This is a genomic window from Sulfitobacter sp. OXR-159, assembly GCF_034377145.1.
GTDB lineage: Bacteria > Pseudomonadota > Alphaproteobacteria > Rhodobacterales > Rhodobacteraceae > Sulfitobacter.
Genome location: NZ_CP139707.1, coordinates 1620017 through 1675022, shown reverse-complemented (window position 1 = coordinate 1675022; position 55006 = coordinate 1620017). Strand labels below are relative to the sequence as shown.

The 55006-nt window shown below is 59.9% G+C and carries 61 protein-coding genes, 1 tRNA gene and 3 pseudogenes (2 of these 65 cut by a window edge); 19 read left to right on the top strand and 46 right to left on the bottom strand.

The window, feature by feature from the left end:
* A protein-coding gene (locus tag T8A63_RS08625) for an acetate--CoA ligase family protein (RefSeq protein ID WP_322345542.1) crosses the window boundary here: on the top strand, window positions 1–2015 show its 3' portion. It extends 4 nt beyond the left edge of the window; only the last 2015 of its 2019 coding nucleotides appear in the window; the start codon falls outside the window, past its left edge; the stop codon is at window positions 2013–2015.
* Window positions 2012–2794, top strand: coding sequence for a carnitinyl-CoA dehydratase (locus T8A63_RS08620; protein WP_322345539.1), 783 nt, complete (start codon window positions 2012–2014; stop codon window positions 2792–2794). The genes T8A63_RS08625 and T8A63_RS08620 overlap by 4 nt, the downstream gene beginning before the upstream one ends.
* A gap of 1333 nt (window positions 2795–4127) precedes the next feature.
* Here the strand turns inward: T8A63_RS08620 and T8A63_RS08615 are convergent.
* The 8 genes and pseudogenes from T8A63_RS08615 to T8A63_RS08580 all read right to left on the bottom strand — a co-directional run bounded on the left by T8A63_RS08615 (window position 4128) and on the right by T8A63_RS08580 (window position 10143).
* Window positions 4128–4469, bottom strand: coding sequence for a helix-turn-helix domain-containing protein (locus tag T8A63_RS08615; protein ID WP_150120074.1), 342 nt, complete (start codon window positions 4467–4469; stop codon window positions 4128–4130).
* Window positions 4470–4676: 207 nt separating this feature from the next.
* The gene (locus T8A63_RS08610) at window positions 4677–5243 is read right to left on the bottom strand and encodes a helix-turn-helix transcriptional regulator (RefSeq protein WP_322345537.1); all 567 of its coding nucleotides are present in this window, start codon (window positions 5241–5243) and stop codon (window positions 4677–4679) included.
* Window positions 5244–5312: 69 nt separating this feature from the next.
* Window positions 5313–6047, bottom strand: a complete 735-nt coding sequence (locus T8A63_RS08605) for a copper-binding protein (RefSeq protein ID WP_322345535.1) — start codon at window positions 6045–6047, stop codon at window positions 5313–5315.
* Between the two features lie 46 nt (window positions 6048–6093).
* On the bottom strand, window positions 6094–7452 hold the full coding sequence (locus T8A63_RS08600) for a copper oxidase (RefSeq protein WP_322345533.1): 1359 nt from the start codon (window positions 7450–7452) through the stop codon (window positions 6094–6096).
* Window positions 7453–7469: 17 nt separating this feature from the next.
* A pseudogene (locus T8A63_RS08595) lies at window positions 7470–8933 on the bottom strand (TolC family protein).
* Window positions 8933–9226, bottom strand: coding sequence for a hypothetical protein (locus tag T8A63_RS08590; RefSeq protein WP_082849457.1), 294 nt, complete (start codon window positions 9224–9226; stop codon window positions 8933–8935). The pseudogene T8A63_RS08595 and the gene T8A63_RS08590 overlap by 1 nt, the downstream one beginning before the upstream one ends.
* 83 nt (window positions 9227–9309) lie before the next feature.
* A complete protein-coding gene (locus T8A63_RS08585; RefSeq protein WP_322345531.1) occupies window positions 9310–9690 on the bottom strand; it encodes a hypothetical protein in 381 nt (126 codons plus the stop codon).
* A 180-nt stretch (window positions 9691–9870) separates the two neighbouring features.
* Window positions 9871–10143 (bottom strand): metal-sensitive transcriptional regulator, encoded by a 273-nt coding sequence (locus T8A63_RS08580; protein WP_322345530.1) that lies wholly within the window; start codon window positions 10141–10143, stop codon window positions 9871–9873.
* A 98-nt stretch (window positions 10144–10241) separates the two neighbouring features.
* On the opposite strand from T8A63_RS08580, the gene T8A63_RS08575 reads away from it, so the two are divergent.
* Both T8A63_RS08575 and T8A63_RS08570 read left to right on the top strand, forming a co-directional pair.
* On the top strand, window positions 10242–10760 hold the full coding sequence (locus T8A63_RS08575; protein WP_300058315.1) for a DUF305 domain-containing protein: 519 nt from the start codon (window positions 10242–10244) through the stop codon (window positions 10758–10760).
* Window positions 10761–10776: 16 nt separating this feature from the next.
* Window positions 10777–11565, top strand: coding sequence for a MauE/DoxX family redox-associated membrane protein (locus T8A63_RS08570; RefSeq protein ID WP_322345529.1), 789 nt, complete (start codon window positions 10777–10779; stop codon window positions 11563–11565).
* A gap of 219 nt (window positions 11566–11784) precedes the next feature.
* Here T8A63_RS08570 and T8A63_RS08565 read toward each other — a convergent pair whose 3' ends face one another.
* The 20 genes from T8A63_RS08565 to T8A63_RS08470 all read right to left on the bottom strand — a co-directional run bounded on the left by T8A63_RS08565 (window position 11785) and on the right by T8A63_RS08470 (window position 28280).
* The gene (locus T8A63_RS08565; protein WP_322345528.1) at window positions 11785–13170 is read right to left on the bottom strand and encodes an IS1182 family transposase; all 1386 of its coding nucleotides are present in this window, start codon (window positions 13168–13170) and stop codon (window positions 11785–11787) included.
* Window positions 13171–13419: 249 nt separating this feature from the next.
* On the bottom strand, window positions 13420–15975 hold the full coding sequence (locus T8A63_RS08560) for an NAD-dependent epimerase/dehydratase family protein (RefSeq protein WP_322345527.1): 2556 nt from the start codon (window positions 15973–15975) through the stop codon (window positions 13420–13422).
* Between the two features lie 218 nt (window positions 15976–16193).
* Window positions 16194–16922, bottom strand: a complete 729-nt coding sequence (locus T8A63_RS08555; protein WP_067622109.1) for a cytochrome c biogenesis CcdA family protein — start codon at window positions 16920–16922, stop codon at window positions 16194–16196.
* Entirely contained in the window at window positions 16915–17394 is a 480-nt protein-coding gene (locus T8A63_RS08550; RefSeq protein WP_322345526.1) for a hypothetical protein, read from the bottom strand. The genes T8A63_RS08555 and T8A63_RS08550 overlap by 8 nt, the downstream gene beginning before the upstream one ends.
* Complete coding sequence (locus T8A63_RS08545) at window positions 17391–18038, bottom strand: hypothetical protein (protein ID WP_322345525.1); 648 nt, start codon at window positions 18036–18038, stop codon at window positions 17391–17393. The genes T8A63_RS08550 and T8A63_RS08545 overlap by 4 nt, the downstream gene beginning before the upstream one ends.
* Window positions 18035–18682: an SCO family protein gene (locus tag T8A63_RS08540; protein WP_322345524.1), complete on the bottom strand. Its 648-nt coding sequence runs from the start codon at window positions 18680–18682 to the stop codon at window positions 18035–18037. Before T8A63_RS08540 ends, T8A63_RS08545 begins: the two co-directional genes overlap by 4 nt.
* Window positions 18683–18738: 56 nt before the next feature.
* The gene (locus tag T8A63_RS08535) at window positions 18739–19038 is read right to left on the bottom strand and encodes a hypothetical protein (protein ID WP_067622096.1); all 300 of its coding nucleotides are present in this window, start codon (window positions 19036–19038) and stop codon (window positions 18739–18741) included.
* A 22-nt stretch (window positions 19039–19060) separates the two neighbouring features.
* Window positions 19061–19324 (bottom strand): hypothetical protein, encoded by a 264-nt coding sequence (locus T8A63_RS08530; protein WP_322345523.1) that lies wholly within the window; start codon window positions 19322–19324, stop codon window positions 19061–19063.
* 8 nt (window positions 19325–19332) lie between these two features.
* A complete protein-coding gene (locus tag T8A63_RS08525; RefSeq protein WP_067937928.1) occupies window positions 19333–19848 on the bottom strand; it encodes a TlpA family protein disulfide reductase in 516 nt (171 codons plus the stop codon).
* Window positions 19845–20423: a DsbE family thiol:disulfide interchange protein gene (locus tag T8A63_RS08520; RefSeq protein WP_067937930.1), complete on the bottom strand. Its 579-nt coding sequence runs from the start codon at window positions 20421–20423 to the stop codon at window positions 19845–19847. Before T8A63_RS08520 ends, T8A63_RS08525 begins: the two co-directional genes overlap by 4 nt.
* Window positions 20420–20896: a cytochrome c gene (locus T8A63_RS08515; protein WP_322345522.1), complete on the bottom strand. Its 477-nt coding sequence runs from the start codon at window positions 20894–20896 to the stop codon at window positions 20420–20422. The genes T8A63_RS08520 and T8A63_RS08515 overlap by 4 nt, the downstream gene beginning before the upstream one ends.
* The gene (locus T8A63_RS08510) at window positions 20893–21036 is read right to left on the bottom strand and encodes a hypothetical protein (protein WP_322345521.1); all 144 of its coding nucleotides are present in this window, start codon (window positions 21034–21036) and stop codon (window positions 20893–20895) included. The genes T8A63_RS08515 and T8A63_RS08510 overlap by 4 nt, the downstream gene beginning before the upstream one ends.
* A 10-nt stretch (window positions 21037–21046) precedes the next feature.
* Window positions 21047–21541, bottom strand: a complete 495-nt coding sequence (locus tag T8A63_RS08505; protein ID WP_067937934.1) for a DUF411 domain-containing protein — start codon at window positions 21539–21541, stop codon at window positions 21047–21049.
* Window positions 21538–22089, bottom strand: a complete 552-nt coding sequence (locus T8A63_RS08500; RefSeq protein ID WP_322345520.1) for an exo-alpha-sialidase — start codon at window positions 22087–22089, stop codon at window positions 21538–21540. Before T8A63_RS08500 ends, T8A63_RS08505 begins: the two co-directional genes overlap by 4 nt.
* 493 nt (window positions 22090–22582) lie before the next feature.
* On the bottom strand, window positions 22583–23020 hold the full coding sequence (locus T8A63_RS08495; protein WP_236627303.1) for a hypothetical protein: 438 nt from the start codon (window positions 23018–23020) through the stop codon (window positions 22583–22585).
* A 23-nt stretch (window positions 23021–23043) separates the two neighbouring features.
* Window positions 23044–24015 carry a cation diffusion facilitator family transporter gene (locus T8A63_RS08490; RefSeq protein ID WP_322345519.1) on the bottom strand — a complete coding sequence of 324 codons (972 nt, stop codon included), beginning with the start codon at window positions 24013–24015 and terminating at the stop codon, window positions 23044–23046.
* A gap of 119 nt (window positions 24016–24134) precedes the next feature.
* Window positions 24135–24569: a CBS domain-containing protein gene (locus T8A63_RS08485; RefSeq protein ID WP_322345518.1), complete on the bottom strand. Its 435-nt coding sequence runs from the start codon at window positions 24567–24569 to the stop codon at window positions 24135–24137.
* Window positions 24570–24664: 95 nt separating this feature from the next.
* A complete protein-coding gene (locus tag T8A63_RS08480; RefSeq protein WP_322345517.1) occupies window positions 24665–25132 on the bottom strand; it encodes a DUF411 domain-containing protein in 468 nt (155 codons plus the stop codon).
* A gap of 19 nt (window positions 25133–25151) precedes the next feature.
* Window positions 25152–27413 (bottom strand): heavy metal translocating P-type ATPase, encoded by a 2262-nt coding sequence (locus T8A63_RS08475; RefSeq protein WP_322345689.1) that lies wholly within the window; start codon window positions 27411–27413, stop codon window positions 25152–25154.
* An 84-nt stretch (window positions 27414–27497) separates the two neighbouring features.
* Window positions 27498–28280, bottom strand: coding sequence for a ZIP family metal transporter (locus T8A63_RS08470; RefSeq protein ID WP_322345516.1), 783 nt, complete (start codon window positions 28278–28280; stop codon window positions 27498–27500).
* Window positions 28281–28434: 154 nt separating this feature from the next.
* Between T8A63_RS08470 and T8A63_RS08465 the strand changes: the two genes are divergently transcribed.
* Both T8A63_RS08465 and T8A63_RS08460 read left to right on the top strand, forming a co-directional pair.
* Entirely contained in the window at window positions 28435–28860 is a 426-nt protein-coding gene (locus T8A63_RS08465; RefSeq protein WP_322345515.1) for a helix-turn-helix domain-containing protein, read from the top strand.
* Window positions 28860–29183, top strand: coding sequence for a YnfA family protein (locus T8A63_RS08460; RefSeq protein WP_322345514.1), 324 nt, complete (start codon window positions 28860–28862; stop codon window positions 29181–29183). Before T8A63_RS08465 ends, T8A63_RS08460 begins: the two co-directional genes overlap by 1 nt.
* 38 nt (window positions 29184–29221) lie before the next feature.
* On the opposite strand, the gene T8A63_RS08455 is transcribed toward T8A63_RS08460, so the two are convergent.
* Genes T8A63_RS08455 through T8A63_RS08445 form a run of 3 tightly spaced genes read right to left on the bottom strand, consistent with a single transcriptional unit; the run spans window position 29222 to window position 31038 of the window.
* Entirely contained in the window at window positions 29222–29878 is a 657-nt protein-coding gene (locus T8A63_RS08455; RefSeq protein WP_322345513.1) for a transmembrane anchor protein, read from the bottom strand.
* 17 nt (window positions 29879–29895) lie between these two features.
* Window positions 29896–30624 carry a HupE/UreJ family protein gene (locus T8A63_RS08450; protein ID WP_322345512.1) on the bottom strand — a complete coding sequence of 243 codons (729 nt, stop codon included), beginning with the start codon at window positions 30622–30624 and terminating at the stop codon, window positions 29896–29898.
* 57 nt (window positions 30625–30681) lie between these two features.
* Entirely contained in the window at window positions 30682–31038 is a 357-nt protein-coding gene (locus T8A63_RS08445) for a hypothetical protein (protein ID WP_322345511.1), read from the bottom strand.
* Between the two features lie 81 nt (window positions 31039–31119).
* Between T8A63_RS08445 and T8A63_RS08440 the strand changes: the two genes are divergently transcribed.
* Together T8A63_RS08440 and T8A63_RS08435 are read left to right on the top strand one after the other, a co-directional pair.
* A complete protein-coding gene (locus tag T8A63_RS08440; RefSeq protein WP_322345510.1) occupies window positions 31120–31380 on the top strand; it encodes a metal-sensing transcriptional repressor in 261 nt (86 codons plus the stop codon).
* A gap of 7 nt (window positions 31381–31387) precedes the next feature.
* Complete coding sequence (locus tag T8A63_RS08435; RefSeq protein WP_322345509.1) at window positions 31388–32617, top strand: MFS transporter; 1230 nt, start codon at window positions 31388–31390, stop codon at window positions 32615–32617.
* Window positions 32618–32737: 120 nt separating this feature from the next.
* Here the strand turns inward: T8A63_RS08435 and T8A63_RS08430 are convergent, their stop codons facing one another.
* Complete coding sequence (locus T8A63_RS08430) at window positions 32738–33592, bottom strand: sterol desaturase family protein (RefSeq protein WP_322345508.1); 855 nt, start codon at window positions 33590–33592, stop codon at window positions 32738–32740.
* 482 nt (window positions 33593–34074) lie between these two features.
* Here T8A63_RS08430 and tnpA point away from each other — a divergent pair, with 482 nt between their 5' ends.
* The 4 genes and pseudogenes from tnpA to T8A63_RS22405 form a co-directional block, all read left to right on the top strand.
* Entirely contained in the window at window positions 34075–34482 is a 408-nt protein-coding gene (gene tnpA, locus T8A63_RS08425; RefSeq protein WP_322345507.1) for an IS66-like element accessory protein TnpA, read from the top strand.
* Complete coding sequence (gene tnpB / locus T8A63_RS08420) at window positions 34479–34829, top strand: IS66 family insertion sequence element accessory protein TnpB (protein WP_322345506.1); 351 nt, start codon at window positions 34479–34481, stop codon at window positions 34827–34829. Before tnpA ends, tnpB begins: the two co-directional genes overlap by 4 nt.
* 60 nt (window positions 34830–34889) lie before the next feature.
* A pseudogene (tnpC, locus tag T8A63_RS08415) lies at window positions 34890–36597 on the top strand (IS66 family transposase).
* A gap of 243 nt (window positions 36598–36840) precedes the next feature.
* Window positions 36841–37044, top strand: a pseudogene (locus T8A63_RS22405) (transposase); the annotation flags it as partial.
* A gap of 577 nt (window positions 37045–37621) precedes the next feature.
* Here T8A63_RS22405 and T8A63_RS08405 read toward each other — a convergent pair.
* From T8A63_RS08405 to T8A63_RS08360, 10 genes are all read right to left on the bottom strand, one after another.
* A tRNA-Arg gene (locus tag T8A63_RS08405) sits at window positions 37622–37698 on the bottom strand.
* 213 nt (window positions 37699–37911) lie between these two features.
* Complete coding sequence (locus T8A63_RS08400; protein WP_322345505.1) at window positions 37912–39132, bottom strand: cysteine desulfurase; 1221 nt, start codon at window positions 39130–39132, stop codon at window positions 37912–37914.
* A gap of 3 nt (window positions 39133–39135) precedes the next feature.
* On the bottom strand, window positions 39136–39714 hold the full coding sequence (locus T8A63_RS08395; protein WP_322345504.1) for a YIP1 family protein: 579 nt from the start codon (window positions 39712–39714) through the stop codon (window positions 39136–39138).
* Between the two features lies 1 nt (window position 39715).
* The gene (locus tag T8A63_RS08390) at window positions 39716–40198 is read right to left on the bottom strand and encodes a YIP1 family protein (protein WP_322345503.1); all 483 of its coding nucleotides are present in this window, start codon (window positions 40196–40198) and stop codon (window positions 39716–39718) included.
* Complete coding sequence (locus T8A63_RS08385) at window positions 40198–41478, bottom strand: SufB/SufD family protein (protein ID WP_322345502.1); 1281 nt, start codon at window positions 41476–41478, stop codon at window positions 40198–40200. The genes T8A63_RS08390 and T8A63_RS08385 overlap by 1 nt, the downstream gene beginning before the upstream one ends.
* Window positions 41478–42233: a Fe-S cluster assembly ATPase SufC gene (gene sufC / locus T8A63_RS08380; protein WP_067625310.1), complete on the bottom strand. Its 756-nt coding sequence runs from the start codon at window positions 42231–42233 to the stop codon at window positions 41478–41480. The genes T8A63_RS08385 and sufC overlap by 1 nt, the downstream gene beginning before the upstream one ends.
* An 83-nt stretch (window positions 42234–42316) precedes the next feature.
* Complete coding sequence (locus T8A63_RS08375) at window positions 42317–43123, bottom strand: polysaccharide pyruvyl transferase family protein (protein ID WP_322345501.1); 807 nt, start codon at window positions 43121–43123, stop codon at window positions 42317–42319.
* Window positions 43123–44646, bottom strand: a complete 1524-nt coding sequence (sufB, locus tag T8A63_RS08370) for a Fe-S cluster assembly protein SufB (protein WP_067942269.1) — start codon at window positions 44644–44646, stop codon at window positions 43123–43125. Before sufB ends, T8A63_RS08375 begins: the two co-directional genes overlap by 1 nt.
* Before the next feature lie 36 nt (window positions 44647–44682).
* Window positions 44683–45783 (bottom strand): cysteine desulfurase family protein, encoded by a 1101-nt coding sequence (locus tag T8A63_RS08365; RefSeq protein ID WP_322345500.1) that lies wholly within the window; start codon window positions 45781–45783, stop codon window positions 44683–44685.
* Between the two features lie 113 nt (window positions 45784–45896).
* Window positions 45897–46358, bottom strand: coding sequence for an Rrf2 family transcriptional regulator (locus T8A63_RS08360; RefSeq protein WP_067930525.1), 462 nt, complete (start codon window positions 46356–46358; stop codon window positions 45897–45899).
* Between the two features lie 172 nt (window positions 46359–46530).
* Here T8A63_RS08360 and T8A63_RS08355 point away from each other — a divergent pair, with 172 nt between their 5' ends.
* From T8A63_RS08355 to T8A63_RS08340, 4 genes are all read left to right on the top strand, one after another.
* Window positions 46531–47184: an alpha/beta hydrolase gene (locus T8A63_RS08355; RefSeq protein ID WP_067626833.1), complete on the top strand. Its 654-nt coding sequence runs from the start codon at window positions 46531–46533 to the stop codon at window positions 47182–47184.
* Window positions 47184–47420, top strand: a complete 237-nt coding sequence (locus tag T8A63_RS08350) for a hypothetical protein (RefSeq protein WP_120351137.1) — start codon at window positions 47184–47186, stop codon at window positions 47418–47420. The genes T8A63_RS08355 and T8A63_RS08350 overlap by 1 nt, the downstream gene beginning before the upstream one ends.
* Window positions 47417–48001 carry an HD domain-containing protein gene (locus T8A63_RS08345; protein ID WP_067626837.1) on the top strand — a complete coding sequence of 195 codons (585 nt, stop codon included), beginning with the start codon at window positions 47417–47419 and terminating at the stop codon, window positions 47999–48001. The genes T8A63_RS08350 and T8A63_RS08345 overlap by 4 nt, the downstream gene beginning before the upstream one ends.
* Before the next feature lie 96 nt (window positions 48002–48097).
* Window positions 48098–49312 (top strand): NADP-dependent isocitrate dehydrogenase, encoded by a 1215-nt coding sequence (locus tag T8A63_RS08340; protein ID WP_322345499.1) that lies wholly within the window; start codon window positions 48098–48100, stop codon window positions 49310–49312.
* Window positions 49313–49604: 292 nt separating this feature from the next.
* Here the strand turns inward: T8A63_RS08340 and T8A63_RS08335 are convergent, their stop codons facing one another.
* Window positions 49605–49811, bottom strand: coding sequence for a DUF6356 family protein (locus tag T8A63_RS08335; RefSeq protein ID WP_120351138.1), 207 nt, complete (start codon window positions 49809–49811; stop codon window positions 49605–49607).
* A 115-nt stretch (window positions 49812–49926) separates the two neighbouring features.
* Here T8A63_RS08335 and T8A63_RS08330 point away from each other — a divergent pair, with 115 nt between their 5' ends.
* The 3 genes from T8A63_RS08330 (at window position 49927) to typA (ending at window position 52694) form a co-directional block, all read left to right on the top strand.
* Window positions 49927–50385, top strand: coding sequence for an Lrp/AsnC family transcriptional regulator (locus tag T8A63_RS08330; RefSeq protein WP_132443344.1), 459 nt, complete (start codon window positions 49927–49929; stop codon window positions 50383–50385).
* Between the two features lie 15 nt (window positions 50386–50400).
* Window positions 50401–50730 (top strand): DMT family transporter, encoded by a 330-nt coding sequence (locus T8A63_RS08325; RefSeq protein WP_322345498.1) that lies wholly within the window; start codon window positions 50401–50403, stop codon window positions 50728–50730.
* Between the two features lie 146 nt (window positions 50731–50876).
* On the top strand, window positions 50877–52694 hold the full coding sequence (gene typA / locus T8A63_RS08320; protein ID WP_067931183.1) for a translational GTPase TypA: 1818 nt from the start codon (window positions 50877–50879) through the stop codon (window positions 52692–52694).
* A gap of 85 nt (window positions 52695–52779) precedes the next feature.
* Here typA and T8A63_RS08315 read toward each other — a convergent pair whose 3' ends face one another.
* The 3 genes from T8A63_RS08315 to alaS all read right to left on the bottom strand — a co-directional run.
* Entirely contained in the window at window positions 52780–53505 is a 726-nt protein-coding gene (locus tag T8A63_RS08315; RefSeq protein ID WP_067942259.1) for a phosphatase PAP2 family protein, read from the bottom strand.
* A gap of 82 nt (window positions 53506–53587) precedes the next feature.
* On the bottom strand, window positions 53588–53875 hold the full coding sequence (locus T8A63_RS08310) for a DUF1330 domain-containing protein (RefSeq protein ID WP_067261798.1): 288 nt from the start codon (window positions 53873–53875) through the stop codon (window positions 53588–53590).
* 5 nt (window positions 53876–53880) lie between these two features.
* Window positions 53881–55006: the final stretch of an alanine--tRNA ligase gene (gene alaS, locus T8A63_RS08305; RefSeq protein WP_322345497.1), read on the bottom strand. The gene runs 1532 nt beyond the window's last position; the window shows 1126 of its 2658 coding nt (coding positions 1533–2658); the start codon falls outside the window, past its right edge; its stop codon occupies window positions 53881–53883.

Sequence of the window (55006 nt, the reverse complement as noted above, 5' to 3'; positions counted from 1 at the left end):
GTGATCTTGAGCGCCTCCTTCGCCCCCGCTCCATCGCCGTTGTCGGCGGCGGGGCGTGGTGCGACTCCGTGATCGAGCAAAACCAGAAGATCGGTTTCAAGGGTGATATCTGGCCCGTGCATCCCAAAAAGGACAGTGTTGGCGGCTTGCCGGCCTTTAAGACGCTTGCCGATTTACCAAATGCGCCGGATGCGACGTTCATCGGAGTGAACCGCCGCGCAACCATCGATCTGGTCGGCGAGCTGAACCAGATGGGTGCCGGGGGCGCCGTGTGTTTTGCAAGCGGCTTCAAAGAAACCGCCGACGGTGCGGATTTGAATGACCAATTGTTGGCCGCAGCAGGGGGAATGCCCATTCTGGGGCCGAATTGCTACGGGGTTCTGAATGCCGTGGATCAGGTGGCGCTTTGGCCGGATCAACATGGGCTGGTGCCCGTTGAACGCGGCGTGGCGATCTTGGCGCAGTCGTCCAACATCGCGATCAACCTCACGATGCAACAACGCGGGTTGCCCATTGCCTATACCATCACCGCGGGCAATCAGGCCCAGCAAGGGCTTGCCCGCATCGCCCAAACTGTCATCCGCGACGCCCGCGTGACCGCACTTGGCCTTTACATCGAAAGCTTTGGCGACATCGCGGATTTTGAAGAACTGGCGCGGCTGTCGCAGGCGCTCGGCAAGCCGATTGTGGCGCTGAAGGTTGGCCGGTCGCAGGAATCACAATTGGCGACCATTTCGCACACCGCCTCGCTCGCAGGCAGCAGCGCGGGATCGGATGCGGTATTGGCGCGGCTTGGCATTGCGCGGGTCGGTTCCCCCGCTGCGCTGCTTGAGACGTTAAAGCTGTTTCACTGCCATGGCCGCCTGTCCGGAGGGCGCATTGCGTCGCTAAGCTGCTCGGGCGGCGAGGCGAGCGTCATGGCGGATACCGCGGCGCATTATGGTCTGGCCTTCCCGCCCCTGACATCTGCTCAAACAGATACGCTTTCCCAGCACCTCAGTTCGCTAGTCAATCTGACGAACCCTTTGGATTATCACACACAAATCTGGCGCGATAAGGCCGCCATGACAGCCGTGTTTGCGGCCATGACGGGCGATGATATCGACCTGACCCTTGTGGTGCTTGATTTCCCGCGCCTAGACAGCTGTGCCGCCGATGATTGGATGATTGCAATCGAGGCGATCGAAGAGGCAGCCCGTCAAACGGGCCGTCCCTTTGGGGTGGTTGGGTCCATCGTCGAAAACCTGCCCGAAGCAATTGCAAAACGGTTGCTTGGCGCGGGGATCGTGCCGCTGTGCGACTTTGGCACGGCCTGCGAAGCGATCAGCGCGGCGCGCATGCCGCCGCGCCAAAATCACCAACCCCTGCTACCTGCCCCCAGCTTCGCAACGACGATCACGGTCACCGAAGGCGATGCCAAACGGACCCTTGCGGCATACGGCTTGGATATCCCCACAAGCCGTGCGGGCATCGCCCCTGCAGATGTGATCGCTTGCGCCGAAAAGATCGGTTTTCCTGTGGTTTTGAAGGGCGAAGGTGTCGCCCATAAAACCGAAACCGGCGCGGTAAAGCTAAACCTCACTGACGCGGAACAAGTCAGCGCGGCGGCGCAGGCAATGCAGGCCGAAACCTTCCTAGTCGAAGAAATGATCACCGGCACGGTCGCGGAGCTTTTGCTAGGCATCGTCGCGGACCCCGCCCATGGGTTTGTCCTGACATTGGCCGCGGGCGGCACCCTGACGGAAATTCTGGAGGACGGTCAATCCTTGCTGCTGCCCACCACGGACACAGATATTCGCCACGCCTTGGGCCGATTAAGAATTCACCCCCTGTTAAGCGGCTATCGCGGTAATGAGCCAGGCAACATAGACGCCATTGTTGACGCGACCCTGAAGCTGCAAAACTTCGTCACCGACCACGCCGGCGAAATTGCCGAAATCGAAATCAATCCCCTCATCTGTACAAAAGACCGCGCGATCATCGCCGATACGCTTTTGGTGAAAGGAACATTATGACAAGCCCCGTTAAAACGCGCCGAGAGGGTGCCGTGCTCGAAATCACTCTGGATCGCCCAAAGGCCAATGCCATTGACCTCCACACCAGCCGGATCTTGGGTGAAACCTTTGCCGCCTTTCGTGACGACCCTGATTTACGGGTTGCGATTATCACAGGCGCGGGGCCGAAATTCTTCTGCCCCGGTTGGGATTTGAAAGCCGCCGCGGATGGCGACGAGGTGGATGGCGATTACGGCGTAGGCGGCTTTGGCGGCCTGCAAGAATTGCGCGACATGAACAAACCGGTGATCGCTGCGGTAAACGGGATTTGCTGTGGCGGCGGACTTGAACTGGCGCTGTCTGCAGACGTTATCCTAGCAGCAGATCATGCCAGTTTCGCGCTGCCCGAAATCACCTCCGGCACGGTGGCTGATGCCGCCTCCATCAAATTGCCAAAGCGCATTCCCTATCATATCGCAATGGAGATGCTGCTCACGGGCCGCTGGCTGGACGCCGAAGAAGCCAACCGCTGGGGGTTTGTGAACCACGTTCATGCGGCAGATGAACTGATGGCGCAGGCCTGGGATATGGCACGCCTTTTGGCCTCGGGCCCGCCGCTGGTCTATGCCGCAATCAAGGAAATCGTGCGGGATGCTGAGGATAGCAACTTTCAGGACAGCATGAACCGGGTCACCAAACGCCAGCTAAAGACTGTCGATGTGCTTTATGGGTCGGAGGATAACGCCGAAGGTGCGCGGGCCTTTGCTGAAAAGCGGGACCCGGTCTGGAAAGGGCGCTAAGAGCGTTGCATCCGGGCTTTCACCGGCTCTCGCGGGGCTATAGGTCCCGCGCCACCTGAACGGCCCACGCAACGAACGATTGAGCCGCGGCTTTCCTGCTCCCGGATGTGGACGACGGGGTAAAATAGCCGGTCCCAGAATCACTCTAGCGTTTTCCATGAGATTGCACGCTGCTGGCGAGAAAAACATCCCAATCCAAGGAAACGCAGTCGGAAATGTTAGCGCAAACCGTCACCCGTAACAGAAACGCAGATCAGTCGGATCGACTAAATGACTGGATTTTATGGCGGACCCTAGAGGATTCGAACCTCTGGCCTCTGCCTTAGGAGGGCGCAGGCCTGATGCTAAATGCACTGAAATTGCTCAGTTTTTTATCAGTTTCCTTTACCCATTTGCACTGATTTCGAGGGGTTTCTGTGCGTATCTGTGCGGCCGACTGACCCCATTGCCGCGGCTTGTTTCTGCATGTGATGCGGGCTGTGATGCCAGTAAGTCTTCCGTATCGTGTCCGGCGAGGTGCTGAAGTATTCTGAAGCGTCTTCAATGCTGCCGCCGGATCTTATGAACAAGGTTATAGCTGTATGTTTGATGCCGTGAGGGGTGATGCGACGGACGCCAGCCTTTTCGCATGCTGTTGTGAGTGCCTTCTCGATATCGCCGATAGGTCGGCCTGGATATCGAGTGTGCTCAACAACGTAATCCCAATCGAAGAGGCGATCCCACCTCTTCAGGTGAGCCATGAGTCGTGCAGGGATCCGATGAGGCTTTCTGTCTTTGCGGGTCCTTTGTTCATCATCGCCGCGCCGCCACCAAATTTCCTGATCGAGATCAAGCCAAGGTCCATCCCTACGCTTCGCGCGCGTCGTGTTGCTGACAGTGCGGGGTCGCGATCCAGTGTAGAATTGGCACAGTGCCAAGCGTGCAGCATGCTTGGTGCGCTTTTGTCGCCAGAGATGCCAGAGCACCGCGGCGAACTCATCTCTTGTGAGCCAATCCGGCCGCGGCTCTGTCTCAGCTGGCAGCCAAACGTCCGGGACCTTCGTCAACCGCGAACGGCTGTAATTCAAGGCCGCCCTCATCGTCGAAAGCTCGCGCCTGACTGTTGATCGACTCCTGCCGATCTTTTGTCTCTGTTTCAGATATGCTTTGCAGTTTTCTTCTGTAACATCCTGGACAGTCTTACCGGTCCAAAACGATACCAGTGCTTCGGCGGCATGATCGAGACGATCTGGATCTGCTATCTCATCAGCCCGGCCAGCAGCATAGTCGCCGACAAGGACATTGACTGGTATCTGGTCTGGATCGACCGGAGCAGGCGCCCTGCCCCGCTCAGTCAGATATCTCGCGAGCGCCGCTTCTGCCGACGGGCGCGTGCTTGGGCCGCGAAGTCCGGTTCTTGTATCTTTTCCCCCGTCGCGGATAACCCACTCACCGGTATCTGGACGTTCATATAATCGGGCTGGCTTACGGGGTCGGGACCTTTTAGATACTCATCAAATCTATCGGCATGAACACGATAGAATTTACCAACGCGCCGCGCAATGAGGCGACCTTCGCGGATCTCACGATAGATCGTGCTTTTCGGAACGTCGAGCATCTCTGCAATTTCATCAACACTGTATGCAATTGGACGGTAAGATTTTGAAAATTCAGTTGGTTTCGATTCGAAAGACACGTGCGAGACTCCTCATTTTTGAGGAGATGCGTCTCTTGTGGTGAACCCAATAATTTGCGTGATTAAGGTTCGATATCTACCGTTGCAGGTCGGATGGCCACGAGATAGTGGATCGCCGTGCAGATGCTGACGACCAAAACGGATAGAAGCATTGCTTGGATCATGACGGGCTACCTGTTTTGCTTGCGAGGGCGTCCCCTCAGGCGGTTATGCCGGGGCGGCCGTTAATCTGGGGGCAGCCACATGCGAACGCTCAGCCGCAGTTTGCGGGGCGTCCGCCGGCACCCATGCGTCATCCATCAGATCCTCAATAAAGGTGCTGAGCAACTGAGTGCGTCCGGTGACGGCAGCCTTGCGATAAATCGCGTTTGTCTGCGCCTTGATCGTCCCTTCAGAGGTGCCGCGCAGGTCCGCAATGTCGCGGGTGCTCAGGCCCTTGACCAAAAACACCGCGACATCCCGCTCGGCGGGGGTCAGACGCCAATCGGTGAAATGCTGCGACATCACCAGTGAGAACTCCGAGGTGCATCGGCGCATCTTCTCTTCGGCGAGCCGGGCGCGTTGCAGACTTGTTCTAAGGGCGATCCAGCCAAGCGCCACGCCGAGGTTCAACCCGATGGCCAAGATCGTTTGCTGATACTCATGGCTCTGCCAGATCAGAAACTCAGGTTCCATTCCCATAGCGTCCAACAAGAAGCAGACGGTAAAGAAGATCGCCACAATGGCCTGTAGTGTTGCAATGGCCCAAAGGGCGATGGTTCCACGCGTTTTCATAGCTCGAAGTGCCTTATATTTTGGTGGAAAGAGCAGGGCCAGCCCGTTCGCCGGCCCTGCTGTCGGCGCTTACTTCATCGCTGTGACGGTCAGCTTGCCTTTCACACGGTCGGCCACGAATTCGATGTTCTGGCCTTCCTTCATTTTGGCGATCAACGCTTCATCGGCTTTGAACACCATGGTCATCGACGGCATGTCGAGGTTTTCAAGCGGGCCGTGAATGATGGTGACCTTCTTGCCCTTGGCGTCGACCTTTTTGATCTTGCCGGTGGAGTAGACCGCGGGCGCCTCTGGCGCGTCATCGGACTGTGCGACGGTGATCGGGCCATGCATGCCGGATTCGTAGTGGCCGGGGATCAGGCAGGCGAATTCAAACGTACCTTCGTTGGCGAAGGTCCAGATCACCTCGCCCTCCATGCCGGAGTCGAGACGCACCGAGTTCGGGTCATCATGCTCCATGTCCATCTTGGCCATGGATTCCTTGTGCTCGGCATTGCCTTCCATCGTGTCGATCACGAACTCATGCTCGATCTCGCCCTTGTTGGTGACGGCAAAGCGGATGGTCTCGCCTTCCTTGATGTCGAACGCGGCGGGCTCGAAAATCATCTCGCCGTCGTCGGTTTCGCGCATGGTCACGTCGATGGTGCGGTCCACGGCTTCGGCCTTGCCAGGCATGCCGATGGCCATCTCTTTGTGCATGTCGCCGTGACCGTCATCGTCATGACCGCCGCCATGGGTGCCCGCGGCAAAGGCGGGGGCGGTGATGAGAAGGCTGAGGGCGGTCGAAAGAAGAAGTTTGTTCATGGTGTTTCCTGTATGGTTTTAGAGGTCATTATGGTCCAAGGGCCGCTTAGCCCTTGGAGGTTGGTTTTGGCGTGATCTTGGTTTTAGGGCTGTGGTTCTGCGCGAACTCTGGCAGCTCGCCCGTCCATTCATACGCCTCGGTGCCCGGAGGGTTTTCATACCAGCCGGGATCTTCGTAGTCGTCCGCGTCGATGCCTTCGCGCACCTTCACGACCGAGAACATGCCGCCCATCTCCAGCGGGCCATGCGGCCCCCAACCGGCCATCATCGACACGGTGTTGTTAGGCAGCGGCATCGACATTTCGCCCATATCCGCCATGCCCGCCGTGCCCATGGGCATGAACTCGGGCTGCACGCGGCGAACCTGACGTGTCATGTTGGAACTGCTGGTGCCAATGAGCGTCGGCACGTCATGGCCCATGGCGTTCATCGTGTGGTGCGACTTGTGGCAATGGATTGCCCAGTCGCCCAGATGGTCGGCCACAAACTCATAGGCGCGCATGGCGCCCACAGGGATGTCGATGGAGACCTCGGGCCATTGCGCCGATTCCGGCACCCAGCCGCCATCGGTGCAGGTGACCTTGAAGTCATAGCCATGCATGTGGATCGGGTGGTTGGTCATCGTGAGGTTGCCCACGCGGACCCGTACCTTGTCACCCTGATTGACGACCAGCGGGTCGATGTCGGGGAAAATCCGGCTGTTCCAAGTCCACAGGTTGAAATCCGTCATCGTCATGATGCGCGGGATGTAGGTGCCCGGATCGATGTCAAAGGCGTTGAGCATGATCAGGAAGTCCCGATCAACACGCATAAAGTCCGGATCCTTGGGGTGAACCACGAACATGCCCATCATGCCCATCGCCATCTGCACCATCTCATCGCCATGCGGGTGGTACATGAAGGTGCCGGATTTGGTCAGATCGAACTCATAGACAAAAGTCTTGCCCGGCGGGATGCCGGGGTGGCTGAGCCCGCCGACGCCGTCCATGCCCGAGGGCAGGATCAGCCCGTGCCAATGCACCGTCGTATGCTCGGGCAAGCGATTGGTCACGTAGATGCGCACCCGGTCACCCTCGACCGCCTCAATGGTGGGGCCGGTGGACTGGCCGTTATACCCCCAGAGCCGTGCGACCATCCCGTCGGCCAGTTCGCGCTCCACCGGTTCTGCGACGAGATGGAATTCTTTCACACCGTTGTTCATCCGGTGCGGCAGGGTCCAGCCGTTGAGCGTGACCACGGGATTGTAATCCGGCCCGCTGGTGGGGCGGGTTGGCGATTGGGTCAGCGCACTGTCCATCACCGCGGCTTCGGGCAGGCCCATGTTCATGGTCTGGCCCCATGCTTTGGAGGACACGAGCGTTGCACCCGCAGCACCGGCCCCCAGCAGTTGACGTCTGTTCATCATCTGGTTGCTTCCTTGTCTCAATGTCCGGCGCCGCCACCGGCGGCGATTTGTGTCTCTCCACCGGCACCACCGCCGCCGCTGCCACCGCCATAGATCGCAGCCGTTAGACCAGCCGAAGCCAGCCAGAACTCACGCTTGGCATTGGCCGCTTCAAGCTGGCTCCCGATCCTTTCGCGGGCGTCATTCAGCAGGTCGAAGGTGCTGGTGATCATGCCGTTGTTGCTGAGCAGCGCTTCCTCATCGATGGTACGCCGCAGCGGCAGCACCACGTCCGAATAGTGCCGCGCAATCTGGTGGCTTGAGCGGTAGGCCGTGGCCGCAGCACGTGCTTCGGAGCGGACGTTCACCGCGCGTTCGGCCAGCACATTGGCCGCTTGCAGATAGCTAAGCTCGGCCTTGCGCAGCCGCGCTTTGCCGCTGTCGAAGATTGGGATCACGAACTCAAACTCGACCTGCGGTGACACGTTGGTTTCAATCTCGCCGTTCTCTTCCTCCCGTTCGATTTCGGCCCCGGCGATGACTTCGAGATCGGTCAGGGTACGGGTCGCATCGGTCAGGCCATAGGCTTTGGCCGTGGCCTCCAACCCCAGCCGGGCGACTTCCAGATCAACCCGATTGGCCAGTGCCAGCCGTTCGATGCCCCGGTGGCTGCTGACCGTGTTCGGCACACGCGGCAGGGCATCGGGCACGTAATAGGCCACGTCCTGCCCCCAAAGGCCCATAAGCCGGGTCAGTTGCTCCTTGGCCAATTGCGCGTCCAGCCGCGCCTGTGCCAATTGGCCCGCCATTTCGGCGTTGAACGCCTGCTCTCGGGCCTGCGCGGCTTTGTTGAGCGCGCCGGTCTTGCCCAGCTGCTGCGCCAGTTCCGCCGCCGCATCGGTGGTGACGGCCGCGCGTTTCAGATAGCTGACCGTTTCAAAGGCCGCGACCGCATTGACCCAAGCCTCGCGCGTTTCATTGGCCAGAGCCAGCGTGTCGCTGACGGCTTGCATCTGCGCGTGCTGGAACTCGGCCTCGGCAGCGGCGATGCGCTGTTTGCGGGTGCGGGCGTCCAGAAGGTTAACGGCGATCATGCTTTCCAAAGCACGGTAGAGCCCGACCTCAGGTGCGCCGATGCCCAAAAGACCGATGGAGACGACGGGGTTCTCGGGCGTGGACTGTTGCCATGCTTCCGCTGCCGACAGACCGATCTACGCGTAGGATGCCTGAAGCCCCTTGTTGTTCAACAGCGCAACCTGCACCGCGGTTTCGGCGCTAATCGTCTTGCCCTGCACCATGGCGCGGACCTGTTTGGAGGCGGCGACGGTCTCGGCCTGCGACTGCGCCCAGACGGTGCGCTTGCCGATGGCCTTGGAGGTGCGCGCTTCAACAGTGGCAAAGCCAGCATCACGGGCCGAGAAACTCACCGGCAGGTCCGTTGCCGTGCAGGCGCCCAAGATCAGTGGTGTAATGACTGCGGCGGTTTTCAATTTCCAACGCATCAGTGGTTCATCCCCTGCATATCCATCCCTTGCATAGGTGCCTGTTCAGCGTTCAATCGTCGCCAATCGAGCGGCTCCACCACGCCGCGACGACGGTAGCCTGCAAAGGGTTGCTCTTCGGCGGTCGTGGCACTGCCGCGCGTGCTGTTGTCGGCGGCGGTCATCGCGGCGACTTCGGGCAGAGGCGTGGGCTGCTGCACATAGGCGGCTGTGACGTCTGGAAATGGGGGGAGCGTCGAGGCGCAAGCCCCAAGGGTCAGGGACATCGCCCCTGCAATCAGTGGTAATTTCATTGGTTTTTTTGCCTGAGAATGAGGTGATCTTACCCGCAGCCAGACGCCGCAGATGCAAAGGCCGTCAGGGGGCCGGGATCAACTCAGGCTTGAGGCGGGCGCAATTGGCCCGTGGGCTGGCCAGAGGCGACAGAATGCGACACGCTGGCATATTCAACGGATCGCACGGCCGTTATCTTGGCGTCCTGCGATGCGGTCAGCGCCGCCGTCAGACAGATGCCACCACAGCAAGGCTCGCCTTCGAAACTTTCTGGTATGTCTGTCAGATCAGGTAGCGCGGCAACATCCTGTTGCAGTTCTGACGCTGCGGTCATCTGGTGGCCCGCGTGATGCGCCGCCTGCTCGCTTTCGTGCATTCCGCTTTCGGCATGAACCGAAGAGGGCGGAAGCAGCAACAGACCACAGGCCAAAACCACACCCAGAAGGGCGCGGCAGAGGTCTGATATGTTTGCCAGAGCACGCATAGGGGTTAGCAATGTCGTAAGTCGCAGAGCCTGTCAACGTGTCCAGCGCTGGAAGGATTGCGGTTTTCTGGCGGAAACCGGCCTAAAGTGCGGGGCAGCGGATTGGCGTTCCGACCCAAAGAAGAGGCCAAAGGCGCTGGCTACGGTGCCAGAGCGCAATGGGCATTCGGTTCGAAACGCCTACTTCGACGCCTTTTGCAAAAGACCAATCAACTCTTCAAACTTGGCGCGTTGTTCTTCCGGGTCGCCGCTGGCAATCGCAGCCTCGACGCAATGTTGGGCGTGGTTATCCAGCACAAGCTTTTCGACCCCCAGAACGGCGGATCGGATGGCCGCAGTCTGTGCTAAGATGTCCATGCAGTAGCGGTCGGCCTCCACCATTTTAGCGATGCCGCGCACTTGCCCTTCGAGCCTTGATAGGCGGTCCAGCGTCTTTTCCTTGTTAGCCTTCATGAGGCGTCGCTCCAATTGAGATTTGTTGCCAACCGAAAAATATACCCCATATGGGTATAAAACGAAGGCACACAATGGCAATTTAGGAGGACAATACAATGGATTCAAAGAATAATCACGACGATAGCACAAGCAGTGGCTATGGCCGGTTCTTTGCGATGATCGGCACCTCGACGGTCGTAATGTATGGCCTGATGTATCTTAACACTTATGCCCTTGACCATGTCTTCTTCTCGCAGACGCGAATGTGGATGGCGCTCTATATGGGCGGGATAATGGCAATCATCATGCTCGCCTTCATGCTCGGCATGTATTCCAATCGAAAGACGAATTTTGCAATCTTCACTGGGGCTGCCATCGCCTTTGCGGCTGGCGTCTACTTGGTCCGGTCGCAAGATACGGTAGGCGACACCGCGTGGATGAAAGCCATGATCCCGCACCATTCAATCGCGATCCTGACCAGCGAACGCGCAAACCTGTCCGATCCGCGCGTGCGCGAGTTGGCCGACGCGATCATCAAGGCACAGCGCAGCGAGATCGAAGAGATGAAGCTTTATATCGAAGACATCGAAGCCAACGGGGATGCAGCGCCTGGCACGCCCCGCACCAAACCCTAAGATAAAGGAGCATATCATGCCATGTGACACCCGAGATGTCGCAGACGTAACAGCTGACCCAGCCGCATCCGCGACAGGGAAAACCGCCGTGCTCTACCGCATGGCCCTGCCAAACCACCTGTGCCCGTCAGGGCAGAAGGCGCGATGGCTTTTGGAGCGCAAGGGCTACGAGGTCGATGACCGCCTGTTCCGCGCGCGGTCCGAAGTCGACGCGTTCAAGGCGCAATACGATGTTCCCACGACCCCTCAAGTCTGGATCGAAGGGAAGCGCATTGGCGGCTATGACGCCCTGCGCCAAGAACTTACCGGCTACGACCCTGCGTTGACCACCTACAATCCCGTGATCTATCTCTTTGCCGTAGCCGCCGCGACAGCGCTTGCTCTGTCCATCGGCTTTCTCGGCGCGATCACGTGGCAGACGCTCGGTTGGTTCATTTCGGTCTCGATGATCCTACTGGGGATGCAGAAGCTGCGTGATATTGAAAGCTTCACTACGATGTTCCTCAACTACGACCTGCTGGCACGCAAATGGGTGCCATATGCCTACGTTTATCCATGGGTTGAAACCGGGGCGGGCGTGTTGATGACCGGGATGTTGCTAACCTCAATTGCCGCCCCAGCCGCTCTCTTCATAGCCACGGTTGGCGCAGTAAGCGTGTTCAAGGCCGTCTACATCGACAAGCGCGAGTTGAAATGCGCCTGCGTTGGCGGCAATTCGAACGTGCCTCTCGGATTTGTGAGCCTGTCCGAAAATCTGATGATGATGGGCATGGCCATCGTGATGTTGGCCAAGATGTTTACCTGAAGGTCGGGCGCAGCATCTTGCGCTTAGCTCAAGTTCACAGGGCGGAAATGGTCAACTGAAGCAAACGTGCATGGCACAAGTGTTTGTCTCAGCTTTGTTCGCATAGCTGCCGTTCGCGCGTTTTGCGGCGAACGGCGGCTCTCCGCCGATTCTGTGGAAAAACTAACGTTTGCAAACGCAGAAATAGCTGTTCCAAATTCGGCGCGTGCGCCTTTCCTATCAGGCTTTGCGCGTTTGCTGCGGCGCAGGAAAGATCTTAGCAAGTTTCCGGAGGTTTTGGGCGGTTGCGGCGAGCAGGAATTCATCATTTGCGCCGCATGGACCACGTAATCGGAGCCGCCCCAAGCCAAGGATGCGTTTGAGGTGCGCGAAGAGCGTCTCGACTTTCTTTCGCAACCGCATCGAGATCGCATACTGCTTGGTCTTGGCAATATCACGGGCGGCCTGCCGGGCATCTTCGTGTTCTTCGCGGGTGATCTTGCGTGCATCGGCTTTCGGACAGCACTTCATCTTCGATGGGCAGGCCTGACAGGTGTGTTTCAAAGCCTGATACTTGGCGACGCCTTTGCCGGTGGGACCACGGTTTGAATCTGAGTAGTTGCGGCGGAATTGCTTGAGCGGCTGTCCTTCCGGGCAGATGTATTGGTTGTTCTCAGGGTCCCATTCAAAGTCGGCGCGAGACCAGGTGCCGTCAGTCCGTCCAGCTTTATCCAGCACTGGAATGTGGGGTTTGATGTTACGATCAACCAGCCATCCCAACATCGGCCCTGATCCATAAGCAGTGTCTGCGATCAGTCTTTCTGGATCAATGTCGTGCCGGTCTTTGATGCGATCCAACATGGTGCGCACTGACCCGACCTCTGCCTGCCGGATCGACCGCGTTCCCTCAACGTCCACGATGACGCTGTGGTCGGTATCAATCAGATAATTGGTAGAATAGCTGAAGAATGCGGGGCCTTTCCGGGCTGCGGTCCACTGGCTTGCGGGATCAGAATGGGACGTAAACTTGGGTTCAACCTCAGATGCTGCACCAAAAGCCGCGTCGTCCAAGACGTTGAGATATTCCTTAACCGCACGCGGCGCATCTTTTGGATCGATGGCACTGCGGTCCCAATCTTCCTTCGGTGTAGAGTTCTGTTTGTTCGCATCAGCCTCAATCAGGCTGGCATCTGCCGCAAGGCGTTGCCCGCTCACCAAGCCATCAGCGATACACCGTGCAACGGTCTTCTCGAACAGGTGGCGCAGAAGTTTGCTTTCCCGAAAGCGCCCGTGCCGGTTCTTGGAGAACGTCGAATGGTTTGGGATAGGATCAGACAGATCGAGGCGGCAGAACCAGCGATACGCCAAGTTCAAATGGACCTCTTCGCACAATCGGCGCTCTGACCTGATGCCAAAGCAATAGCCTACCAAAAGCATCCGGATCAGCAGCTCAGGATCAATCGAAGGGCGGCCCGTGTGGGTGTAGAACTCGGCCAAATACTGTCTAATGTCGCTCAGATCAACGAACCGATCAATCGACCGCAACAGGTGATCTTGCGGGACATGGTCTTCCAGAGAGAATTCGTAAAACAACGCAGCCTGAGCTTCTTGCTTCGGTCCCATCATCGCTCGATCCCCCAATCAATAAAGTAATTGAATGAGCGAAGGAGCATCCGATCAAACAGGAGTTATTCAACAAAATTCGCCCTGCTGTTGATCGACACGAACGGCCCAAACCGGACTTGGTTAAACTCGATATGCTGCGCTGATGCTACCAAGAGGCCATCATTTGGGAGTGGGGCATCCTTCTTAGGCTTAAAACGCACTCCAAAAACTCGACGCGGTTACCGTGTGCGAATTCAGGATGCTTCTGCTTCAAATGATATAGCGGTCCCAACTGCCATAGTGTTCCGCACTACGCTTCCCACGCGGTAAGCTGAGCGCTACCAAAGCGCTACCGGAGAGCACCCCGATCATACTGCCCGAGATGGTGCCGCCGTCCAAAAACCAAGGCGCTCCGATCAGCCATAATCCAAAGCCAATGTTCAGGAATCGTATCGGGCGCGCCACTTCGGCCCAAGCGATAACAGCAGTCGTCAGGACCAGTGCGCCAACCAAGTGATCACTGCCCGCCAGCGGCATGGCATTGCCAAAAATCGCGCGCGACAGCATCAGGAACAGACCGATGGCGGCGCTCACCCCCAGGGTCCAAGGCACGGTGACACCCCGCGCACTTTGCCGGGCAACCTCGCGCGGCGGCGCGTCGAAGCTCATGGTGCCGCCCTTGCTCGACCCCGGCAGCGCATCGCCCCGGAAAAACGCCCGCCAGAATGGGCGGCCGCGGCGGGTGTTCCAGACCATGAACTGAACCATCGCTACGATCTCATCCAAGGAGAACGGGATCATGATCAGCATCGCCGCTGCGGCGAGCAGACAGATCGTGCAATAGGTGCCAATTGCGATGGGCTGGATGATGATGAAATAGATACTTATCACCCCCAGTGGCCCCACCACGATGCCAAAAAGCGCCACCATCCACGGCATCGTGCGCCAGCGCAGGCGGCTGCCCATAACGCCCATGAGGATCTCAAACATATAGCTCATCGCGCCCAAGCCGCCGTCGGCGACGGGCCATGCTTTTGAGACATCCGACGTGACGATATATTCGCTGCCGTTGAGGCCCGACGGCGAGGAAAAGAACGGCTCCCAAATCCCTTCAACATGACCCAGCTGATAGGCCGAGAGAATGCGCGACAGCAGGAAACCAACCACTCCGAGCGCGATAATTGGCAGACGCTGGACATAGGTTGAGGGGCAATAGGTCCACCCCGGCGGGATGTCCCCGCCGTCCATCATGCCCTCTCGTGACATGCCGGGCATCATCGGGATCAGGATCGTCAATGCGATCACCAACGCGCCGATCAGCGTGTCATTCGCATAGACCGCCGGGTCCGGCGTCCAGAACACCAAGGGCGCGGCGAGCAGCCAAACTCCAAGCGCCGCGTTCGCCCATTGTGCCCAACCATTGCCGGGCTTCATCGAGATGAGGGCCAGCGCGGTGATGGCCAGCCCTGTAAACACGTTGTTCCACGCCGTCAGCCAACTGCGCAGTGACGCTGCCCAAAGCCCCCGGTCTTCGGTCACGCGCTGCACGGCAGCGCTAAACTCGGTTTGGTCAAATGTGCCGAAGACCGAGGGCGCGGTGGCGAGCCAGAGGCCCAATGCCGCGACCAGCCAATGCACCCAGAGCATTTGGAAATGCATCATGCGCATGTGTTTATCATGTTCGCGCACAGCGCTTTGCTGTTCGGCGGCACTCTCGTCTTTCGCCTCGGCAGCGGCCTCTTCTGCTGCCTGCTCCACCTTGGCCGCAGAGACCCGTGCGGCGTTCAGGCCGTTTTCCTCATACCAGTGATACGGATCGTCTTTCAGCTTTTGCAGCATATGCGGCGTGTCTTGGCGCAGGCTGTGCTCTGCGGTCCAGCCCAGATGTTCCTCGGCCTGCGACAGATCGAGTTCGTAGTGATCGCTGGAGATATCGACCATCCAAGCGCGGATGAACGCGTCTTCGCCAAAAATGCGGTTCTCCGCCCATGCCCCCAGTTTCGCGACCGCAGGCGGGACGTTCCACGTCACCCAATCTTCGCCATGCAACTCACGCCCGATTAACCGCTGCAGGTCGCCAAAGGGGACCGGCTTAGCCTCACCCAGCAGCACGGGGAAGACATCCGGCAGGGAGTGGCGGCGGTCGACGATGCGTTCGATGGCGTCGAGCAGATCGTCGAGATGTAAAAACGCCTGACCGCGGGACAAGTCACCGGGATAGACTTTACCGCTCAGACGTTTTTCGTAGATGCGGGATATTTGGTGGGCGAGAAAGGTCGAATGCCCCTCGTCATCATAGATGCCAGCGGGGCGCATGAGGACGAGTTTCTCATCGCCCTTTTCCTCGCTCAACATCGCCTCGGTGCGGATTTTCGAGGCGCGGTAGGGCAGCTTAGGGTCGAAGGGCGCGTCTTCGTCTATCGGCTCGCCGGGCGTGGTGGGCGCATGCGCCAGCATGGTGGAAGTGAAAATGAATTGCTCCAAATCGAAGTCCTGCAGCCCTTTCAGCAGCCGCTTACTTCCCTCCACCGTCACCGCGTCATAGGCCGGATCGTCCTCCCCGCTCAGATCAAAGAACGCCGCAAGATGGATGCAGGCAGCGATGCGGTCGCCGTAGGCCAAGCGCAGCCGGGCCAAGGCTTTGTCGACGCTGTCTTGGTCCGTGATGTCGAAACAGATGCATTCAGCCTGATGCGGCGGATGCGGGGGCGAGTTACGGTCGAGCCCGACAACGCGGTATTTCTCGTGCAACCGCTTGACGACCGCCGCGCCGAGATAGCCGCTTGACCCCGTTACGAGGACGACTGGCTTGTCAGACGTCTCCATGTCCCACCTCCCGTCTTACTTGCGCAGATATTTGACCAATGCCGCGATCGCCAGAACCAAAAGCACGATCACCAGAAGCCAGCCGACCCCCATGCCAAACATCATGCCGCCGCCCATCATATCACCGTCCATCATCGCTTTTCTCCTTGCGGTCCCACTTCGGAAATGAGGCTATAAAGGATTAACCACCCTCCTTCGCTGGAAGGTTCCAACATAGTTTACCCGATTGTCCCCAGAACCGGAAAAGCTTCTAACAGCCACCAAGAGAAGGCACTGAGCTGGCCCGTCATCATCGCGATCCCCATGAGGACCATGACCGCGCCCGCAACCTGATGGAGACGCCGCCCGACCGCACCAATCGTCCGCAAGCGGGCTGCAACCTGATCGGTAAAGGCGGCCACGATCAGAAACGGCACGCCAAGACCAGCCGAATAGATCGCCAACAGCCAAACGCCTTCCGATACCGTGGCGCTTGCCGCACTCGCCGTTAGGATTGCGCCGAGGATCGGTCCGATGCAGGGGGTCCAACCAAAGCCGAAGGCGAGACCCAGCACATAGGCCGCCACCGGCTGCCCGCCGGGAAGGTCGAGATTGAACCGCAGGTCACGTTCCATTGTTTGAATGCGCGCGGCCCCCAGCATGAACAACCCAAACAGGATCACGACCGCGCCCCCGATCAGGTTCAGCTCGAACCGCCAGCGGAAAAGTGACTGTCCTAATGCTGTGGCCGATGCACCGAGCGCCATGAAAATCGTTGAAAACCCCAACACGAAGCAGAAGCTCAGCCAAACCGCATTGCTACGGCTGCGCTCCGCGCCCGTGACACCGGTGTGCCCAGCGATATAGGAGACGTAGCCCGGCACCAGAGGCAAGACACAGGGCGAAACAAAGGAGATCGTTCCGGCCAGCAAGGCAGCGATCACCCCGAGGGAGGAGACATCAAACACCCGGCGCCCCCTTCCCCTTTGATAAGCGCCTGAGCGCACCGAAGTAAGCTGCGAAAGGCACGATGAGCCATTGCAACATCGGCGTCAGACCTGCGTCAATGAACGGGATGACTGGCATAATGTCGCGGTAGGCCCAAGCCTCGCGGACCTCAATGTTGAGCCATTCGCTAAAAATCGTATAGCCTAATCCAATCGCAAGCATCGCGCCAAAGACGGGATAGATCCGCGCCTGCGGCCATGCGCCTGTGCCAAAGAAAAACAGTGCGAGCAGAAGGCTGCTCATGGCGATCAGCAGGTCGCCTCCGGTGCAATGAACCACGGCAAAGACGATCTCGCCCCATGTCCCCTCAACCCAAATCGTGTAGAGCGGAATATGGGCCACCTCCCAAAGAAGGTGCCCCAGCAGCGTGAACAAAGTAAAGCGGCGCAGGGCGGTGAGCCAATGCGGCCTGTCCAACAGTTGGCTTGTCATTGAAACCACCCCGTTACGCGCTGCCAAAAACCGGGTTCGGCATGGGGCCGCTGGTGCGTCAGTCCGTTGATGTAAAGCACGAGGTTGGTCGGCTCGAAATCTGCGCCGTGAAATATACCGACTTGCGCGCCCTCGCGGTTGAGCAAATGCACCATTGGGGCTTCGTCTGTCCGGGCGCTCGCGGCGGCAAAGGCATCCACCGTGTCGCCAAGACGCTCGGCGTCGGACAATTGCGCAGATGTCCAGTTCGGCTCTGCCGGGGTCACAGAGGCCGTATCGCGCAGAGTGACGAAGACAACCATTTCGCGCATCGCGCTTGCATTGAGCGCAGAGAGCGTTTCTCCAAGCTGTTCCTGCTGCGCGTCACAGGGGCTGCCGCAAGCGTCGGGGGCAAAACTCAGCACCGTGATCTTGCCTTTCAGAGCCTCCAGAGACCCTGTGTCCCCGTCTGGCGCCACCCATGTCAACGCCGGCGCCCCTCGCGCTGCGATGGGTTCAAACGCGGCTTCCTTATCCGCCATCGCCTGGTTCAGGTTCTCGCCGGGGTGGTTCGCAAAGGCGGGTGCCGCAGTCAGCAGGGACACGGCACATATGCGCGCGGCTGGCGCTGCGCAGCGGGCTGGCGAAGGGAATCTCAGGGTCATTGGTTTCTCTTATTTTTTGCGATGCGCATGGAAATCTGTTCGGCCATTTCCTCGGCAGGTTGCGCGCTTTCAAGAAAGACAGCATCGAACCGACCATCCGGAGCCATCAGGTAAATGTGGCCCGCATGGGCCATGATGTAGCCGTCCGGGGCATCCTCGTTCGAGAGCCTCTCATGGTAGACCTTAAAAGCCTCCGCCGTCGCAGCCACCTGCGCTTTGTTCCCCGTCAGTCCGATCAACTGAGGATGAAAGTTGGCAACATAGTCTTCGAGAACCTCAGGCGTGTCACGCTCTGGGTCCACGGTCACAAACAACGGGGCAACTTGGCTTGCGTCCGACCCAAGCTGATCAAGCACGCTGCCCATATAGGCCAAGGTAGTGGGACAGATGTCAGGGCAATGGGTGAAGCCGAAGAATACAAGCTGCCAGCGACCTTTGTAAGCTTCCTGCGTGACGGGCTGCCCGTCGTGGTTGATCAAAGTAAATTCAGAGCGAATATCCGCGTCGCCGCGATAGACGGGCTGATGGGAGGGGATATGTCCGGGCCGCATCATTGCGAAACCTGCAAGGGCAACGGCGGCGGCGATCGCGGCGGTCCAAAGGACAATGCGAAGCCGACTGTGGGTCGGGGTGATCTTTGTCATAGTCTGTCTTTCAATCGAGGGGTCCGCCCGCCGCTTGGACGGGCGAACCAAGAGCATCAGCCTTTTTGATCATCGGAATGATGCGTTTCCATATGCGCCTTCATGGACTGCATCATCTTGTTGCAGTTCTCCATCATCGGCCCCATCTCGGCCATCATCTTCATCATAGGCATCATACCTTCCATGCCCTCCATACCTTCCATCCCCTTCATGTCAGCCATGTCGCCTTTCATATGTTGGCCCTCGGCCATGGGCATATCGCCCGTTTCGGCTTTTGCCTCCTGCGCCTGCGCGAAAGAGGCGGCAAACATAAAGCCTGTCAGGGCTGCGGTGGTAAGTTTCACTGTATAAGTCATGTCGGTTCCTTTTGATTGAGGGTCAGTCTGTCGGGGCGTCCGGCTTTGCCACCGGATCGTTTTTGGCGCAGCCAGAGCCGCCGCGCATGCACAGCCCCAAAGCGCACATGGCGGCACAAGGGGCGAGGCTAAGAAGCAAGGGCGCGGCCCCCACGGCGGTCAGCCAGTCCCAATTCAATGCAGCACCGCCACCGATAGCGGCAAAGCCGGTCAGCATTAGAGTTTGGCGCCGCGCGGGCATGGGAATTGCGAATGAGGGCCGGTTTGCTTTTGAGGTTTGGGTCACTATTGGGTTCATCCTTTTGTAATGACGCGTTGGATTTGGGAAATGGCCGCCGGGCTGTCCCAAGCGGCGGGGCCGACCTTGCGAGCGACCTCGTGGCCTTGGGGGTTGACCAGCAGTGTCGTGGGCAGGCCGACAACGCCGAAAGCCATCATCGCCCGTAACTGGTCCGCCAGATAAAGATCGAGATGCGTGATGCCGATCTCGGCATAGAAATCGCGCACAATGTCGAACCCGCCCTTGTCGATTGAGAGTGCGAGAACGTGAAACTCCGCCCCACCCAATCGCGCCTGAAGCCGATCAAGGGTGGGCATTTCATGACGGCAGGGAGGGCACCACGTCGCCCAGATATTGAGCAACACCGTCCGGCCACTAAAGTCCGCCAAAGTTAGGCTCCGCCCTGCCCCATCCGTGATGGGCGGCGACAGCATTGGCAGGGGCTTTTGATGTTCCGCCATCACGGTGCGCGCCGCGACTGGCGAAGCCCCAAGCGCCAATGCGCCGCTCAGAAACCCACGCCGCTTCATGCGTTCTGCTCCTGTTGCAAACGCCGCACCACGGGAAGGATATCTTCCTCCAGCGAACGTCGATTGAACGGGCCAACATGTTTGTAAGCGATGCGCCCTTTGGCATCGATCACAAAGGTTTCCGGCACGCCGTAAACGCCCCAGTCAATCGCAGTCCGGCCAGAGCTGTCGGCACCGATCCGGTCATAAGGATCGCCGAGTTCCGCAAGGAACCTGCGGGCGGCGGCGGGCTTGTCTTTGAGGTTGATGCCGTGGATCGGCACGCTGTCGGTTTGGGCCAGTTCCACCAGTAGTGGCATCTCAACCCGACAAGGCACGCACCACGAAGCCCAGACATTCACGAGGGACACTTCGCCGCGCAGATCAGCCGCCGATAGCCCCTTCCCGCGCCCTTCGATGGGCGGCAGGTTAAACGCGGGAATGTCCCGGCCGATCATCGTGCTGGGCAGGCCATCGTCGTTGTTGAACAGACCCCAGAGGAACGCCGCCGCGATGGCCCCAAAGACCATCGCAGGCAGAGCTGCGATGAACAGCGACCACCGTGGTTTGCGGACAGGCTGTCTGTCCTTGCTCATGTTCCGCCCTCATCCTTAGCGGTGACTTCAGCCTGAAAGCCGCGCTCCCGCTCGGGCCAGGTGCTTTTGATGTAGCCAAGGATTGCCGTGATTTCGGCCTCGCTCAGGATACCGTCGAACACCGGCATGTCACTCTCATAGCCGGGGACGACCGAAGCCAGACCGTTCTTGGTAATATCGAAAAGCTGCTGATCCGCATGGTGCCACGTATGGCCCGTTTCATCATGTGGCGGCGCAGGCATGCGGCCATTATCGAGCCGCCTGCGCCAGTCCGGCTGGCCTTCGAGATCGGCGCCGTGGCAAGAGGCGCAGTTCTCCGCATAGAGCCCCGCGCCAATCTCGATCATCTCTGCATCCACGGGCACGCCGAGCACGGCGAGCGCCGGGGGGCTGTCCTCCTTCCCCCCGGCCCAAACTGCGACCGCCGCCGCGCCCGCGATGCCGATCATGGCTGTCAGACCCAACCGGTTCATGCGGGCCGCCGCAGATATTTGACCAAGGCCAGTGCGCCCAGCACCAGCACCGCCAGCACCAAGAGAAAGAGCACGCCACAGGCGATCATCATTCCGACCGACATTGGCCCATTCATCATAGTTCCGTTCATCATGTTCATCGTTCCAACCTCATTCATTTGAATACACGGCCACGCCGTCCTCACCGAAAGCATAGGTTTTGAGCGTGCCGCTCTTGCCTGCCATGCCGGGCGCGTTTTGGGGCATACCGGGCAGCGTGATACCGGTGACCTCGGGGCGCTCGGATGTCAGACGCTGGATAATCTCAACAGGCACCAGACCGCTGACGTAATAGCCATCGACCTCGGCAAGGTGGCACCCCAGCCCCTGTTCCGGCACGCCGACCTCAACCGAGCGTTTGTCAAAATCCCGGTCGTCGATGCGGGTCACGTGATAGCCGTTCTCTTCGGCATAGTCGGCATAGGCATCGCAGCAGCCACAGGACGGGTCGCGCCAGATGGTCATTTGGCGATCTGCCGGGACGGTGCTTGCCACATTGTCGGTGGGCGCCGATTTGTCGTTTTCCGCCATGCCGAAGGTGGCAAAACCGATGATACCGGCGGCGGTCAGGGCCGCGGCCGCGCCGAGGGTGAATTTGCTGTTCATGTCTGGTCTCCGTGAGGGATATTGATGGGGTCAAAGGTCAGGCCGCCATCGCGGCTGACCGAAAGAATGCCGTCGCGAACGGCGGCAAGGTTTTTAGGGTCGGCAGGATCGACAGCCAGCGCGTCGATCCTTCCCGGCGCGGCACGCGTCCAATTCACGCCTGCGTCTGTCGAGGTCCAAAGGCCAGTCGCCAGGCCAGCGTAGAGCCGTTCAGGCGCTTTGGGGGAGAGTGCCAAATGGGTGATCGGCAGGCCTTCGGGCAGAGGTTTGGCAGGTGGCGGCGTTTTACCCGCAGCCAGCGCATCCATCGCATCGCCCGCGGTCACATCCTGCCACCGGCAAAAGCAATCCGGCACGCGGGTCAGCCCGGCGTCGGTCCCAGCATAGAGCCAGATGCCGCCCATGCCAGTCGGATTGCCCACAGAGACGAGCGTCAACACCTCGCGTTCGGCCCCATCGAGATAAGGCCGGTCCATGACGAATTCCCAGCTTTCGCCCGCGTCTTTGCTGCGCCAAAGCCCGTCATCCGCAAGGGCGGCATAGAGCATATCCGGCTCAAGCGCGGCCTGGGTGAGCGCGGTGACGCGGGTTGCCGGCAGGCCCGCGCTGGCGTCTGCCCATGTGCGCCCCCATCCCGGCTGCGCATAAGGCCGACAGGATCAACTGCCGCGAACAAAGTGCCCGGAGTCTCTGGATGGCTGGTGATCGCGGTGATTGATCGCTCCAACGACACATGCTGGATGTCGCTTGGGGCGGGCACGCGCCAAAGCTTGCGCTTTGAAGCCACAACAAGTGCATCGCCGTCATACTGAAGGGCGCGGATCGACTCCCCCGTTGTTGTTGCGAGGGAGACATGAGGTAGGATCAGCGTCGCCCCAACTGTGGCAAGCCCGCCGGACAGCACACGCCTGCGCGACATATCGCGCGGTGGATGAATAGACATAAAGGTCGTTCCCGAAAGTGACAGATAAGGTCGAGCGTGTCGCTGCGCAGTGGCAGCAAACGTCGCGAAACCGGGCCGTCACCCTTCGATGCGGCCGGTCAACTTAGGGAGGTGGTTCGCGGTGGGAAAGGGTCAGACCCGAGATCAATCCCGGCGAGGCCAAGATCCCCGGGCACAGGCGCGAAGAAACGCTGCACGCTCTCGGGTTGGGACTGAAGCAACTGCGACATCACAAAGACAGATGCCGTGCAATCAATGTCGCACACCACCTCACCCTGATCTTCTTGCAAGCAAGCTGTGCAGCTATCGTCCTCCTCCATCGTTGCGGATGCGGTCAAACCTGACATCTGCAAGGACATGTTCGCCGCCGCCAAATCATGCGCCAATATGCCCGTCAAAAGAACGAGCGAGAGGCAGAATGTGGCAAGGCGAAGCAGGATGCGCATGGCACTGATATAGGAACCCGATGCGGTGCTGTCGATCCCCTCACCAGAAAGTGAGGGTGCGCAAAACGCCGCACGCCCGTAGATCAGCAAGACACAGCGCATTGCGATGCGCCTCAGCGGTCGTCGTGCGACGTCCCATCGTTGTGCTCAGCATCTGTGCCAGCGCGCGTCGGGCCGCCCTCATGCCCAAACAACGCGGCATCCTGATGGGCATTTGCGGAGGTTTCAAACTCAAGGCTTGAATGGGTGATGCCAAAGTCATCCGCGAGCATTTTCTTGACCGCTTGCTTCACAGCATCAAGGTCCCTCCAATCTTGCCCCTCCAACACCACATGGCAATCAAGCGCCACCTCATGCTCTTGCATCTGCCAAAGATGAACATGGTGCACGTCCCAGACGCCAGCGACCTTGGTCATCGCCTCAACCACTGCCTCTGCATCCATGTAGGGCGGGCTGCCCAGCATCAACATACGGATCGGACCTCCGATCTCAGTGAGTGCCAGATAAAGGATATAAAGCGCGATACCGATGGTGATCGCCGGATCAACCCAACGCAGATCGTAAAGGATGATGAGTGTGCCGCCAATAATCACCGCGACCGAGGCCAGCGCGTCGGACAGGTTGTGCAAGAACAGCGCCCTGATGTTCACGCTACCCTTCTGCATCGAATAGGTCAGCAGCGCCGTCAGCGTATCAACCACCAGCGCAACAGCGCCCAGAATGACCACCGTCCAACCCGCCACCTGAGGCGGATCAATCATGCGCATTCCACCCTCGTAGATCAGATAGACCCCGACAAGAATGAGCGTGGTGTAGTTGATCAGAGCGGCAACGATTTCGATCCGGCCATAGCCAAAGGTCATCCGCGCATCTGCCGGCCTCCGTGCAATTTTGCGGGCGACAAAAGCGATGACCAATGAGGCCATGTCCGAAAAATTGTGAAGCGCGTCCGCGATTAGGGCGAGCGACCCCGCGAAAACACCGCCCACGATCTGCACCACCGTTAGAAGGGCATTCGCCCAGATGGCCAGTGATACTCTGCGGTCCCCGCTTTCGGGATCAATATGAGCGTGGTCATGTGCCATTGGGTGTCCCTATCGTCCTTTGAGGATCAAAACGCGGTGCGTACCGCGTTTTGAAGTCGTATCAGCGTCTGCAAAAGACACTTCGCCCACGGGCGTAGTCAGCTTCGTTTCAAGCCTGGTCAGCAGCAGCCCGAGCGTTTTTCGGCGCGTGAAACCTTCTGCACCAATTCTGCGGTTTCCTTACCGTCGGCTTCCCGCGCCACATCGGCCTGTGCGACGATCCCGCAGCATTTTCCGGCGTCGTCAGTCACCACCGTGCGCCGCACCTGCTTCTCTTCCATCTTGTTGCAGCAACTTTCGACATCTTCGTCGGGCGCAGCGGTTAGCACGTCTTTCGACATAACATCAGACACGCGTGTGTCGGTGCCTTTTCCCTGCGCAACCGCACCGCAGCAGATGTCGCGGTCCGTCACGATGCCAACCGGCTCACCGGCGTCATTCACCACCGGAATAGAACCGACCGACTTGTCATCCATCAGCTTCGCTGCCTCCTGAACCGAGGCGTCGGGTCCGCAGCAGGTGGGGTTGCTCGTCATGATTTCTTGAACTTGCATGATCTTACTCCTTGATTGGGTAACATGGTCAAAACCCGAAGACTGACATGCAAGTTCCTGTTGGCACGTCGCCCGGCAATTCTCAGCGCACGACCCTATGCAGCCTCGTAGCTTGTAAACACCTCGCTGCTGCCATCATGGGCAATCAGATAGACCTCATAGGCGTCGCGCTCACTCTCCGGTCCCATCCCCGGCGAGCCATAGGGCATCCCCGGCACGGCGAGGCCGATGGCATCCGGGCGCTCGGCCAGCAGTTTGCGGATATCGGCGGGCGAGACGTGACCTTCGATCATATAGCCCTCGATCTTTCCGGTGTGGCAAGAGGCCATGCTTTGCGGGATGCCGTTGTCTTGCTTGTATTTGATCAAGAGCGTTCCCAAGCTGCGTTCCGTCGTCACAGCAAAACCCTCGTTCTCCAAAATCTCGATCCACGCCGAACAGCAGCCGCAGTTGGGGTCTTTCATCACGTGGATGGCAGGCTTTTCTTCGGCTCGTGCCGCGAAGGGGGCGGTGGCCGCAAAGCTCGCGGAACAGGCCAGCAGGCTGCGTCGTGTGAGGGTCATGTGAAATCCTTCCAAAGGTTCAAACTGTCGTTTCGTTAGTTGCATGTGTTGTAGGGCGGCAACCGGGCGCGGCCAACCGCTCAGCGGTGGTTGGCCGGAAAAACAGCAGACGCAGGGCATTGAGCGTCACAAGAACGGTTGCCCCGGTATCCGCCAAAATCGCAATCCAGAGGCCGGTGATGCCGAGCACCGTGGTGACAAGAAACACGGCCTTCAGCCCGAGCGCTATGGCGATGTTCTGCCGGATATTGCCCATCGCGGCGCGGGCGAGGCGGATCTGGCCGGGCACATCTGTCACCCGGTCACGCAGGATCGCCGCATCCGCAGTTTCCAGCGCTACATCTGTGCCGGAGCCCATTGCGACGCCCACATGGGCTGCGGCCAATGCCGGGGCATCATTGATGCCGTCGCCGATCATCATGACCTTCGCCTCAGCCGTGAGGTTTTGAATGGCCGCGACCTTATCCTCCGGCATCAATTCAGCGCGGTGGTCGATGCCCAGCCCTTCGGCGATGGCCGCAGCGGTGCGCCGATTATCCCCGGTGAGCATCACCGATGAAATGCCAAGGGCGTGCAACTGCGCCACTGCCTCTGCCGCATCGGCGCGGGGTTCATCGCGCAGGGCGATGAGGCCTTGGGCTTCGTTGTCGCGCAAGACAATCACCACGGTTTTGCCCTGCGCTTCGAGCGTCTCGACTTCAGCGCGCAAAGTCGCTGACAGCGCCCCGCGTTCTGCCGCCAAACGGGGGGAGCCGATGCAGATGGTTGCCCCCGCGATCACCGCCTCGGCTCCTTTGCCGGGCAAGGCGCGGGACTGTGTCGCGACGGCAGAGTCGATCCCACGCGCCTCAGCCGCGCCGCAAATGGCCTGACCAAGAGGATGGCTCGCGCCGTTCTCAACTCCGGCGGCGAGGGCCAGAAGATCGGCTTCCTTGCCCACAAGCACCTGCACGTCAGTCACCCGCGGCTTGCCATGGGTTAGCGTTCCGGTCTTATCAAAGGCTACATGGGTGACCCGCGCCGCCGCTTCGATCACCGCGCCGCCCTTCAGCAGCAACCCGTTGCGCGCCCCGGTAGACAGGGCCGAGGTGATCGACGCAGGCACCGAGATCACCAGCGCGCAGGGGCAGCCGATCAGCAGCAAGGCCAGCGCCCGATAGACCCATTCGCCCCAAGCGCCCCCGAAGGCAAGCGGCGGCACCACGGCCACCAAGGCGGCCATGCCGACCACGGCAGGCATATAGGCGCGGCTGAACCGATCGATGAAACGCTCGGTCGGCGCACGGGCGCTCTCGGCTTCTTCCACCAAGCGCACAATGCGGGCGATGGTGTTGTCCGCGGCGGGTTTAGTGACGCGCACGCGCAGCAAGGATTCTGTGTTGATCGATCCGGCAAAGACATCCGCACCCGGCTCTTTAAGGCGCGGCACGCTTTCGCCCGTTACAGGGCTTTCGTCGACGCCTGAAGTGCCGCTGACCACTTCTCCGTCACAGGGCACCCGGTCCCCGGGGCGGACCTGCACGATCTGCCCGACGCTGAGCGCCTCTGCCGCCACCTCCCGCGTCTCGTTGCCCACCTCAAGCCGCGCCGTTTTCGGCACCAGCTTGGTCAGCGCACGGATGCTGTTGCGTGCCTTCCCAGCAGAGACACCCTCCAGCAATTCGCCGACGGCAAAAAGAAAGACCACCAACGCGGCTTCTTCCGGCTCTCCGATCACGAGCGCACCGCTGGCGGCGATGGTCATGAGCATTTCGATGGTAAAGGGCATGCCCACCCGCGCCATGGCAAAGGCCCGGCGCGCGACGGGAATAAGCCCGATCAACGTGGCGATGACAAAGGCCCAGTGCGAAACCTCAGCCGGCAGGACAAGCCGCGAGGCCCATGCCATTGCGAGCAAAGCGCCGCTGCTGAGGACCAAGCGGCCCTTCGTGGTTTGATGCCAAGCGGGGTCTGCTGTCCCTTCAGGCGCAGGCTCCTGCGGCGTGGGCCCTGCCCCGCCGATCACCGCATCGTCCGGCAGAATGAAACCGCTCTTCGGCTTCTCTGCCTTCGCCCCCTTCGGAGAGATCCCAAAACCGATACCACGCACGGCTTTCTCGATCCGCTCGGGCGCGGTTTCATTCTCATCCAGCGTCAGACGCAGCCGCTCGGACATCAGCGCGACATCAACATCCGCGACCCCAGGCAAGCGCTCCACCGCGCCGCGCAACTTGGCCGCGCAGGCGCCGCAGTCCATCCCCGTGACGCGCCATTCCCGTTGTGCTGTGCTGCCCTCCGCCATCTCTGTTTCCAATCTGATTCACCTTCAGACGCAGAGATACGACCTACAGCAACTGTAGCTTCAAGCGCTTTTTTGAAATATTTTTTAGCCCAGCCAAACGTCGAGAAACAGCATAAGCACCAGCCCAATCGCCAAACCGAGCGTGGCCTTGTTCTGATGCCCGCTGCGATGAGTTTCGGGAATGATCTCATGGCTGATAACGAAAAGCATCGCCCCTGCGGCAAAGGCCAGCCCCCAAGGCAGCAACGGCTCAGACAGTGCGATGATCCCGGCGCCGAGCAGACCGCCGATAGGCTCAACCATCCCGGTGAGGGCTGCGATACCCCATGCGCGGCCTTTGGAGTAACCTTCGCCTAAGAGCGCCACCGCCACTGCGAGCCCTTCAGGTGCATTTTGCAACCCAATACCAAGCGCCAGTGGCGTGCCGCCCAATAGCCCATCCGCGCCGAAGCCCACACCAACGGCCAGACCTTCGGGGAAATTGTGGATCGTGATCGCAATGATGAAAAGCCACACCCGTCGAAGCGATGCCGCCGCTGGCCCCTCGCGGCCCGTCTTGAAGTGCTCATGCGGTAGAAGTTCGTTCATCAGCGCCACGGCCCCCATGCCGAGCAAGATCGCCACACAGACGATCGCGGCGGGCGCGGCCTCGCTGTCATACCGCAGTCCGGCTGCATCCAGTGCGGGGATGATGAGCGAAAAGAAAGACGCCGCCAGCATCACCCCGGCGGCAAACCCCAACGACAGGTCGCGCGTTGCCCGCGACGGGGTGCGCCCAAAGAGCACCGGCACGGCCCCCACGGCGGTCATAGCGCCCGCAGCCAGGCTGCCAAGAAATCCGAGCATCAAGGGTGACATCGTCTCCAAGGGGGAATCCTTCCTCAACATTTGCTATGTGCAGCCGTCAACGACGTAGTCCGCCTTGCCAGTTGGCCAAGCCTATGGGAAGGATCGTGCCCCGTCGACTTGCGCCAAACCACCGCGCAACCTACAGAGACTATAGGTTACAGGAGGATCAGACATGCTTGCAATCGGCACACTCGCAAAGCGCACTGGCACCAAAGTGCAGACGATCCGCTATTACGAGCAGATCGGCATTATGCCTGAACCCGGCCGGACCGAAGGCGGTCAGCGGCGCTATGGCGATGCCGAGTTGGACCGCCTCTCCTTCATCCGCCATTCCCGCCAGCTTGGCTTTTCGCTCGAGGCAATCCGGGAGTTACTGGACCTCTCTGACACGCCCGACCGATCCTGTGCGCAGGTCGATGCCATCGCCCAAAGGCAACTTCGCGAAGTCGAAGCGCGGCTGGTGCGGCTCGAAGCCCTCCGCGTTGAATTGCAGCGGATGATCGGTGCCTGCAATGCGGATCGGGTGGCCGATTGCCGCATTCTTGAGGTGCTCCGCGACCATGAGGAATGTCTTGCCGATCACGGGACCACCGCCTGATGCCTGCCGCCCTGCTCTATCCGCTTGCGGCATTGGCCGAGATCGTCGGGTGTTTCGCGGTCTGGGCGTGGTGGCGCGGCGCTTCGCCACTTTGGCCGGTGCCGGGTCTGCTGAGCTTGGCGCTGTTTGCGGGGTTGTTGGCCTTGGTTGAGGCAGGCTTCGCCGGGCGCGCTTTTGCGGCCTATGGCGGTATCTATATCGCGGCGTCGCTGGTGTGGATGTGGGCTGTGGAAGGGCAGCGGCCTTATCTTTGGGATGCGGCCGGGGCGGGTCTTTGTATTCTTGGCGCAGCGGTGATTATTCTCGCGCCCCGCGCCGGATAGGCTGCCGACCCTTCTGAAAGGACCGGCAGCCATGCGGTTTAGCTGGCGTCTTTGAATTCGTCGTATTCGCCGCGCACCTGAACGGTCACCGTCACCTCAGTCTTATCACGGTTGCGCCAGAACCAGCCGTGCTGACCTGCGAAACCGGCAGTGATCTCGCCCTCTTCACCTGTCGAGCCGCGGCCTTTGTAATAAGTCTCGGATTGGCCCGACCCATGGCCGTGCAGGTCAAAGTTCACGCGTCCTCCTTCGACCAACATGACGTATTCAGCGGTCTGACCTTCTTCCATCACCAACTTCCACTCGGCAGACTCGCCCGGTGCCAGCGTAAAGGTGATTTCATCGCGCCATTCTTGCGCGGGTTCAGACGGCACCTCTTCGGCATGGGCGGCCCCGACGAAGACGCTGAAGATATCATTCATCAGGCTGGATTGCTCTTGGGTCACAAGCGCGCCCTGCTCTTCCAGTGCCTTGATACGGTCCGCTTCCGCCTCTGCGGCAAGCTGGCTCTTGATCTCACCCATTTCGGCCAGACCGAGCACGCCGCCGATCCCCGTAGGGTCGATGTCGTATTCGGCGGGCAGCACCACGGTCACGAGGATCGCGACAGCGCTGGCCGCTGCAATGGCGGTTGAGCGGATGAGCTGCGCGGAGGTGGGCAATTCGTTGAGGCTTGGTTTTTCTGCGTTGAACATGTGGTTCTCCTATTTGTTTAAGCGGCTACGAAATAGCCGGTGATTTGAAGGCCCATGAGGATGAACCCCAGTGCCATCATGATGACGTTTGCTGTGTAGGCCTGGCGGAAGAAGTTGGGTGATCTCCGCCAGAAGCCCATGACGATAAGGATGATGGCAAGCGCCATCAGCTGGCCCAACTCCACGCCCACGTTGAACGCCAGAAGGTTGGCCAAAAGCCCATCCGGTGCGATCTCGTAGTCGAGAAGCTTGGTGGCCAGACCGGTGCCGTGGAAGAAGCCGAAGATCAGCGTTGCAACCTTGGTATTTGGCTGCACGCCGAACCAGCGCTGATAGGCGCCAAGGTTATCGAGTGCCTTGTAGACGACCGACAGGCCAATGATGGCGTCAACGATATAGGCGTTGATGCCCCAGCCGAACCAGACGCCGGCCAGCATCGTGGTCGAATGCCCGAACGCAAAGATACTGACATAGATGCCAACGTCTTTCATCTTGTAGAGAAAAAAGACGACGCCGAACAAAAACAGGATGTGGTCGTAGCCCGTCACCATGTGTTTGGCGCCGAGATACATGAAGGGAATGATGTTCACCCCCCAGATTTCCTGAATATAGCCCGCATCCCCGGGCGTGACATTATGCGCTAAGGCATAGCTTGCGCTCTGAATGAGCAAGGTAATTGTGACAAGGGACAGGATCGCGATCCGGCGTGCGCCAAAATCGGTCCAGCCCCGTGGGACTGTGTTCATGGATTGAACTCCGCGTATGTGATTTGTGAGGAATGGGAGTGCCAGTGGCGCGGCCAGTCACACGCGCGGCGGTCGTTCGATCAGGTAAACCCTTGAGGTGTTTGCAGAAGCAGCACGGATCCGCCATGCGGCCCTGTAGACCTCGACGGGTTGCGCGGCCAAGGCGCGGCCAAACACCACCGCTTGGCTATGATCATGGTCCGCACTGTCATGACTGTGCCCATGCATGGCCCAAGCAAGGTCTTCTTCTAACCCGTGAGAGTGCCCGTGATCCGCGATCATCTGTTCATGATCTTGAAGAACAACCGACACCGCAGGAACATGGGAGGAGGTCGGCACCACGGACCAGACAAGCACGGCCACACAGAGAAGCATCGCAAAAGCGGCTTGCCCAGTTGTCCGTAGAAAAGTCATCTGTCCTGTCTGCCCTCTCGTCAATCACGCGGCGCTTTTCGCCGTCTTGCTCTATCCCCCCAAGGGGGATACGGTCTTAGTATGTCAGACACCCATATTCATGCAAGTCATCCCGCCCTCATTGCTCGGCTGAAACGTGCCGATGGGCATCTGCGTGCGGTGATCGCGATGTTAGAGGCAGGCAAGCCTTGCGTCGACGTGGCGCAGCAGTTGCAAGCCGTTGAGAAGGCCGTGACCAACGCCAAGCGCGTTTTGATCCATGACCACATCGACCATTGCCTTGAGGTCGATGGCTCCGAGAGTGACCGCGCCGGGCTTAAGACCATCACCCGTTACCTCTGAGGGCATTATGCTGGGTGTTCTATCGGATCGAACCTACAGACACCTCTTCCTCGCCCAAGTTGTCGCGCTTCTTGGCACTGGCTTGGCAACGATGGCGCTTGGCTTGTTGGCTTACGATTTGTCGGGAGATCGGGCCGCGATGGTGCTCGGCACCGTTTTCACCATCAAGATGGTGGCCTATGTCGGCATCGCGCCGATTGCCGGCGCCTTTGCCGAGCGTCTGCCGCGCCGCGCTCTTTTGGTCACGTTGGACTTGGTGCGGGCGGCGGTGGCCTTGGCCCTCCCCTTCGTGACCGAGGTTTGGCAGATCTATATCCTGATTTTCTTCCTGCAATCAGCCTCAGCCGCCTTCACGCCGACATTCCAAGCGACAATCCCGGACGTGCTTCCGGAGGAAGATCGCTATGCCCGCGCGCTGTCGCTTTCGCGGCTGGCCTATGATCTGGAGAATACCATTTCGCCTGCGCTGGCCGCCGTTCTGTTGGCGGTGATGAGCTACAACGCGTTGTTTTTAGGAACTGTCGCGGGCTTTGTGGCCTCGGCCCTGCTGGTGGTCTCGGTTGTCCTCCCCAGCCCCAAGGCGACGGAACCGCGCGGGGTGTATGACCGCACCACGAGGGGCATTCGCATCTACCTTGCGACACCGCGTCTGCGCGGCATGCTGGGCCTCAGCTTGGCCGTGTCGAGCGCAGGTGCCATGGTGCTGGTCAATACGGTCGTTCTGGTGCGCGGGCAATTGGGGCTGAACGATACGGCGTTGGCCTGGACAATGTTCGCTTTCGGCGCAGGGAGCATGATCGCGGCACTTGCCCTGCCGAAGCTGCTGGACAGGATTCCCGATAGGCCCGTGATGCTGACGGGTGCTTGGCTGATGGTCGCGGCTCTGTTTGGGATCGCAGGGGGCATTATAGGTTTGGGCTTATCTTGGCCCCTCCTGCTGGCCATCTGGCTGCTCATCGGCCTGGGCAATTCTGCGGTTCTGACCCCATCAGGCCGTCTCTTGCGGCGATCGGCCCAACCGGAAGACCGACCCGCTGTATTTGCAGCGCAATTCGCGCTGTCTCATGCCTGCTGGCTGCTCACTTATCCTTTGGCAGGTTGGACCATGACCGCATTCGGAACGGTTCCAGCGCTGATACTGCTGGGGGGCCTGGCCGCGTGCGGGATCGTAGCAGCTCTGCGCTTTTGGCCCGCTGAACTGTCGGACAACGCGGGTGTGTCTCGCACGCAATTCTGAATATGACGGGCCGCACCGTATGGCGTTGCCACATCGCCCTCACACATCAGGGGTGTTTGCAGCGGCAGGAAGCAGGCGCGCCTGCGTTTGCTCGCCCAGCCAATTACGGATGAGCTCTGATCAGTCGACAGGCTCTTTCGTCGTGACCTTCGGGTCGAGTGCGCCGCCCGACGCTGGGCCGCGAACTTGCTGGATCAGCATGCGATCAAGCCAGAGGTCGCGGCGCGTGCGGAACTGCTCAATCCCTGTCTCCATCCCTTCATGCACCTTGGCGTGCTGGGCGACATATGTCCCCAGAAGATGGTCCCACCACGACAGGTTAAAGCCGTAATTCGAGTTGGTCTCACGTGGGGCGACGGAATGGTGAACACGGTGCATGTTAGGGGTTACCACAAAGAGGCCCAGTATCTGGTCCACCGGGCGCGGCAGGTTGATATTGGCGTGGTTGAACATCGCAGTCGCATTCAGGACCACCTCGAACAGCAGCACTGCCACGGCGGGCGGACCGAGGGCGGCGACTACCGCGAGCTTGATGCCCATTAAGATCAAAATTTCGATCGGGTGGAACCGCAACCCCGTTGTCGCGTCGAAGTCGAGATCGGCGTGATGCATGCGGTGCAGCCACCAGAGGCCGGGGACCGCGTGGAACATCACGTGCTGAAGGTAGATCGCTAGATCCAGAAGCAGCATTGAGGCGGCAATGGCCACCCAGACGGGCAAGGCAAAGTTATTAAAGAACCCCCAGCCCCGTTCCTCAGCCATGACGGCAAGGCCGACCGCTACGATCGGAAATGAGAGCCGCAAGATGATTGTGTCGACGGCCACCAGCGCGAGGTTGTTTGACCAACGGATCACCCTTGAGATTTCCCGCCGACGCCGCGGCGCCGCGACTTCCCACAGGGCCATAGCCACAAGCACACCCAGAAAGGCAGTAAGGCGGATAATGGGTTCGGCAGAAAGAAAGGCCTCAAACATGAAAAGGAGCATTCCGGATTGTCTAGCACAGACCTTCGGACGAATACGCCGCCGATCCATTCCCGGGCGCGCAATGTTACTTTGGCGGAGTTGGATGGAATTCTTCCTTCGCTGGCGCCAGATGCCAAAATCGTCGCCTATTGCTGCAGGCCATACTGCGTCTATGCCCACCAAGCCGTTGCTGTCCTGCGCGGGCACGGTCTTAACGCGCGAAGGCTTGAAGGCGGCATGCTAGAATGACGCGAAGATGGACGCCCGGTTGTTGTAGCTCAGAGATAAGCTGGCGTTGGAACCTTTATCATGAGAGACGCAAGCTGCTATTTGAGCAGTGAAAGACGAGGATTACCTTTGCTCTAATATTTAACACTTTCGCAAATATTCGCAGCTAAGCATGTTTTAAGGACAACTTTCGACTTAGCTATTGTAAACCTCCGGCGACGGCCGTCTGATCTCAGGCTCGATCCGATGGTAAGTCCGACCTTATGTCCGACTTTATCAACCGCCCTCAAATCGAAGTTCTGTCTGCTGCCGATGGTGAACGCCGCCGGCATTGGTCGGATGATGACAAACTGCGCATTGTGGAAGAAAGCTTTATTGGCCACCGTCAGGTGACAGCCACGGCGCGGCGACACGGCATTTGCCGGTCGCTTTTGACGACTTGGCGGCGGCAGTATCGAAACGGTGAGCTTGGGTCTTCTGGCTTTGTATCGTTCGCGCCGGTGACTGTGCCGAAGGAAGTTTCCGCGTCGCAGGCAAATCCGATCGATGCCATTCCATCTCCGGACTGTCGGGTTGAGGTAGCCCTTCCGAATGGGCGTCGACTCATCGTGCCGATCGGCGTGGAGTCCGAAGCGCTTGCTCGGATTCTGGCAGTGGTGGATCGGCAATGATCGCGTTTCCGGCGGGCGTGAAGGTGTGGATCGCAGGCGGCGTCACCGATATGCGGCGGGGCATGAACACGCTGGCGCTACAGGTGCAAGAAGGGCTCGGCCGCGATCCCCATGCGGGTGAGATATTTTGCTTCCGAGGTCGTAAGGGCGACCTCGTCAAGATCCTGTGGCATGATGGCGTGGGCATGTCGCTTTATCTAACGCGCCTGGAGGCAGGCAAGTTCATCTGGCCCGTGAGCCGGTCGGGCGAAGCGGTGCAGATATCGGCGGCGCAGTTAGGCTATCTTCTGGAGGGCATCGACTGGCGCAATCCTCGCTGGACACAACGCCCTGCAAAGGCTGGTTAATTCAGGCCAGAAAGCCTGTTTTTATTGGTGTTCCGCGGCCCCGGCTGGTAAATATCGGTCATGTCTAATGCCGCCTCTGAACTCGCCAAATTACGCGCTGCCCTGGCCGCCGCAGAGGCCCGTGCAGATGTTGCGGAAAGCGAGCTGGCGCAGGCCCGCGCGGTTGTCTCCTGCTCCGAGGCGATGATCCAAGAGCTCAAGCTCGAGATCGCCAAACTGCGCCGTGACAAATACGGTATCTCGTCAGAACGACGCGCCCGGCTGATCGATCAACTGGAACTGCAGCTTGAAGAGATGGAAGCGGCGGCCACCGAGGATGCCTTAGCCGCAGATCAAGCAAGCGAGAAAGCCAGCACGGTGCGCGCCTTCACGCGCCGCCATCCCGTGCGCAAGCCGTTCCCCGATCACCCGTTGCCCGGCAGTCGCTGCTTGCAGCGATGAGAGGGAGCCGCGCGAGCGGGTTGTTGTTGAGGCACCGGCCGCCTGTACTTGCTGTGGCTCGGACCGGATCGTGAAGATGGGCGAGGACATCACCGAGACGCTGGAGGTAATCCCACGTCAGTGGAAGGTGATCCAGACTGTGCGCGAGAAGTTCACTTGCCGGGCCTGCAAGAAGATTAGCCAGCCGCCGGCGCCGTTCCATGCGATTCCGCGCGGATGGGCCGGACCCAGCTTGATCGCAATGCTGATCTTCGAAAAATACGGACAGCACCAGCCGTTGAACCGGCAGGCAGAGCGCTTTGCGCGTGAAGGCGTTGATCTGAGCCTCTCCACGCTGGCAGACTTGGTCGGGCACGCGACTGTCGCCTTGCAGCCGATCCATGCCCTGATCGAAAGCCATGTGCGTGCCGCTCACCGCCTACATGGCGATGATACCACCGTGCCGCTTCTGGCGCGGGGCGGTGCAAAAAAGGCCCGGCTCTGGACCTACGTGCGTGATGATCGGCCATGGAATGGTGGCGCCCCACCAGCGGCGTTCTTCCGCTTCTCTCGAGATCGCGGCGCAACCAATCCCAATCAGCATCTGGCCGGATGGCAAGGTGTGCTGCAAGCCCCCTCTCATGGTTTGCAAGCAAACCACTGCCGGGCAATGGACGCCTATGGTGGATACAACGATCTCTATCGCGAAGACCGCGACGAGGGGCCCGTGACCAGTGCGTTGTGTTGGTCACATGCCCGCCGGAAGTTCTTCGAACTGGCCGACATTGCGGGCAACGTCCGCAAGGGCAAACCCGCCCATCAGATCTCGCCGGTCGCACTGGAAGCGGTGAAACGGATCGATGCCATCTTCGACATCGAGCGCGAGATCAATGGGCTGGATGCTGATGCCCGGCTCGTCGCCCGCCAGAACCTGTCCCGTCCCCTGGTGAACGGCCTCCACGACTGGCTGCAGGACGAGCGCGCGAAACTGTCCAGACACAACAAGGTGGCCAAGGCGATCAACTACATGTTTGAGAAGCGTGGCCGTTGGCAGGCCTTCACGGCATTCCTCGATGACGGGCATATCTGTCTGACGAATAATGCGGCCGAACGCGCTTTACGTGGCGTGGCACTGGGCAGAAAGTCGTGGCTCTTCGCAGGCTCAGAGCGCGGCGGTGAACGGGCTGCCGCCATGTATACCCTTATCGTCACCGCCAAAATGAATGACATCGATCCGCAGGCCTGGCTCGCCGATGTTCTCGCCCGGCTGCCCGACTTGCCCGTCTCGCGCGTGCATGAACTTCTGCCTTGGAACTGGAAAGCTCTATCCCTTCCGCAAGCAGCCTAACCATGCAGCTGAACAAGGTGTATTCCGTCAAGACAATCGACCGCGTCGCTGTCGAACTGGGCGAAACCGTCAATAAGATCTTTGATCGCCACCGGTATGGAAACCGAAGATGGTATAATCTGGGTCTACGGTCCCAGCGACGAAGGTGTCATCGCATTCACTCCAATCGGGATCGAAAACCTGCAAGAGCTCATCGAAATGGACCGTGATCGCGAGCGATGACCCTGCGAGCAGACTGAAGATCTGCTTGGCGATGCCGGGCTAATGAATGAGCTCAAGACCAAGCTTATGGAACGGATGCTCGGGGCTGAGCTGACGGCACAGCTGGGCTATGAAGACGGAAAGGATGCCCCGCCAGATCAGGCCAACCGTCGCAACCGCTCATCTGCTAAGAAATTGAAGGGGCAAGACGGCGAACTGCCTATCGCTGTGCCGCGGGACCGGGACGACCAGATACACAAAGTTTATGACACTCCCGTCGGGGCCGGTGCGGCCCGCTTCGAAATCGCCTTCGACTTTGGCTCATTTGGCCTCAGCTTGCGCCATAAGCCAAGCAAGACAGCTTCCCCGCAATCAACAAATCACCCACAACAGATTTTCGTCTGCTATGAACCAGGTGGCGGCACCTGGGGTATCGAACGGACTCCGGATCATTGAAATATCGTCCTCAACCGTCTTCTCCGATTTGCGAGTTTAGCGATTCCGAGATTCCGTCCGAAGAAACCAGTTTCGCCAGTCCGAGTAAGCTTATCTTGGGATGAAGGGGCCAACTGCGCTCGATGCTAAGGGCAGTCACTCCATTGACGATAGGGTTGAGAATGCGCAAAAGGAAATATCCTGGTCCGCCCCGGAGACGTTAAGGCCAACCCAAAGGATATCCTAAATGCGCATGCCCTGATGCCGTGCAGTCGCAGCTCGTAAAGGGCTTTGCGTGCAGTGATCTGCATTTTGCCTGCGACTGCCGGCCTGGCGATTGCGCACGGTCGATCGCAAAAAATAGGTTTTGATAAAGTTGTAAAAAGGATGGTGGTCCCAGCTGGATTCGAACCAGCGACCTCTCGCTTCGGAGGCGAGCACTCTATCCAGCTGAGCTATGGGACCATCTTTACAGAACGTTTCTGTGCAATTTCTGTGCGAAACCAGATTCGACGCTCTAATTTATATCTTACCTTTCAACGCGTTGCAACCTTAGCAATTCGCCTACGGAGGGCAGCGCTCTATCCAGCTGAGCTAAGGGTCCACTGAGGGGCGGTATAGCCAGAGCGGGCCGCCCCTGCAATGGGAAATCCGGGGGCTAGGGCGGCGAAATTGAGCTTAGGCGAAAAGATCATGCGCCAATTCAAGTGCGTCAACCAATGTGTCGACCTCGGCGCGGGTGTTATACATGCCAAAGGACGCGCGGCAGGTGGCAGATACCCCGAGATGCGCCATCAAAGGTGCCGCGCAATGGTGCCCGGCCCGCACCGCCACGCCCTTCTTGTCGAGCACGGTTGAAATGTCATGGGCATGGGCCGCGCCATCCAAGGTGAAGCTAAAGATGGCCGCCTTATCCGGTGTCGTACCCTGAAGGTTAAGCCAGTTCAGCCCACTGAGACGGGACACGGCGTAGTCGCGCAGATCATCTTCATGGGCGGCGATATTTTCCATTCCCAGGTCCATCATGAAATCCAGCGCCACGCCCAAGCCGATGGTGGCCACAATGCCGGGGGTGCCCGCCTCGAACATCATCGGCGGGTCGTTGTAGCTCACCGCGTCTTTGCTGACTTCGCGGATCATGTCGCCGCCCCCGATGAACGGACGCATTTCGGCCATCCGCTCGGACTTGATGTAGATCGCCCCTGAGCCCGAGGGGCCATAGAGTTTGTGCCCCGTGACGGCATAGAAATCACAGCCGATGTCTTGGACATCCACCGGCATATGCACCGCCCCCTGCGAGCCATCGACCAGCACCGGAACGCCTTTTTCATGCGCCGCTGCGGTGATGGATTTCACATCAACTTTGGTCCCCAAAACATTGGAAAGATGCGATATCGCAACCAGCTTGGTCTTTGGCCCGATGGCATCGATCACCGCCTGCGGGTCCAGCGCGCCGGTGGCGTCTACGTCGACCCATTTCAGCACCACGCCCTGCCGCTCGCGCAGGAAATGCCATGGCACGATATTGGCGTGATGCTCCATCACCGACAGGACGATCTCATCACCGGCCTGCATCCGCGGCATGGCCCAGCCATAGGCCACGGTGTTGATCCCCATAGTAGCACCGGTGTTGAGCACGATCTCATCTTCTGATCCGGCATTGAGAAACCGTGCAACGGTGCCGCGCACGCTTTCATATTTGTCGGTCGCCAGATTAGAAAGGTAGTGCAAGCCACGGTGAACATTGGAGTATTCATTCGCGTAGGCTTGGGTGATCGCATCGATCACCACCTGCGGCTTCTGCGCTGATGCACCATTGTCGAGATAGACCAGCGGCTTGCCGTTCACTTCGCGGCCGAGGATCGGAAACTGCGCCCGGACAGCATCAACGTTGAACATGTTTCAAACTCCTTGGGCGGTCAGCCCGATCAAAGACAGCAGGAGGCCAAGACCCAGCAAGACCCCAAGCGCGGCCCCTGCCAGCACAGCGGCGGCATGGAAGAGCCCCGGCAGATGCAGCAGTTCGGCCACGAAATTCAGCAGGATCCAAAGACCCCAAAAAGTAACGACGAAAGAAGCCAGCAGCGCCACCGGCGGCAGAGCCATGGTCAACAGCAGGATTCCCAATTGCGCGCAGAGCCGGAGCGCCTGCAACCAGACCACGGCCGCTAGAAGCGGGGCCGTCGCGCCCTGCCCGCCCAAGGCCCGGCCGACCCAAGACAGCGCATGAACATAGAGCACCATCAAACCGGCCAGCAGCGCAAAAAGCACCAGTGGCGATTGGAAATAACTCGGCAATGCGATGGCGGGCGGCGCGATCACGAACATCGCCGAGATCAACAGCGCGTTAAGCGCCGCGACCAAAGCGAGCGATGTCCAAATCACCTCGCGGCCCAAAGGTAGGGCCGCGATCATCCGCGCTGCGGCGCGGGGGCTGCGCAATGTGGTTTGCGCGAGTTGGATCAGGGCGGCGCTGTCCATCTCAGCCCCGCTGTGCCGCAAGCAAGCCTGCGATCCAGAACCAGAAGAATACGGCCAACCAGAGCACGCCGACGATCTGCGCCTGCACGCCCGGCCCGATAAAGCCAAGCGCGAGGCCCAGCAACAACAGGATTGGCGCGGAAGCGAGCAGCGACCAAACCAAGGTCAAGCGTACCGCGTAGCCAGTGAGCCGCTGCCCCGCGATGCGGCTGATCGCCCAGACCATCGCCGCCACGCCATAGAGCAGCATCGGCATCACGAAGATCCAGAAAAACGCGCTCCAATACTGGCGCACGGCCAGCGGTCCTTCGGGGTCAAGATGCGCCGCGCGGGCTTGATAAGGGGACAGGGCCACGAAAATCAGCAGCCCCGCCATGAGCGCGAACATCAGAACGCGCACCTCGTTACGGCCCTGCGCCAACAGCCCCGACATCACTTTGCCGGGGCCGCGATAGGTCGCAACGATATCGCTGGTGACAGCCATCAGCTGCTACGACGCTCCAACCACGCGCTGAGACGCCCGTTGATCTCTTCGCGCAGACCTTCGGCTTCGATCTCTTCCACCGCTTCGGCAAGGAAGGCCAGTGTCAGAAGGTCGGTCGCCTCGGCATGAGACACGCCGCGGGCGCGGAGGTAGAACAGCGCATCTTCGTCGATCGCACCAGAGGTCGAGCCATGCGAACAGGCCACGTCATCAGCGTAGATTTCCAGCTCAGGCTTGGCGAGGAACTGGCTGTCGCCGTCCAGCAAAAGCGACTGGCTGATCTGATAGCCATCGGTCTTCTGCGCGCCTTCCTTAACGAGGATTTTGCCTTGTAACACGCCAGTCGCACCGTTGCGCAGCACCTTCTTATAGACCTGACGGCTTTCGCAATTCACCGCGTCATGGGTGATGAAAACCGTGTCGTCATGATGGAAGTCACCATCGCCGACGCAGGCACCAGCCACATGGGCCGAGGCATCATCGCCGGTGAGTTCGATCACGCATTCGTTGCGCGTCAGCGCGCCGTTCACGGTAACGGTGAAGCTCTTGAACAGCGACTCGCTGCCAAGACGGGTGAAGACATGTGTTGCAGCCCGGCGCTCATGATCGCGACCCTGTGCACGGACATGGTGGAAGCGCGCGGTGTCGGCCACTTCAACCTCCATCACGGTGTTGAAGCGCGCGGCGGCGGGGCCGTTCTCCAAAAGGGTCACTTCGGCGTCTTTTTCGAGCTTCACGACGTGGTGCAACATCGCATCCGAAGTCTCTGATTTATGGGTGTAAACCAGATTGATCGGCTTGCTCACTTGACCGGTGACATGGATCAGCACCCCGTCACTCGCGAAGGCTGTATTCAGCGCGGCCAGTGGGCGTTGAACTGGCGTCTGGCCGTTCTTTTCCAGCGCACCATAGAGGTCACGCGCCCAATGCAGATCACTGTCCGCCGCCGCGAGCCGTTCGATGCTGACGCCTTCTAGCGACAGATCGTCGGAGGCTTCGGCGTCGAATTCACCGTCGACAAAGACGATACGCAGACGGTCGGTATCGTGGAAAAGCGGTGCCTCGCCGTGATCGAAAATCGCGGCAGGCTGCGCCTCGGGTTGCGTCAGCGTGTCGGGGCGGGTGAACTTCCAATATTCATCCCGGCGTTGCGGCAAGCCCATGGCACGGAGCCGCGCCAGCGCGTCCTCGCGCGCCGCCTGGGCCCAGCCACCCTGCGGCATGCTGAGCCGTGCGATCATCGCCTCGGTCGGGGTTTCTTGCAGTTTCGCTTCGGCCATTATGCCACCTCAGCGAGAATATCTGCGTAGCCGTTGTTCTCGACCTCAAGGGCAAGCTCAGGGCCACCGGTCTTGATGATGCGACCGTCGTGCATGATGTGCACAACATCGGGTTTGATGTGGTCCAAAAGACGCTGGTAGTGGGTGATGACAAGGAAACCACGGCCTTCGGTACGCAGGGCGTTCACACCTTCGGCGACGAGTTTCATGGCGTCGACGTCAAGACCCGAGTCGGTCTCATCGAGGATGCACATCTTTGGCTCAAGCATGGCCATCTGCAAGATTTCATTGCGTTTTTTCTCACCACCCGAGAAGCCCATGTTCACAGGCCGCTTCAGCATGTCAGCGTCGATCTTCAGATCCTTCGCCTTAGCGCGGATTTCCTTGAGGAAGTCTGCCGCCGACATTTCCTCTTCGCCGCGCGCTTTGCGCTGTGCGTTCACCGCGGTGCGCAGGAAGGTCATGTTGCCGACGCCTGGAATTTCAACGGGGTATTGGAAAGCAAGGAAAAGGCCCGCCGCGGCGCGCTCTTCGGGCTCCAAGTCCAGCAGGTCTTCGCCTTCGAGCGTGGCGGAGCCTTCGGTGACCTCGTAGCCGTCCTTGCCCGAGAGCACGTAGCTCAACGTCGACTTGCCCGAGCCGTTCGGCCCCATGATGGCGTGTACTTTGCCAGCTTCGACTTCCAGATCGACGCCTTTGAGGATCTGCTTGTCCTCTTCTTCCAGTTTCACCTGCAGGTTCTTGATGCTCAGCATTTCGGTCTCCTTCTGGCGCGCCTTGCGCCGCAATTCATGCTATTTCAGTGTTATCTCAGGGGCTTGCCCCTGCGTGTTAAAGTTCATGCCGCCCCCTCATGGGCACAGAGCGCGGCGGGAAAGTGTTCGATCAGCGCCGCGCGGCAGGTAGCAATACCGTCGTGATAGACCAGCGGCGCATCGGGTTTGCGGGCCGCCGGAATATCGGCCAAGGCGATCGGCACGCGCATGTCACGGCCCACCGAGGCGGCGTAGTCGTGGAACTTGAGCCGTCCCTGCCCTTCGGGTGCGACCCAAGTGTTCGCCACGCCGTAGGCATCCGCCGTGATCAGCCCGTGGAGGGATGAGGCAAAGACATGGGCACAGGATGCGATCGCGGCGCAGACATGCTCTACCGGGTCTCGCGGATCGATCAGCACATAGGCGCTGTCGGAGGCCACGAGGTCCAGCAGTTCGGGAGCATCGGCGAGCGTATGATGCGGCACGATGCCGTTCTTGTCGCCGCGCGGTGCATCGCTTGGCAGAACCTCATTCACCAGAAGCCCGGGGTCGCCGAAAGCGTCAGTCTCTACCCCCAAAAGCGCCGCGGTCACCGGACCGCGCAGCAATGCGATCTCGATGTTTTTCAAGAACGCACGGCCCCCTGCGGGACGCAGCAGACCGCTGCCCCAGATCACCGGCTTGGCCCCGTTGCGCGGCGTGTCGAAATTGCGCCGCACGATTTGCAAAAGCGAGCCAAGGCCAAAGATATCCGCCTCGTCCACCGACGCATGGGCCACCCGCCGCCCCGAGACATGGCTCAGGATCAGCGGGCTCAGCGCATCGCCGAAATTCGGCTGCGCCTTCCACCAATGCAGGCGGAGGGGGGTATGCGCCGCAGCAAGGCTCATCAGCCGACGGAGCCTTCCAGCGAAATAGCCACCAGCGCTTGCGCTTCCATGGCGAACTCCATCGGCAGGGCTTGCAGCACGTCCTTGCAGAACCCGTTCACAACCAGCGCCACGGCCTCTTCCTCGTCCATCCCGCGCGAGCGGCAGTAGAACATTTGATCGTCGTCCACCTTGGAGGTGGTCGCCTCATGCTCGACCCGGCTGCTGTTATTCTTGACCTCGATGTAAGGCACAGTATGCGCCCCACATTCCGAGCCGATCAACAAGCTGTCACACTGGGTATAGTTGCGCGATTCCTTGGCCTTGGGGTGCATCGACACGAGGCCCCGGTAGGTGTTCTGCGCCTTGCCCGCCGAGATGCCCTTGGACACGATGCGCGACTTGGTGCGCTTGCCGAGATGGATCATCTTGGTGCCGGTGTCGGCCTGCTGCATATTGTTGGCGATGGCGATGGAGTAGAACTCGCCTTGGCTGTCGTCGCCGCGCAGGATGCAGGAGGGGTATTTCCAAGTCACGGCAGAGCCGGTCTCGACCTGTGTCCACATCACCTTGGCGCGGTCGCCGCGGCAGTCGGCGCGTTTGGTCACGAAGTTATAGATGCCACCCTTGCCGTTTTCATCGCCGGGATACCAGTTCTGAACGGTGGAGTATTTCACCTCTGCATCTTCTTCGATGATGATCTCAACGACCGCCGCGTGCAGCTGCGACTCGTCACGCTGGGGCGCGGTGCAACCTTCAAGGTAGGACACGTAAGACCCCTTGTCGGCGATGATCAGCGTTCGCTCGAACTGGCCGGTGTTTTCCGCGTTAATGCGGAAGTAGGTCGACAGTTCCATCGGGCAGCGCACGCCCGGCGGCACGTAGACAAAGGAACCATCAGAAAAGACAGCAGAGTTCAGCGTGGCGTAGAAGTTGTCCGATACGGGCACAACCGAGCCGAGGTATTTTTTCACCAGTTCGGGATGCTCGCGGATCGCTTCGGAGATCGAACAAAAGATCACGCCAGCCTTTTTCAGTTCCTCTTGGAAAGTCGTCCCGACGGAAACGGAGTCAAAGACCGCGTCGACAGCCACTTTGCGGCCCTCGGCGGGGGCATCTTCGGCCCCTTCGACACCGGCAAGGATCATCTGCTCTTTCAGCGGGATGCCCAGTTTCTTGTAGGTTTCCAGCAGCTTGGGGTCCACGTCATCAAGCGACTTGGGCTTTTCGGCCATGCTTTTCGGACGGGCGTAGTAATACTGGTCCTGAAAGTCGATCTCTGGGTAATCGACCATCGCCCAGTCGGGCTCTTTCTTGGTCAACCAACGATCATAAGCCGCAAGGCGCCATTCAAGCATCCACTCGGGCTCTTCGTTCTTTTCCGAGATCAGCCGCACGATGTCCGGCGTCAGCCCCTTGGGGGCGTATTCCATCTCAATGTCCGTGGACCAGCCGTATTTGTATTTGCCGCCGACTTCGCGCACGGCATCCACGGTTTCCTGGTCGACGCCTTCCTTGACGCCATCATTCTCTTTCAGGGTCATATTTTCCAAGGTTTCAGTTCCTTTCCGTGGCGGCGCTCAGGCGGCCCGCGTTTCGTGCTTTTTCAGTTTGGCGGTCCAGCTTGTGGCGAACCGCAGGATATCTTCCCGGGTGGTGTTCAGGCCCAGCGACACCCGGATCGCGCTGGCGGCCTGTGTTTCATCAAAGCCCATGGCGCGCAACACGGCACTGGCGCGGACCTTGCCGCTGGAACAGGCCGATCCCGCCGAAATGGCAAAACCAGCGAGGTCCATCTGCATCACCTGGGTCTCGCCCTTCCAGCCGGGCGTAATGATGCATGAGGTGTTGGGCAGGCGCGCGGCGCCTTTCCCTACAAAAATAGTCAGACTTGTGGCATCCGCAAGGGTCGCTTCCAACAAATCACGCTGTTCGGCCACCTCTTCCCACCGCCCCGCAGAGACATCTGCCGCCGCCGCTTCTGCCGCTGCGCCAAAACCTGCGATGGCGGGGATATTTTCGGTCCCTGAGCGGCGCCCCATTTCTTGCCCGCCGCCGCGCAAAAGCGCGTGTTCGGCCAAATCAATGCCGCGCTTGATGATCAACGCGCCGATCCCCTTAGGCCCGCCCAGCTTATGCGCCGAGATGAGAATGAAATCCGCCCCCGACGTGGCCATTTTGAACCGCGTTTTGCCAAGGGCCTGCACCGCATCGACCAACACATAGGGGCTGCTCTCCATCGCCCAACATTGCTGCGCCAAGGGCATGGTTTGTTGCAGCACGCCGGTTTCGCTGTTGGCGGCCTGAAGGGCAACCAGATCAGCGCCCGCCGCAGTGGCCAGATCACCGTCCCAAACGCCATGCACGTCGACGCCCAAACGATCCGCCTGCCCCCATGAGAGCACCGCGTCATGCTCCACGGCGGATGTCACCATCCGCGCGCCCATCGCCGCCGCAAGCGCCGCCGCCTCTGTTGCACCGGAGGTAAAGATCACATCGACAGGATCGCACCCCACAAGCCCCGCCACCTGCACCCGCGCGCGTTCAACCACAGCCTTGGCCGCACGGCCCTCGGCATGGACCGAGGACGGGTTGCCGGGCAGGTCCATCGCCGCGATCATCGCCGCGCGCGCCTCCGCCCGCAGCGGCGTGGTCGCGTTATGGTCGAGGTAGACCCGCATCCTTCATCCTTTTCCAAATACCGCGGGGGTCCGGGGGCAGCGCCCCCGAAATCCCACATCGCCGCCCGCGCAGGCCACAGCGGCCAAAGCGCGTCCGCTGCCCAAAACCATCCTCACGTCTCATCCACCACGGCAAAGAGGGTCGGCACCGCCGGACAGGGGGCCAGTTCGTTATCCACCACATCCGACAGGCGGGTCTGGTGCAAAAAGACATAGACATGCGCGCTCAGGCCCTGCCAAAGCCGGTTGGTCAGCGATTGCGCTCGGCTGCCCGAAAGCCCGCCCGAGGCACCTGCCCCCTTGTGCATCGCATCCACCGTCTCATCCACCGCGGCAAGCACATCGACCACGCGAATATCCGTAGCCGGACGCCCCAAACGGTAGCCCCCGCCCGGCCCCCGGACAGAGGTTACCAGCTCGGCCCGCCGCAGCTTGACGAACAACTGTTCGAGATAGGGCAAAGACACCGACTGTCGCTCGGCAATGTCACCCAGTGACACCAACGTCCCCGCAGGCTGTAGGGCAATATCGGCCAAAGCGACCATCGCGTAGCGCCCTTTGGTGGATAGCTTCATCGTCTTACCCTCACTCGCCGTGCCATTTGATTGACGTGGGCGGCTTAAATGCCTAAGTCCAAAGACTGATCCACGCGACACTGCGCGGAACCAGATTAGAACCGTTCTAAGGTGGCCTAGCGAATTCGTCAACTATTCGCGGCGATCTTTGAACCCCCAGACAGGGACACCCATGCCCGAGGTTATTTTTCCCGGACCCGAAGGCCGCCTTGAAGGCCGCTACCACCCCCAAAAAGAACGTGACGCCCCGATTGCCATCGTGCTGCATCCGCATCCGCAGTTCGGCGGCACGATGAATCACAAGGTCGTCTATAACCTGCACTATGCGTTCTACAACATGGGTTTCACCGTGTTACGCTTTAACTTCCGCGGCGTGGGCCGCAGTCAGGGTGAATACGACCAAGGCATCGGCGAATTGTCCGACGCGGCCTCGGCGCTTGATTACCTGCAATCGATGAACAACAACTCCAAACATTGCTGGGTTGCGGGTTTCTCGTTTGGTGCGTGGATCGGCATGCAACTGCTGATGCGCAGGCCAGAGATCACCGGCTTTATCTCGGTCTCGCCGCCCGCGAATATGTATGACTTTTCGTTCCTCGCGCCCTGCCCGGCCTCAGGTCTTGTCATCAACGGCACCGCCGACCGCGTGGCGCCCCCTGCTGACACGACCAATCTGGTCAACAAGCTGCATGAGCAAAAAGGCATCACAATCACTCATCAGGAGATCGAAGGCGCCGGGCACTTCTTTGAAGAGCCGCATATGGACACGCTGATCACCTCGACCAGCGACTATGTGAAACGCCGCCTGACGGAATCCACCCGCTAATGGCGGACGCGGTCGTCCTCCAACTGGCCAACAAGCTTGCCGAGGAATGTCTCGCCGTGCAGGCCGAGACCGGTGAGGAGCGGCTGTTTATCGAAGTTGGCGAGGTGCTTGGCGCCTCGTCACAAACACTTGAAGAGGCCTTTTTGACGGCCATCCGTACGCGGATGGCCAATGACAAGGCGCGCGGTTTTCTTGCCCGCAAACTGCGCGATCATCGCGGCAAGGCAGGCGCATGACCGAGCGGCTCGACCAGCAGATCGCCTTTCTGAACGAGGCCGATAAGCTCAAGACCATCCTGCGCGGCACCACTCTGTGCGATGCTAGCCGGGCGGAGAATTCTGCCGAACATTCATGGCACCTGACTCTCTACGCGCTGGTGCTGGCCGATCAGGCCGGTCCAGAGGTGGACATCAACCGCGTCATCAAGATGCTGATCCTGCACGATCTTGTTGAGATCGACGCGGGCGACAATCCGATCTTCGGCGACTATGACGCCGCTGAAATGGAAGCCCAGGAACAAATCGCCGCCGACCGCATCTTTGGCCTGCTGCCCGCCGATCTGCGGGTCGCATTGCGCAGCATCTGGGAAGAGTTCGAAGCCGCCGAGAGCCCTTCGGCCCGCTTTGCCAAATCGCTCGACCGGTTCCAGCCCCCGATGCAAAACCTCGCCTCGGGCGGGGGCAGCTGGACCGATTACAATGTGTCGGAAGCGCAAATCGAAGAGAAGGTTGGCCGTAAAATCGCCATCGGCGCCCCCGCGCTTTGGTCCTACGCCCGAGCCCGTATCAGCAGCTTTTTCGCCGGGGTCGGCGCCTGATCGCGAGCTTCGGCATACCATGGTATACGATCTTTCTCTTTGGCCCCCGATAGGCTAAAGCACGGATAAACACATCCTCAACCAAAGGAATTCGTCATGTCGAAGATTAAGGTAGAAAACCCCATCGTCGAACTCGACGGCGATGAGATGACCCGGATCATCTGGGATTTCATTAAGAAAAAGCTGATTACCCCCTATCTTGACGTTGACCTGAAGTATTACGACCTTGGCATGGAAGTGCGGGACGAGACCGACGACCAGATCACCGTCGACGCGGCCCATGCCATTCGCGAGCATGGCGTCGGCGTGAAATGCGCCACCATCACCCCCGATGAGGCGCGGGTCGAAGAGTTTGGCCTCAAGCGGATGTACCGCAGCCCCAACGGCACCATCCGCAACATTCTGGGCGGCGTCATCTTTCGCGAGCCGATCATCTGCCGCAACGTGCCGCGCCTTGTACCAGGTTGGACCCAGCCGATCGTCGTGGGTCGCCATGCCTTTGGCGACCAGTACCGCGCCACCGATTTTCGTTTTCCCGGCAAGGGCAAGCTGACGATCAAGTTCGTCGGTGACGATGGGGAGACGATCGAGAAGGAAGTCTTCGACGCGCCCTCCGCCGGTGTCACCATGGCGATGTACAACCTCGACGATTCGATTCGTGACTTTGCGCGGGCATCCTTCAACTACGGTCTGAACCGCGGCTGGCCGGTGTATCTGTCGACCAAAAACACAATCCTCAAAGCCTATGACGGACGCTTCAAGGACCTGTTCCAAGAGATCTTTGACGCAGAATTCGCCGAGGATTTCAAAAAGAAAAACATCTGGTACGAACACCGCCTGATCGACGACATGGTCGCCTCGGCGATGAAATGGTCGGGCGGCTATGTCTGGGCCTGCAAGAACTACGACGGCGACGTGCAATCCGACACCGTGGCGCAGGGCTTTGGCTCGCTCGGGCTGATGACCTCCCAGTTGATGACCCCGGATGGCAAAATCGTGGAGGCCGAAGCCGCGCATGGCACCGTGACGCGCCACTACCGCCAGCACCAGAAGGGCGAAGAGACTTCGACCAACTCCATCGCCTCGATCTACGCGTGGACGGGCGGACTGAAGCACCGCGGCAAGCTGGACGATAACACGGCGCTGATCAATTTCGCCGAGACACTTGAGAAGGTTGTCGTCGATACGGTGGAATCGGGTTTCATGACCAAAGACCTTGCGCTGCTCGTGGGGCCGGATCAGGGCTGGCTGACGACCATGGGCTTCTTGGAGAAGGTAGACGAGAACCTGAACAAGGCGTTGGCTGGCTGAGTTAACTGGATTTGCGCCGAATGCGACGGGCCGCAGCGATGCGGCCCTTTTCTATTTTTGCGATCGCGCTTGCCACCCGGCCCGGAACCAAGCCGCATGCGCCGCGCCATCGCCTGCCCGCCCGTCACGCCGGAGGCGTGCCGCTATATATGGGCGCACATATGGTGCGACCGGGTAGGCGATTTGGCAAGGCTGGGTGCGACCACGCGGAAGCACATCACCGCTGAGCAATAAAGTGGCACGAGGCACCATCTGATCGCCGACCCACGGGCAGGCGTTGGCTCTCAGCCCCCTACTGCCCCCGGTTGTGCGTCCGGGCATAAAGCTTGGCGATAATCCCGCTCGCTGTCTTCTCGAACAGGCAGGGGATCAGCGCATGCACCAGCGCCGCACCCGCCGCCGCGAACAGCAGGCCCGAGAACTTAAGCGCGAAGGCCATATGCTCGAAAAACGTCTCCTCCACCTTTGCGGGGTGGTCGAGAAAAATGCGTGCGATCATGGGAATCTCCTGTCTTTACCTTTGCAGCACCTTAACCCAACCCCTTTGTGACGTTTTCTCAAATCCCACCCCGCAACCCCTTGCCGCTGAGAGGATTTCCCACCAAACTCCCACAATGACGACACTTGATGACATTGACCGCCGCATATTGGTCGAACTGCAACGCGACGCCAGCCAATCGCTCGAAGCGCTTGGGTCCGCTGTCCACCTTTCGCGCAACGCCTGCTGGCGCCGCATCCGCACGCTCGAGAAGGCAGGCGTGATCAAAAACCGCGTCACGCTCTTGGACGCCGCGAAACTTGACCTCGGCCTCAGCGTCTTCATTCAGGTGCGCACCAACGCCCATGCGCCCGATTGGTTGGACAAGTTCTCCAAGGCCACACAGGCCATGCCCGAAATTCTCGGCGTCTACCGGATGACCGGTGATCTGGACTATTTGATCCGGGCGCGGGTTCGGGATATGGCGGGGTATGATCGCCTTTATCAGGACCTGATCCGCCGGGTGCCGCTGTCGGATGTTTCGGCCAGTTTCGTGATGGAGGAAATCAAAGAAACCACCGAACTCCCTCTTTGAAGAAGGCGCGCCCCCATGCATTATCTGTGGCTCATCATCGCCGTGGTGGCGGAAACCCTTGGCACGACCGCCGTGCAGGCCTCGCATCAATTCACCCGGCTTTGGCCTTCGGTGGCGGTGGTGGTTTTCTACATGGTCTCTTTTTACTGCATGTCGCTAGCGCTGAAGGTCATGCCCGTCGGTATCGTCTATGCCTTTTGGGCGGGCCTCGGGATCGTGCTGATCGCGCTGATCGGCTTCGTGCTTTTCGGCCAACGGCTAGACCTGCCTGCTGTCCTTGGCCTTTTGCTGATCATTAGCGGCATTTTGGTCATCCATCTCTTCTCGAACAGCGCCACCCATTAAGGCCGTGGCGGCGGCACAGGTTCGCGCAGTAAGGGGTGCGTCACGGCATTAGGGCTAGCAATTGTAGCCAGAGCGCGGTATGGGCGGCGCAATTATACGCGCAGCTTCAGGTTGGCGCGTCCCTCCCCTATCCAAAGGCTAACTTAATGGACCTGCGCAACATCGCAATCATCGCTCACGTCGACCACGGCAAAACGACGCTGGTGGACGAGCTTCTGAAACAATCCGGCACCTATCGCGAAAACCAGGCGACCACCGAACGCGCCATGGACAGCAACGATCTTGAGCGCGAGCGCGGCATCACCATTTTCGCCAAGCCGACCTCGGTCGTCTGGAACAACACCCGCATCAACATCGTCGACACCCCCGGCCACGCCGACTTTGGCGGCGAAGTCGAGCGTATTCTGTCGATGGTCGACGGTGTGGTCCTGCTGGTGGATGCCGCCGAAGGCCCAATGCCGCAGACCAAATTTGTGACCTCCAAGGCGCTGAAGCTGGGCCTGCGCCCGATCGTCGTGCTGAACAAGGTCGACAAGCCAGATGCCGAGCCTGACCGTGCGCTCGACGAGTGCTTCGACCTTTTCGCTAGCTTGGATGCCACAGACGAGCAGCTTGAATTCCCGCATATGTATGCCTCGGGCCGTTCCGGCTGGGCGGATGCCGAACTCGACGGGCCGCGCAAAGACCTGAACGCGCTCTTTGATCTGATCCTTGAGCATGTCCCTGCCCCCAAGCAGATCGAGAATGCCGATAAGCCCTTCACCATGCTGGCCACCACGCTTGGCGGTGACCCTTTCCTGGGCCGTCTGCTGACCGGCCGTGTGGAAACCGGCACGTTGAAAGCTGGCCAGACACTCAAAGCCATGTCGCGTGATGGCACCCTGATCGAGAACTTCCGCTGCACCAAAATCCTCGCCTTCCGCGGGCTGGAGCAGACCGCCATCGACGTGGCCGAAGCCGGTGACATCGTCTCTATCGCGGGCATGACCAAGGCGACCGTGGCCGACACGCTGGCCGATGCCTCGGTGAACGAAGCGATCCCCGCCCAGCCGATCGACCCGCCGACCATCACAGTGACCTTTGGCATCAACGACAGCCCACTGGCAGGCCGTGACGGCAAAAAAGTGCAGTCGCGCGTGATCCGTGAGCGCCTGATGAAGGAAGCCGAATCCAACGTCGCGATCAAAATCTCCGACACACCGGGCGGCGACGCTTTCGAAGTGGCCGGTCGTGGCGAATTGCAGATGGGCGTTCTGATCGAAAACATGCGCCGCGAAGGTTTTGAGCTTTCGATCTCTCGCCCGCAGGTTCTCTTCCAAGAGATCGACGGCGTCCGCCATGAGCCCATCGAAGAAGCCACCATCGACGTGGATGACGAATACTCCGGCGCGGTCATCGAAAAGATCACCGGCACCCGCAAGGGTGAACTGGTCGAGATGAAACCAGCCGGTGCGGGCAAGACCCGCATCATCGCCCATGTCCCCTCGCGCGGGCTGATCGGCTACCACGGCGAATTCCTGACCGACACGCGCGGCACGGGCGTCATCAACCGCGTCTTCCACTCTTGGGCACCGCACAAAGGCACGATTCCGGGCCGTCGCGCGGGCGTTCTGATCTCCATGGAAAACGGCTCCTCGGTCGCTTTCGCCCTGTGGAACCTCGAAGAGCGTGGCAAGATGATGATCGGCGCACAGGCTGACGTTTACACCGGCATGATCATCGGTGAGCACAGCCGCGAAAACGATCTTGAAGTGAACCCACTGAAGGGCAAAAAGCTGACCAACGTGCGCGCCTCGGGCACCGACGAAGCGGTACGTTTGACCACGCCGATGACGCTGAGCCTTGAAGAAGCCATCGCCTATATCGACGACGATGAGCTTGTTGAAGTGACACCGAACGCGGTCCGCCTGCGCAAGCGTTACCTCGACCCGCATGAGCGCAAGCGCATGGCGAAAGCCAGCTAAGCCACGACTTTTACAAAATAAAAACGGCAGCGCATCCCAGGATGCGCTGCCGTTTTCACATCTGACGCCGGAAAAGCCGCAGGCCTTACCGATCGCTTTCCTCTTTGTCGATATGCCCGCGTTTCGCCAGACTAAGCGCGGCCAACAGGCAAAGGATGGCCCAGGCACCACCCCCAAGCCAGCCTGCCGCCACATCCGTCGGCCAATGCACCCCCATATAGACACGGCTGACCCCAACGAGCAGCGTGAGCAAGACGGCCACCGCCAGCGTATAGACCTTGAGCGCGCGGCGCGTCTGCGCCCGCGCCACCATCGCCCCTAGCGTGAGGTAAGCGACAGCCGCCATCATCGAATGCCCCGAAGGAAAGCTCGCCGTGTGGACCAATGACCCATGCGGAACAAGGTCCGGGCGCGGCCGGTCGAAGAACTCCTTGGCGATACTGCTCAAGACGATCCCCCCGCCAACAGTCGCAAAGATGTAGAGCGCGGTAGACCACCGTCGTTGCAGCAAGAAAAAGAGCGAGACCACAACGGTCGTTAGCACCAAAACTGCAACACCGCCCAAAGCTGTCAAATCACGGCCGATCTCTTCCACCCACCACGGGCCAATGGGATCCGACAGATCGCCCGGCGTGCGCAGGAACAATAGGATGTCACGGTCAAGATTGCTGGTGCTGCCTGCCACGACCTCTTCGGTGAGTTCGGCCAAGGTCCAAACGGCGATGACGGAAAGGCCCATGAGGGCCAAAGTGGTCACCTCCACGTGGCGGCGGCACCATTGGGCGAAAGCGGATAGTCGGTTGAGGTTCATATGGGTCAACCGCCTTTCGGGGCGAAGGTTCCCCCATCAACGCAAGACGCCCCACCTACTATTCAGGCGGGGCGCTTTACAATCATTCCTCGGTTTCGACGATCATCAATTCGCGTTCGGACGCGCCGCGCGCATGGCTCAACGCAGCTTGATAAGCATCGGAATGGTAACATTTTTCCGCTGTTTCAACATCGGGGAAACGCGCCACGACATTGCGCGGCCGTTCCTTGCCCTCAAGCTGAACGAAACGCCCGCCCCGCGCGATGAACTTGCCACCATGCGCTGCAATGGCCTCTGTGGCGCCGGCGGCGTATTTCTTATATGCCTCTTCGTCGGTGACGGTGACATGTGCAATCCAGAGTGCGCCCATGGGCCTTATCCTTTCAAGATGTTTTCAGCCGCGGCAATCGCCGCTTCTGCATTCTCTGCCGAGGCACCACCGCCCTGAGCCATGTCGGGCCGACCACCGCCGCCCTTACCGCCCAATTCGGCCACCGCCGCTTTGACCATGTCGACTGCCGAAACGCGATCTGTCAAATCCTGTGTCACGCCGCCCGCGACTGCAGCCTTGCCCCCGGTATCGGCGATCAGCAGCACCGCGCCAGAGCCCAGCTTGGCTTTATGCTCGTCCACCAGACCGGGTAGGTCTTTGCCTGTGATACCGCTGAGGACTTGGCCAATGAATTTGACGCCATTCACCTCACGCGCTTCGGGTGCGGCCGCACCGCCGCCCGACATCGCCAATTCGCGCCGCAGCTGCGCCACTTCGTTGGACAGGCTCCGGCGTTCGTCAAGCAGGGCGCGCACCCGTTCGGGCACGTCGCTGGTCGCTGTTTTCAACTCTGCCGCAACCCGGCTCAGCGCCGCTTCTTGCTCCCGCAGCCAAGCCAGAGCTTCGGTCCCGGTCAGCGCCTCGATCCGGCGCACCCCCGCGCTGCTGGCACTGTCCCCCAGCAGAACAAAAGCGCCAATATCCCCAGTCTGACGCACATGGGTACCGCCGCAAAGCTCAAGCGAATAGGTCGATTTGTCGCTTCCCTTGCCGGAACCTTCCAATTGACCCATCGAGACGACACGCACCTCATCACCATATTTCTCACCAAAAAGCGCCTGCGCCCCCATGGCCCGCGCGTCATCCGGCGTCATGATCCGCGTCTCCACCGGCGTGTTCTGGCGGATATAGTCATTCACCTCGCGCTCGACTTGGGTCAGTTCCTCCTGTGTCAGCCCTTTGGCATGCGAGAAATCAAACCGCAGACGGTCATGCGCGTTAAGCGAACCACGCTGCGACACATGATCCCCAAGCGCATTGCGCAGGGCCTCATGCAGCAAGTGCGTGGCCGAATGGTTGGCCCGGATGGCACTGCGCCGCAAACGATCAACCTCAAGAACACCCGTTTGACCCGGTTTCACCTCGCCTTCGACCACATGGCCGAAATGCACAAAGACACCTGCAGATTTGCGTGTGTCGGTCACATTCACGATACCGGTTTGCGTGCGG

Coding starts and splice junctions, on each gene's coding strand:
- T8A63_RS08620 (WP_322345539.1), top strand. CDS start 2,012: ATGACAAGCCCCGTTAAAACGCGCCGAGAGGGTGCCGTGCTCGAAATC.
- T8A63_RS08610 (WP_322345537.1), bottom strand. CDS start 5,243: ATGAAAACGCGTGGAACCATCGCCCTTTGGGCCATTGCAACACTACAG.
- T8A63_RS08605 (WP_322345535.1), bottom strand. CDS start 6,047: ATGAACAAACTTCTTCTTTCGACCGCCCTCAGCCTTCTCATCACCGCC.
- T8A63_RS08600 (WP_322345533.1), bottom strand. CDS start 7,452: ATGATGAACAGACGTCAACTGCTGGGGGCCGGTGCTGCGGGTGCAACG.
- T8A63_RS08590 (WP_082849457.1), bottom strand. CDS start 9,226: ATGAAATTACCACTGATTGCAGGGGCGATGTCCCTGACCCTTGGGGCT.
- T8A63_RS08585 (WP_322345531.1), bottom strand. CDS start 9,690: ATGCGTGCTCTGGCAAACATATCAGACCTCTGCCGCGCCCTTCTGGGT.
- T8A63_RS08580 (WP_322345530.1), bottom strand. CDS start 10,143: ATGAAGGCTAACAAGGAAAAGACGCTGGACCGCCTATCAAGGCTCGAA.
- T8A63_RS08575 (WP_300058315.1), top strand. CDS start 10,242: ATGGATTCAAAGAATAATCACGACGATAGCACAAGCAGTGGCTATGGC.
- T8A63_RS08570 (WP_322345529.1), top strand. CDS start 10,777: ATGCCATGTGACACCCGAGATGTCGCAGACGTAACAGCTGACCCAGCC.
- T8A63_RS08565 (WP_322345528.1), bottom strand. CDS start 13,170: ATGATGGGACCGAAGCAAGAAGCTCAGGCTGCGTTGTTTTACGAATTC.
- T8A63_RS08560 (WP_322345527.1), bottom strand. CDS start 15,975: ATGGAGACGTCTGACAAGCCAGTCGTCCTCGTAACGGGGTCAAGCGGC.
- T8A63_RS08550 (WP_322345526.1), bottom strand. CDS start 17,394: ATGACAAGCCAACTGTTGGACAGGCCGCATTGGCTCACCGCCCTGCGC.
- T8A63_RS08545 (WP_322345525.1), bottom strand. CDS start 18,038: ATGACCCTGAGATTCCCTTCGCCAGCCCGCTGCGCAGCGCCAGCCGCG.
- T8A63_RS08540 (WP_322345524.1), bottom strand. CDS start 18,682: ATGACAAAGATCACCCCGACCCACAGTCGGCTTCGCATTGTCCTTTGG.
- T8A63_RS08535 (WP_067622096.1), bottom strand. CDS start 19,038: ATGACTTATACAGTGAAACTTACCACCGCAGCCCTGACAGGCTTTATG.
- T8A63_RS08525 (WP_067937928.1), bottom strand. CDS start 19,848: ATGAAGCGGCGTGGGTTTCTGAGCGGCGCATTGGCGCTTGGGGCTTCG.
- T8A63_RS08520 (WP_067937930.1), bottom strand. CDS start 20,423: ATGAGCAAGGACAGACAGCCTGTCCGCAAACCACGGTGGTCGCTGTTC.
- T8A63_RS08515 (WP_322345522.1), bottom strand. CDS start 20,896: ATGAACCGGTTGGGTCTGACAGCCATGATCGGCATCGCGGGCGCGGCG.
- T8A63_RS08510 (WP_322345521.1), bottom strand. CDS start 21,036: ATGAACATGATGAACGGAACTATGATGAATGGGCCAATGTCGGTCGGA.
- T8A63_RS08505 (WP_067937934.1), bottom strand. CDS start 21,541: ATGAACAGCAAATTCACCCTCGGCGCGGCCGCGGCCCTGACCGCCGCC.
- T8A63_RS08500 (WP_322345520.1), bottom strand. CDS start 22,089: ATGCTCTATGCCGCCCTTGCGGATGACGGGCTTTGGCGCAGCAAAGAC.
- T8A63_RS08490 (WP_322345519.1), bottom strand. CDS start 24,015: ATGGCACATGACCACGCTCATATTGATCCCGAAAGCGGGGACCGCAGA.
- T8A63_RS08485 (WP_322345518.1), bottom strand. CDS start 24,569: ATGCAAGTTCAAGAAATCATGACGAGCAACCCCACCTGCTGCGGACCC.
- T8A63_RS08480 (WP_322345517.1), bottom strand. CDS start 25,132: ATGACCCTCACACGACGCAGCCTGCTGGCCTGTTCCGCGAGCTTTGCG.
- T8A63_RS08475 (WP_322345689.1), bottom strand. CDS start 27,413: ATGGCGGAGGGCAGCACAGCACAACGGGAATGGCGCGTCACGGGGATG.
- T8A63_RS08465 (WP_322345515.1), top strand. CDS start 28,435: ATGCTTGCAATCGGCACACTCGCAAAGCGCACTGGCACCAAAGTGCAG.
- T8A63_RS08460 (WP_322345514.1), top strand. CDS start 28,860: ATGCCTGCCGCCCTGCTCTATCCGCTTGCGGCATTGGCCGAGATCGTC.
- T8A63_RS08455 (WP_322345513.1), bottom strand. CDS start 29,878: ATGTTCAACGCAGAAAAACCAAGCCTCAACGAATTGCCCACCTCCGCG.
- T8A63_RS08450 (WP_322345512.1), bottom strand. CDS start 30,624: ATGAACACAGTCCCACGGGGCTGGACCGATTTTGGCGCACGCCGGATC.
- T8A63_RS08445 (WP_322345511.1), bottom strand. CDS start 31,038: ATGACTTTTCTACGGACAACTGGGCAAGCCGCTTTTGCGATGCTTCTC.
- T8A63_RS08440 (WP_322345510.1), top strand. CDS start 31,120: ATGTCAGACACCCATATTCATGCAAGTCATCCCGCCCTCATTGCTCGG.
- T8A63_RS08435 (WP_322345509.1), top strand. CDS start 31,388: ATGCTGGGTGTTCTATCGGATCGAACCTACAGACACCTCTTCCTCGCC.
- T8A63_RS08430 (WP_322345508.1), bottom strand. CDS start 33,592: ATGTTTGAGGCCTTTCTTTCTGCCGAACCCATTATCCGCCTTACTGCC.
- tnpA (WP_322345507.1), top strand. CDS start 34,075: ATGTCCGACTTTATCAACCGCCCTCAAATCGAAGTTCTGTCTGCTGCC.
- tnpB (WP_322345506.1), top strand. CDS start 34,479: ATGATCGCGTTTCCGGCGGGCGTGAAGGTGTGGATCGCAGGCGGCGTC.
- T8A63_RS08400 (WP_322345505.1), bottom strand. CDS start 39,132: ATGTTCAACGTTGATGCTGTCCGGGCGCAGTTTCCGATCCTCGGCCGC.
- T8A63_RS08395 (WP_322345504.1), bottom strand. CDS start 39,714: ATGGACAGCGCCGCCCTGATCCAACTCGCGCAAACCACATTGCGCAGC.
- T8A63_RS08390 (WP_322345503.1), bottom strand. CDS start 40,198: ATGGCTGTCACCAGCGATATCGTTGCGACCTATCGCGGCCCCGGCAAA.
- T8A63_RS08385 (WP_322345502.1), bottom strand. CDS start 41,478: ATGGCCGAAGCGAAACTGCAAGAAACCCCGACCGAGGCGATGATCGCA.
- sufC (WP_067625310.1), bottom strand. CDS start 42,233: ATGCTGAGCATCAAGAACCTGCAGGTGAAACTGGAAGAAGAGGACAAG.
- T8A63_RS08375 (WP_322345501.1), bottom strand. CDS start 43,123: ATGAGCCTTGCTGCGGCGCATACCCCCCTCCGCCTGCATTGGTGGAAG.
- sufB (WP_067942269.1), bottom strand. CDS start 44,646: ATGACCCTGAAAGAGAATGATGGCGTCAAGGAAGGCGTCGACCAGGAA.
- T8A63_RS08365 (WP_322345500.1), bottom strand. CDS start 45,783: ATGCGGGTCTACCTCGACCATAACGCGACCACGCCGCTGCGGGCGGAG.
- T8A63_RS08360 (WP_067930525.1), bottom strand. CDS start 46,358: ATGAAGCTATCCACCAAAGGGCGCTACGCGATGGTCGCTTTGGCCGAT.
- T8A63_RS08355 (WP_067626833.1), top strand. CDS start 46,531: ATGCCCGAGGTTATTTTTCCCGGACCCGAAGGCCGCCTTGAAGGCCGC.
- T8A63_RS08350 (WP_120351137.1), top strand. CDS start 47,184: ATGGCGGACGCGGTCGTCCTCCAACTGGCCAACAAGCTTGCCGAGGAA.
- T8A63_RS08345 (WP_067626837.1), top strand. CDS start 47,417: ATGACCGAGCGGCTCGACCAGCAGATCGCCTTTCTGAACGAGGCCGAT.
- T8A63_RS08340 (WP_322345499.1), top strand. CDS start 48,098: ATGTCGAAGATTAAGGTAGAAAACCCCATCGTCGAACTCGACGGCGAT.
- T8A63_RS08335 (WP_120351138.1), bottom strand. CDS start 49,811: ATGATCGCACGCATTTTTCTCGACCACCCCGCAAAGGTGGAGGAGACG.
- T8A63_RS08330 (WP_132443344.1), top strand. CDS start 49,927: ATGACGACACTTGATGACATTGACCGCCGCATATTGGTCGAACTGCAA.
- T8A63_RS08325 (WP_322345498.1), top strand. CDS start 50,401: ATGCATTATCTGTGGCTCATCATCGCCGTGGTGGCGGAAACCCTTGGC.
- typA (WP_067931183.1), top strand. CDS start 50,877: ATGGACCTGCGCAACATCGCAATCATCGCTCACGTCGACCACGGCAAA.
- T8A63_RS08315 (WP_067942259.1), bottom strand. CDS start 53,505: ATGAACCTCAACCGACTATCCGCTTTCGCCCAATGGTGCCGCCGCCAC.
- T8A63_RS08310 (WP_067261798.1), bottom strand. CDS start 53,875: ATGGGCGCACTCTGGATTGCACATGTCACCGTCACCGACGAAGAGGCA.